Here is a 57364-nt window from a genome sequence, read left to right on the forward strand (position 1 = left end):
CCGAGCCGGTCGCCGAGCGAGCCGCTGAGCAGGACCAGCGAGGCGAGCATCAACATGTAGCCGTTGACGATCCACTGCAGACCGGCCATACCGGCGTTCAGGTCCTCGCCCATCGCCGGCAGTGCGACATTGACGACCGTCCCGTCCAGGAAGGCCATCCCCGAGCCCAGCGCCGTCGCGGCCAGCACCCACCGGCCCCGCGCGGTACCCAGGGCGATCCGCTCTTCAGTCATACGGTCAGCGTGGCAGATCCAGCTGCAGTACGACGAGCGCCTTGTCCGCCGGGATCCCGGACCGGATCGCGAGGTGCGGCGGATCGCCGACCGCGCACCGGGTCTCGGTCAGCAGCGGGCAGACCGCGTTGAGCAGTCCGCTGGTGACGGTGAGGTCGGTCGGCAGCGTGTTCTCGACGCCGGCGGTCAGTGGCCGGATGGCCGCCCCGGCCCGGGTCGACTCCGACGGGCTGGCGAGCACCGTCGAGCCGGACAGCCGGTACGTCAATTGGATCCGGGTCGCCGCGACCGTCAACGGAATGTAGTCGGACGCGGTCAGCGTGGTGTTCCCGAGCGGCACCGATTGGTTGTCGGCGAGCACTTTCAGATTTGTCACCCGCGGCGTCGTCCGGGCCATCATTCCGGGCAGGTGCTCACCGGTCGCCGGCACCTGCAGCGGCAGAATGTCGGTGGCCTCGGGCAACATCAGGTTCTCGGTGACGTCGAACGATCCGTCCGGGCGCGGCACGGCGGTCAGCTTGATCCCCGCGGTCTGTTGTCCGGTGCCCGGTGTCCGCGTCGTGTTCGGGGCGGCCGGGGCGGACGGCGGCAAGGTGCCGAGGCCCGGGCTCGGCGCCGCCGGCTCGACGGACCCGCCCGAACACGCTGCGGTCGCGCCGTACCCCAGCAGCAGCGCGACCACCGCCAGGTATCTGGCGCCGGTGCGCCGGGGTTCCTCCGCCCCCGATGTGCCGGCCGGGAGGAACCCGGGACGCCCCTGTCCTGCCACGCGGCCACCGCCCCCCAAAACGGACCTGACCGTTTCCCCTGGCGATCGGGTCGGACTTCCGCATACGATACGCCCCAATTCTCGGGGGCGGGCAATTCTTGACGCTATTTTCCGATGAACTTCGGAGGGGGAGAAGAATGCGGGGACGGAGTGTGCCCGGGCAATCCCGGGCGGTAAACAGTGACGTATCGAGAATTCACGGTCCGGTAATTCGGCGGATGCTTCCGCTGCTGCTGGCAGTCCTGGTCGCGGCGGCCCCGGCGCTGCTCACCGCGCCGGCCGAGGCGGCCGCGGGCGCGAACCTGTACTTCGTCCAGGGCCTGCCGGGGCGCACCCTGGACATCAGCGTCGACGGCCGTCAGGTCGCGACCGGGGTGGCCGGCGGGAAGCTCGTCGGGCCGTTCGGGGTGGCCGCCGGGAACCGGATGGTGACCGTCCGGCAGAACGGGAAGCTGGTGATCCAGCGCGAGGTGTCCGCCGGGTCCGGGGCGAGCCTGGACGTCGTCATCCATCAGCCGGTGTCGCCGACGGGCGCGCCGCTGATCACGACGTACGTGAACCAGTTGACCGCGGTGCCGAAGGACAAGGGCGGTCTGCGGGTCGCGCACGACGCGGCCGTCGGTCCGGCCGACATCAGGGTGAACGGGAAGGTGCTGTTCCAGAACGTCGCGAACGGGGAATCCCTGGACGTGGTCGTTCCGGCCGCCACCTACAAGGTCGACATCGTGCCGACCGGCGCGACGTCGCCGGTCGTTCTGGGTCCGCTCGACCTGCCCGTTCAGGCCGGGTACCTGACCCGGGTGTTCGCGATCGGCGCCCCGGCGCAGAAGACGATGACCGTCGCGCTCGGCACGATCAAGGTTCCGGCCACCGGGTCGGACAAACCTGGTGTGGTGAACACCGGAACCGGCGGGCAGGCGGCAGGGCTCAACCAGGTGCAGAGCTCTGCCGGCCAGTCCGGTCTGTGGGTCGTGGTGTTCCTCGCCGCTCTCGGCGTGGCGGTCGTCACCGGCCGGAAGGTGGTTCGTCGCTGAAGCGGCAGTTGGTCGGTACGACGTTGTGCTGTCTCGCCCTGGCCGGCTGTGCGGCCGGGGCGGGCAGCGCGACGCCTTCGCCGAAGGCCACGTTCAGCTTCACGGTCGGCCGTCCGCCGCCGGTCGCCGAGCCGACCACGCCGCTGTCGACCACGCCGCTGTCGACCACACCGCCGGCGGCGCCACCAGGGCGGATCGGCACGCCGGCGCCGAGTCAGCGGATCCGCTTCGTGCCGCAACGGATCGTGTTGCCGGGCGGCGCGAACGCGTCCGTTCTCCCGGCGACGACGGTCGCCGGCCAACTCCAGGTGCCGACGGCACAGCACGTCGGGTGGTGGGACGGCGGCGCCGAGGCGGGTGATCCGTTCGGCTCGGTGGTGCTGGCGGGGCATGTCGACAGCAAGACCGAGGGGCTCGGGTTCTTCGCCCGGTTGCCCGAGGTGCGGCGCGGTGAGGTCGTCGCACTGCAGGGCTCCGGCCACACGGCGTCGTACCGGGTCGTCTCGGTCGTGTCCGTCCGGAAGGATGCGCTCGCGACGAAGAGCGGCGCCTTCGACCAGACCGTCGACCACCGGCTGGTACTGATCACCTGCACGGGCGCGTACGACGCATCACGCGGCGGGTACGAGGACAACCTGGTGGTGACCGCCGAGCCGATCGGCCTCGCCCAGTGAGCACCTGCTCGCGACGGCGTGGGGTCGGGAGACATGCCCTAAGCTCGGCCGTCATGGCCAGGTATTTCGACATCCACCCGGAGAACCCTCAGCGGCGGTCGATCGGGCAGGTGGTGGATCTGCTGCGTGGGGACGGGCTGATCGCGTACCCGACCGACTCCTGCTACGCGCTCGGCTGTCAGCTGGGCAACCGGGACGGGATCGACCGGATCCGCACGATCCGGCACCTGGACGACCGGCACCACTTCACCCTGGTGTGCGAGAACTTCGCGCAGCTCGGTCAGTTCGTGCACATCAGCAACGCGGTGTTCCGCTCGATCAAGGCGGCCACGCCGGGCAGCTACACGTTCATCCTGCCGGCCACCAAGGAGGTGCCGCGCCGGCTGCTGCACCCGAAGAAGAAGACCGTCGGCGTGCGGATCCCGGACCACGTGGTCACCCAGGCGCTGGTCGCCGAGCTGGGCGAACCGCTGGTCTCCAGCACCCTGCTGCTCCCGGGCCACGAGGAGCCGATGACGCAGGGGTGGGAGATCAAGGAAGAGCTCGACAACCAGATCGACGCGGTCATCGAGGGTGAGGCCGGCACCGAGCCGACCACGGTCGTGGACTTCTCCGAGGACGGCCCCGAGGTGGTCCGGGTGGGCGCGGGAGACCCGGCTCCGTTCGAGTGACCCCTTGCGATTCGCAAGAAACTGCCTGATGGTGGCGGGTGAGCGTTAGTCAGTTACCTCACCCGCCCCGGAGGGACTCATGCGACGTGCTCTGCTCGCCCTGACCGTTCTGCTCCTCACCGCGCTGATGCCGGCCTCCGCGCAGGCCTACGCCAACGCCTTCTTCCCGACCCAGAGCAGCGGCAACCGCGGCGCCGACGTCCAGGCGATCCAGTTCCTGCTGCAGTACGCTGGGCAGTCGGTCGACGCCGACGGTGTCTTCGGCGCGACCACGGTCACGGCCGCGAAGGCGTTCCAGACCGCCAAGGGCCTGGGCGTCGACGGGGTCGTCGGACCGCAGACATGGGGAGCGCTGACGCCGACGCTCCGTTCCGGTGACAGCAACGCGGCGGTGAAGGCGTTGCAGGTCGAGCTGAACGCGAAGCGCCGCCTCAGCCTCCCGGTCGACGGCGTCTTCGGTACGGCGGTCCGCGACGCGGTCGTGTCGTTCCAGTCGCATGCGGGCATCGGCGCGGACGGCATCGTCGGTCCGATCACCTGGCGCAATCTTGCCTGGCACTACGACTACCCCGACTTCAGCGCGAACCTGTGCGACCAGGACCCGGACGGAAACGGTACGGCGGCCAACTGGGCAGCCGCCGCGCCGGTAGCGCAGATGGAAGCCGCGGCCCGCTCGTTCGCGTCGACCGGCCAGGGCAAGGTCCCGTACGGCGACGCGGGCTTCGAACACGGCGGTGACATCCCCGGCCACGCCAGCCACGACAACGGGATGGACATCGACATCTGGCCGATCCGTACCGACAACGGCCAGTGCACCGCGGGCCGGATCACCTGGGAGTCCACGACGTACGACCGGGCCGCTACCCGCCAGCTGATCCAGGCCGTCCGCGCCGCGGCGCCGGGCCATGTGAAGTACATCTGGTTCAACGACCCGACGCTGATCAGCGAAGGCCTGACGCAGCAGTGGCCGGCCCACGACAACCACCTGCACGTCCGCTACTGCGAGAAGGTCCACCCGAACAGCACCTACGTCTGCTGACACACTGTCCGGCGTGACCTACACACTCGATCTGAACCCCGACGAGCTGCTCACCACGACCCGCACCGTCCGCAAGCGGCTCGACCTCGAGCGGCCGGTGCCGATGGAGCTGATCCGGGAGTGCCTCGAGATCGCGTTGCAGGCTCCGTCGGGCAGCAATCGGCAGACGTGGCACTGGCTGGTGATCACGGACGCCGAGAAACGCGCCGCGGTCGGCGAGTACTACCGGCGGGCCGTCGAGCAGTACCTGGCCGGACCGGGCGCGGCGGGCAGGCTGCACGCCGACGATCCCGAGCGCGGGCCGGTCCAGCGCCGGGTCGGTGACAGCGTGGCCTACCTGGGCGAGCGGATGGGGCAGGTGCCGGTGCTGGTCATTCCCTGCCTGGAGGTGCGGAAGTTGCCGGCCGGGAACCAGGCCGGGCTGTGGGGCTCGATCCTGCCGTCGGCGTGGAGCTACATGCTCGCCGCACGGGCCCGCGGCCTCGGTACGGCGTGGACCACGCTGCACCTGACCTACGAGCAGGAGGTGTCCGAGCTGCTCGGGCTGCCCGAGGAGATCCGGCAGACGGTGCTGATCCCGACGGCGTACACGATCGGGACCGACTTCAAGCCCGCGGCCCGGCAGCCGCTCGACGACGTCCTGCACATCGACGGCTGGTGATCAGGACGCCGCCATCTCCTCGATGGTCAGGCCGCTGAGGACCGACCGGGGTTCCGTGACGGTCAGGTCGAGGTCCGGGTCGGCGTCGGCGTCCTTCACCTTCACCAGGAGCCAGTCACCGCCGGTGCGGGTGAAGGCCCAGGCGCCGTTGAGCTTGACGCCGTGCAGTTGCACTTTCAAGTGTCCGCGCTCGATCGCCTCGGCCGGGTCGACCAGTTGCTGCCGGTCGTCGCGGGTCAGGTTCGTGTAGACGCCGGCGTCCCAGACGATCACCGCACCGCTGCCGTACTGCGCGTCGCGATGCACGCCCTCGTACGACGCGTACTCCAGGTCGTGATCGCTCGTGAACACCGCGAGCCGCTTCACGATCGGGTCCAGCGACGGTCCGCGCGGCACCGCCCACGACTTGAGCACCCCGTCCACTTCCAGCCGTACGTCGTAGTGCAGGCGCCGGGCATCATGCAGCTGCACGACGAAGATCGGCCTGGTCATGGGTCACAGCCCCATGACCCAGCGCGCCGGAGGCGCGCAGTCAGTTGAGTCAACGGGGCTCCTTGATGAATTCGAGTTACCGCTAACGGTCTGTCATCTGGCGGTTGTAGGCTGGCCTCTGGCTGAGCAACCAGCCCTCCACACTCTCCTCCATCATCCGCCCCTGTCACGAAGCAGGTGCCATGCCCGTAGCCCCCTCACCGGCGCGGCCGATCGCCGTACAGATCCGCATCGGCGGACGCTGGATCGCGGGTCAGGAGCTGGGCCGCCGGACCGGAGCGGCCGGGACCGACGAGGTTCTCGTCAGTCACCACGGCCATCTCGTCTGGATCGACCAGCACCAGGTCCGCGAGTCCTGAAAGCTGAAAACCCTTACAGGTAAGGGGTTTCAGCAAAGAGCTTTCGCAACCAGGTTACCGATCTCGATCGCGGACGCCGACCCACTCGGGTCGAACAGCGTCCGGGTCAACGCGAACGTGACGCCTGAGCGGGTGTCCGCCCAGGCGGCGCTGCCACCCATGCCCGGCCAGCCGATGGTCGCCGGGCTCTCGTCGGCGCTCGACCCCAACCGCCCGATCGAATAGCCGAGCGCCAGCGTCGCCGGATTGCCGAGCAACTCGTCCTGCGCGACCAGGGCCGGTCCGGTGATCACCGGCACCGCCTCCGGCCGGACCAGCCGCACTCCGTCGACCTCGCCGATCAGGGCGGCGTACAGCTTGGCGATCCCGCGGGCGGTCAGGATCGCGCTCGACGCGTCCTCGATCGCGAGCAGCTCGGGCCGGTTCAGGTCGGCGGCCCGCGGCTGCAGCGCGCGCGGGACGACCTGCTCGAACATCCCGGCCAGCATCGCGAACGTCTCCTCCGCGCCCTCGGGCTCCACCAGCCGCGCGAGCCGGTGCCGCTGGCCTCCGGGCAGCGCGAAGAACACGTTTTCCTCCATGCCGAGCGGGGTCAGGATCTCCCGCAGTACGTCGGAGATCGTCCGGCCGGTCGCGCGCCGGACGATCTCGCCGACCAGGACCCCGAACGTCTCGGCGTGGTACGTCATCTTCGTGCCCGGCTCCCACCACGGCTCTGTGGCGGCGAGGCGGTCCGCCTGTTCGGGGAGCCCTGTCCGGGTCGTTCCGGGCGGCAGCGCGGGGAGGCCGACCGAATGGGTCAGCACGTGCCGCAATGTCGCCCTCTCCTTGCCGTGCGCACCGAATTCGGGCCAGATGTCGACGATCGGCCGGTCGTAGTCGAGGATTCCGCGATCCACCAGTACGTTGGCGACCGTCGCGGAAGCGCCCTTTCCGGTGGACGCGGCGAAGTACAACGTCTCGGGCGTGACTCCGTCGCCGGCGACCGCGTCCACGACCAGCTCGCCCTGCCGGTACACCGCGACCTGCAGACCGAGCTCGGTCCCGGCCAGCTCGTCGATCCGCCGTTGTACCTGGTCCTGAAGATCCATCCGTCCATCCTCTCTCTCGCGGGTACGTCGGAGACCGGGTGGATCTTTTGACACACTGCGCTGGTGGAACTGCGGCAGCTGGAGTACTTCGTGGCGGTGGCGCACGAGCGGAGCTTCACGCTGGCCGCCCGCCGGTTGCATGTGGTGCAGAGCGCGGTCAGTGCGGCGATTTCCGCGCTGGAGAAGGATCTGAAGGTGACGTTGTTCGAGCGCAACGCCCAGCGGGTGGTGCTGACCGAGGCCGGTACGGCGCTGCTCCCGGAGGCGCTCGCCGTGCTCGACGCGGTCCAGGGCGCCCGGGACGTCGTCGACGAGCTGGGCGCCGGGATGCGCGGGCGCGTGCGCGTCGGACTGCTGCCGGGGCTCGGGCTGATCGACCTGCCGGCAGCCGCGGGCGAGTTCCGCCGGCGGCATCCGAACGTCGAGCTGCAGCTGCGGGTCGAGCCGGAAGGGTCCGCCGGCGTCGTCGTCGGGCTCCGGAACGGCGATATCGACGTCGGTTTCCTCGGCGTCGCGCAGGGCAGCGTGCCGCGCGAGCTGACCGCCTGGGAGCTGCTGCGGGTTCCGCAGGTGCTGGCGGTACCGGTCGGGCATCGGCTGGCCCGCCGGCGGTCGGTGCGGGTGGCCGACCTGGCCGACGAGGCGTTCGTGGACTTCCCGCCGGGCTTCGGGACGCGGACGCTGATCGACCAGAAGTTCGAGGCCGCCGGGATCGAGCGGCATGTGGTCGTCGAGGCGATCGGCATCGAGAACGGCGTGCAGTTCCTGTCCCACGGGGTCGGCCTCGGCATCCTTCCGGCGTACGCCGTCGCGGACGTCGACGCGCTCCGGGCGGTGCCGATCGCGGACGAGACCTTCCAGTGGTCGCTGTACATGGCGACGTTGAAGCGGCGGAAGCCGACGGCCGCCCTGCGCGCCCTGCTCGGCCTGGTGGGCAGTCACCTGAACCAGCCGCCCGGCACCGAACTCGGCCGGGACTTGGATCAACAGAATTGATCTTCACATCGTTTTGATTCGTTGGATTTGATCCATCGGACGGCGCACGATCGAGATGTCAGCAGCCAACGACATCGAGATCAGGAGCAGGAACGATGACTGAACGAGTGGCGATCGTGACCGGCGCGTCGAGCGGGATCGGCCGCGAGGCCGCGGTCCGGCTCGGCCGCGACGGCTTCGCCGTGGTGATCGGGTACGGCGGCAGCCGGGCCGGCGCCGAGCAGACCGTCAAGGAGGTCGAGCAGGCCGGCGGACGCGCGATCGCGGTGCAGGCCGACGTGGCCGACGCGACCGCGGTGAGCGCGCTGTTCGACCGGGCCGAGGCCGAGTTCGGCGGTGTCGACGTGGTCGTCAACGCGGCCGGGATCATGCCGCTGGCGCCGCTGGCCGAGCTCGACCTGGACGTGTTCGACCAGGTCGTCCGGACCAACCTGCGCGGCACGTTCGTGGTCGACCAGCAGGCTGCCCGGCGGCTCCGCGACGGCGGCGCGATCGTCAACATCTCCAGCTCGCTGACGCTGCTCGCGCGCCCGGGGTACTCGGCGTACGCCGCGAGCAAGGGCGGCGTGGAGGCGATCACGCTGATCCTGGCCCGCGAGCTGCGCGGCCGGAACATCACCGTCAACGCGGTCGCCCCCGGCCCGACCGCGACGCCGCTGTTCCTGAACGGCAAGCCGCAGGAGCTGATCGACCGGATCACCGCCGAGCCGCCGCTCGAGCGGCTCGGGCAGCCCGAGGACATCGCTGAGATCATCGCGTTCCTGGCCGGCCCGGCGCGCTGGATCAACGGCCAGGTCATCTACGCCAACGGAGGTTCGGCAGCATGAGCAAGGTCGTTCTGATCAGCGGCGCGTCCAGTGGTTTCGGGGCCCTGACCGCCCGGGCCCTGGCCGACGCCGGACACACCGTGTACGCCGGGATGCGCGACATCGCCGGCCGGAACGCGGCGGCCGCCGCCGACGCCAAGCAGTACAGCGCCGGCCTCCGGCCGATCGGGCTCGACGTGAGCTCGGACGACGAGTCCACCCAGCAGGCGGTGCGCACCGTCGTCGGCGAGCAGGGGCGGCTCGACGTACTGATCCACAACGCCGGTCACATGGTCACCGGTCCGGCTGAGGCCTTCACGCCGGAGCAGTTGCTCGACCTCTACGACACCAATGTCGTCGGCACCCAGCGGCTGAACCGTGCCGCGTTGCCGGTGCTGCGCGAGCAGCGCGACGGCCTGGTGGTGTGGGTCGGCAGTTCGAGCACCCGTGGCGGCACCCCGCCGTACCTCGCGCCCTACTTCGCCGCGAAGGCCGGGATGGACGCCATGGCGCAGAGCTATGCGCTGGAGCTGGCCCGGTTCGGGATCGAGACGACGATCGTCGTTCCGGGCGCGTTCACCCACGGAACCAACCACTTCCTGCACAGCGGGACGCCGGCCGACGCCGACGTGGTCGCGGCCTACGAGACGAAGTACGCCGGACTGATGGACCAGGTGGGTCAGCGGCTGGCCGAGCTCGAGCCGGAGTGGTCGGACGTCGCGGAGGTCGCGACGCTGATCGCCGAGGTGGTCGGCACCGAGAAGGGCAAGCGGCCGTTCCGGGTCAGCTACGACCCGTCCGACGACGGAGCGATCGTGGTGAACGCGGTGGCCGACCGGATCCGCGCGGAGTTCCTGCGCCGGGTCGGCCTCGACGACCTGCTGCATCCGGCCGCGTGATCGACCGGCACGCCCACTTCCTGCTGCCCGAGTACGTCGCGGCGGCGGAGCGGGCGGGCCACCTCCGGCCGGACGGGATGTCCCGCTGGCCGGAGTGGTCGGTCCGGCGGCACCTGGCGGCGATGGACGCGGCGGGGACCGAGAAGGCGGTCCTGTCGGTCCCGTCGCCCGGCGTCCACTTCGGCGACGACTTCCGCGCCCAGGTCCTGTCCCGCAGGATGAACGAGGCCGCGGCCGAGCTGGCGCGCGCCCATCCTGGACGGTTCGGCTTCTACGCCAGTCTGCCGCTGCCGGACGTCGAAGGCGCGGTGGCCGAGACCGGCTACGCGTACGACGTGCTGCACGCCGACGGTGTCGTCCTGCTCAGCAACGCGGGCGGTCAGTACCCGGGCGATCCGTCCTGGGAACCCTTGTGGCGAACGCTGAACGACAGGTCCGCGACGGTGCTGCTGCACCCGACCTCGCCCCCGCAGTGGCGCCAGGTCGCCCTCGACCGGCCCCGCGCGATGATCGAGTTTCCCTTCGACATCGCGCGGGCACTCGCCGACCTGGCACTCACCGGAGTCCTCACACGCCACCCGGACGTCCAGGTCAACGTAGTCGACGGCGAACTGCTGGCCCCGCTGGCTCGACGCATCGAGCGGCTCTCCGGAATGACGATGCCGCCAGTGTGCCCAGCGGGCGGCAGCGGCTACTGCTGCGCCGTCGCCTAGGCGAGAGCGAACCGGGTGAGGACCTCCGGCGGGCCCTGACAGCTCCGCCGGAGGCCGGGTGTTGATTACTCAACAAGCACCGGATCGTACGTCGGAAATCGCGTTCCGAGGAGGTTCCGTCTCATAATTGATCGGAGAACTTTTGGTGGCTCCCGGTGCGCGGTCGCTGACGGTGCGGGATTAAAGTTGGTAGTCGCAACCAAATACCGGGCTGGGTGAGGACCCCAAGTCAGCCGTTTCCGCCTCGAGGACAGCGCACGTCGCCGTCCCCGGTCGTAGCGTTCCCGCCGTACGAAACGGAAACCGATGTCTGCCACCCAGACCCCGCCGGCCCCCGGCGCCACTCCGACCCGGTACCGCTCGCGGTACGCCGACGACGCGCCGGCCGCACCACCGCCGGCCGCGTCCGGTGACCCCGAGCTCTCGCACCGCGAGATCCTGGAGATCCTCGCCGGACTGCTCGCCGCGCTGTTCACGGCGGTGCTCAGCTCGACCATCGTCAGCAACGCGCTGCCGACGATCATCGCGGACCTCGAAGGCACCCAGACGCAGTACACGTGGGTGGTCACCGCCAGCCTGCTCGCGATGACCGTCTCGACACCGGTGTGGGGCAAGCTCTCCGACCTGATCAGCAAGAAGCTGCTCGTGCAGCTCGCGATCATCCTGTTCGTGATCGGCTCGATGCTGGCCGGCGCCGCGCACAACGTGCCGTTCCTGATCGGGGCGCGGGTGCTGCAGGGGCTCGCGATGGGCGGGTTGATGGCGCTCGCGCAGGCGATCGTCGGGGCGGCGATCCCGCCGCGCAGCCGCGGCCGGTACTCGGGATACATGGGCGCGGTGATGGCGCTCGCCACCGTCAGCGGCCCGCTGGTCGGCGGGGTGATCGTCGACACCTCGTGGCTCGGCTGGCGGTGGTGCTTCTACGTCTGCGTGCCGCTCGCCGTCGTGTCGCTGATCGTCCTGCAACGGTTCCTGAAGCTGCCGGTGGTGAAGCGTCGTGTCCGGATGGACTACCTCGGCGCGGTGCTGATCGCGGGCGCGGCCAGCCTGCCGCTGATCTGGGTGTCGTTCGCGGGTGAGCACTTCCCGTGGTGGTCGTGGCAGACCGGCGCGTACCTGGGCGGTACGGCGGTGCTCGCGATCCTGGCCGTGGTGGTCGAGACCCGGGCCGCCGAGCCGCTGGTGCCGATGCGGGTGGTCCGGGAGCGGACCACGGCGCTGGCGATCGTCGCGAGCGTGGCGGTCGGGATGGGGATGTTCGGCAGCGCGGTGTTCCTCGGGCAGTACTTCCAGGTGGCCCGCGGGTACAGCGCGACCGAGGCCGGGTTGCTGACGATCCCGATGATGTTCGGCTCGTTCCTCGGGTCGGTCGGGTCGGGGCAGCTGATCACCCGGTTCGGCAAGTGGAAGCGGTACCTGGTGATCGGCGCGCTGTTCCTGACCGCGGGTCTCGGGCTGCTCGGGACGATCGACCACACCTCGCCGTACTGGTACGTCGGGCTCGGGATGCTTGCCATGGGCATCGGGATGGGCATGACGATGCAGAACCTGGTGCTCGCGGTGCAGAACACGGTGGACGTCAGCGAGGTCGGGGCGGCGAGCGCGTCGGTGACGTTCTTCCGCAGCCTCGGCGGCGCGGTCGGGGTGTCCGTGCTCGGCGCGATCCTCGCCACTCGGGTGACGGATCTGATCACCGCGCACCTGCGCGACCTCGGCCCGGCCGCGGCCTCCGGCGGCTCGGGCAGTCTGCTGGACGTGAACTCGTTGCCGGCCCCGGTCCAGGAGATCGTCCGGCACGCGTACGGCGACGCCACCGGGCGGATCTTCGTGATCGCCGCCGGGGCCGCCGTGGTGAGTCTGCTCGCGGTGCTGTTCATCCGCGAGGTCCCGCTCCGGCAGACGGTGGCGATGCGGAACGACGACCAGGGCGAGGCCGGCGCCCCGTCGTACCAGGAGATCTCCGACGATCCGGCCGAGCGGGCTGCCGTCGTCGCGCTGGACGTGATCACCTCGGCGGAGCGTACGGCGCGGGAACGCGAGCGGGAGGCCAGTGAACGGGTGCAGGCGGCCGCGCACACGATCCGGCAGATGCGGACCGACGTCGCGGACCTGTTCACCCGGGTGGACCAGCAGATCGCCGCGCTCGAGAACACGCTCCCCGCTGCGGATCTCCCGCAACCCGCCGCCGCGATCCTCGACGCGCAGCGCCCGGCCGGCGAGCTCGTCGACGAGCTCCGCCGGTACGAGCTGAGTGTCCTCAGCGCCAGCCAGCGCACCGCCGACCACCTCCGCGAAACCGCGCGTACGGAGGCCGACCAGCTGCGGACGACCGCGCAGGCCGAGGCGGATCAGGTGCTGGCCGAGGCCCGCTCGGAGGAAGCGGAGATCCGCGCCCGGATCGCCGAGCTCGAAGCCGTCGAGCAGCGGCTGCTCGGCACGATCCGCGACAACCTCTCCAGCACCCCGCACCCGCCGGCCGCGCCAGCCGGGCGCGAGGCCGCGCACCAGACCTTCCCGCCCACGCACGCGCCCGCCGCGGGCAACGGCTACCCCGAGGAGACCCACCACCGCCAACCCTTCGGCTGACCAGCCAATTTGCCTGGCTGACCAGCCAAATGCGGGGTCCTGCACCCGTACTCCGGGTACGGAACCCCCAACTTCGCTGGTGGGCCAGGCAAATTCCGCGGAGGACCGGTCGTGTGGCCGGGCGGGAGGGATGTCGGAGCGGGGTGGCATGCTTCGGGGTACGGCATCGGGTGAGGAGCGGGTGTGGGGTTGTGGGACGTGGAGCAGGTGGTGGGGCTCGCGCCTGATGCCGCGTCGGTGAAGGCCGGGCAAGGGTTGGCTCGGGGGGAGAAGTGGTCGGGCGCGGGGGCTACGGATCGTGCGGTCTGGGGTCTGTGCCAGGGGAGTGGGAAGCAGCCCTACCAGACGGGCGTGGACCTGAGCGGCCCGGCGTACAAGTGTTCCTGCCCGTCGCGGAAGTTTCCGTGCAAGCACGCGCTCGGGCTGCTGTTGCTGTGGGCGAAAGGCGAGGTGCCACCGGCGGACGAGCCGGACTGGGTGCAGACCTGGGTCAGCCAGCGTGCCGAGCGGCCGGAGCGGAAGCCGGGCGAGGTCGCCGACCCCGTCGCGGCACAGGAGCGGGCCGCCCGGCGGGCGGACCGGGTGTCGGCGGGCCTGGCGGAGTTGGCCGGCTGGCTGGACGACCAGGTCCGGCAGGGCCTCGGCGGATTCGACCAGCGGGCGTACGCCGAGCTGAGCCGGCTCGCGGCCCGCATGGTCGACGCGCAGGCGCCGGGGGTGGCGGGAGCGGTACGCCGGGCCGCGGCTGCCGTCGGCCGCGGCCACGGCTGGCCGGGTGAACTGCTCGAGGAGCTGTCCCTGATCCACCTGGTCGTGGCCGCGCACGGTCGCCTCGCGGATCTTCCGCCGTCGCTGGCCGACACTGTGCAGAGCCGCATCGGCTGGACGACCGAGACCGCGCGCGTGGTCGCGGACGGTGAGAAGGTCGAGGACGACTGGCTGATGCTCGGGCGGGTGGTCGAGCCGGACGAGCGGCTCACGGTCCGCCGGGTGTGGTTGCGCGGGGCAACGACCGGGCGGATCGGGCTGATTCTGACGTTCGCCGCCGCCGGGCGTCCGCTGGACCCGCTGCCCGCGCGCCCCGGCGAGTATGTCCCGGGCGCGCTCTCGTTCTACCCGGGAGCGCTGCCGATGCGCGCCCTCCTGACCCAGACCGATCCGCGCCGGCCGGCGTCGCGTCCAGCTGGTCACACGGTCCGCCAGGCCTTGGCGTCGTACGTCGAATCCCTCGCCGCCGACCCGTGGAACGAGCGCTGGCCGCTGGTGCTGCGGGACGTCCGCCCGGCACCGTACGGCGAAGGCTGGGCGCTGGTCGACAGCGACGGCGACGGATTGGAACTGCTGCCGGGGTGGGATCCGCTGAAGCTGCTGGCCGTGTCGGCGGGCGACCCGGTCACCGTGGCCGGCGAATGGAACCGCGCCGGCCTCCGCCCGATGACCTGCTGGCGTGACGACCGGCCGGTGATCTTGTGACCGACGACGATCGGATGGTGGCAGCGTGAAGGGCTGGGACGGCCTGGTCAGTTCGGCGTTGCTCGGCACCGACCGACGGCCGGTGCACTTCGAGGAGCTGCCGGAGCACATCCAGGCGCGCCTCGGGGAAGGCAACCTGCTCGACGCCGCCGCGCTCGCGACCGTGTACAAGCGGGCCGGTCGCAAACCCCTGCGCGGTCTCGAACCGCTTCCGGCCGCGCCCGGCGAGGACCGGCCCTTGCCGCGACCCGGGGCGGTGCGACGACTGGCCGCGATGCTGGGCGGATTCCAGACGTCCGCTCTCGGTGAGTGGCTGCGGACGGCGGACGCCAACGGCTGGGGTGTGCCGCCCGAGCACCTGCCCGCGCTGGCCGACTACGCACGCAACCGTGCCGAGTATCGTCCGCTCGTCATCGCCGCGGCCGGGCGGCGTGCGCGCTGGCTCGCGGACCTCAATCCCGAGTGGCGGTTCCTGCACGCGGCGGTTGCCGAGAGCAATGACCTGGAGTTGTGGACGCACGGGAACGCGATCCAGCGGCGGACCTGGCTGCGCGCCACCCGCGATCAGGATCCGGACGCTGCCCGCGCGGCCCTGGTGGAGGTCTGGCCGACCGAGTCCGCCGCAACCCGCGCGGACTTCCTCGGACTGTTCGCCGACAATCTCGCGCTGCCGGACGAGGAGTTCCTCGAGTCCGCGCTCGACGACCGGTCCCGTGAGGTACGCCGGGTGGCCGCGCGGCTGCTCGCCCGTCTGCCGGGATCGCAGTACGGCGGACGCATGACCGAGCGGCTGCTCGCGCACCTGACCCCGGCCCAAGGCGTCCTCGCGGTCGACCTGCCCCGCAGGCTGACGCAGTCGATGGAACGCGACGGCGTCGACTCGCAGAACCCTGAAGGCGTCGGCAAACGCGCCTGGTGGTTCCAGCAGATCGTGGCCAACACGCCCTTGCAGGCGATGGATGTCGCCTGGCTGCACACCCCGGTCGAGGGCTGCGCCCCGGAGGTTCTCCAGGCAGGCTGGGCCGAGGCCGCGGTCCGTGAGGGTTCGGGGCAGTGGGCGCGCGAGTTGCTGCTGTCGAACGCCGACACCGGCAGCCGTGGTTCGGCTGAGTTGCTACGGCTGTTACCGCCTGAGGAGTGGGCGGGTGCCGTCGACGTCCTCCGGCGGACCGTCGATGTCGCCGAGCTGGTCGGCGGCCTGCCGGTACCGTGGCCGGCGCCGCTGGGCCGGATGATCCTCGACCAGCTCGCCAAGGTCGGCACCAACCGCGCCTGGGCCCGACTCGCCAGTATCACGGCCCGCGCGGTGCCGCCCGACGTACTCGACCATCCGATCACCCGCGAACCGACCGGCGACGAAGACACCTGGCTTCGTCGCCTCGTCGAAACCCTGACCTTCCGCCGCGAGATGTACGAGGAGCTCACATGAACGAAGTACTGCGCCCGCACGCGGAGGTCGAGTACGCCGACGAGCTGCAAGCGCTCCGCACCACGGACGACCGGCCGCGACCGCCGGCGTGGCAGCTTTCACCGGCTGCCGTCGTCACGTACCTGCTCGGCGGGAAGGCCGGCGACACCGAGATCTCACCGAAGTACGTCGGCCCGCGCCGGCTGATCGAGGTCGCGGTCGCCACGCTCGCGACGGATCGCGCGCTGCTGCTGCTCGGCGTACCAGGAACGGCGAAAACGTGGGTCAGCGAGCATCTGGCGGCCGCGATCAGTGGCGACTCGACCCTGCTCGTGCAGGGCACCGCGGGCACCGCCGAGGAGGCGATCCGGTACGGCTGGAACTACGCGCAGCTGATTGCCCAGGGCCCCAGTGAGGCGGCGCTCGTGCCGAGTCCGGTGCAGCGCGCGATGGCCGAGGCGAAGATCGCCCGGATCGAGGAGCTGACCCGGATGCCGTCCGACGTCCAGGACGCGCTGATCACGATCCTGTCCGAGAAGGCGCTGCCGATCGCCGAGCTGGCCACGGAGGTCCAGGCCCGCAAGGGATTCAACGTCATTGCCACCGCCAACGATCGTGACAAGGGCGTCAACGAACTGTCCAGCGCGCTCCGCCGGCGGTTCAACACCGTCGTCCTCCCGCTGCCCGATTCCGCCGAGGACGAGGTGGAGATCGTCTCCCGCCGGGTCGCGCAGCTCGGCTCGGCGCTCGAGCTGCCGCAGCCGGACGACGCGCTGGAGGAGATCCGCCGGGTGGTGACGATCTTCCGCGAGCTGCGCTCGGGCCGCACCGAGGACGGCCGGACCGCGGTGAAGTCGCCGTCCGGCACGCTGTCCACCGCGGAGGCGATCAGCGTCGTCACCGGCGGCCTCGCCCTCGCGGCGCACTTCGGCGACGGCGTGCTGCGGCCGACGGACGTCGCCGGCGGCATCCTCGGCGCGGTGGTCAAGGACCCGTCCGCGGACCGCGTCGTGTGGTCGGAGTACCTCGAGACCGTCGTCCGGGAACGCGACGACTGGGCTCCGTTCTACCGCGCCTGCCGAGAGATCTCCGGATGAGCGTTCACCTGTTCGGGATCCGGCATCACGGACCGGGGTCGGCGCGGGCGGTGGCGGCCGCGCTCGCCGAGCTGCGGCCCGACGTCGTCCTGATCGAAGGACCGCCGGAGGCCGACCGCATCGTCGGGCTGGCGGCGTCCGGCGAGATGGAGCCGCCGGTCGCGCTGCTGGCCTACGCGGTGGACGATTCGACCCGGGCGGCGTTCTGGCCGTTCGCGGTGTTCAGCCCGGAGTGGCAGGCGATCAGGTACGGGCTGGCGGCCGAGGTGCCGGTGCGGTTCTGCGACCTGCCCGCGGCGCAGCAGTTCGGCTCCTCGGGTGGCCGGTCGGTGTCGATGGACCCGCTGGCGACCCTGGCCGAGGCGGGCGGGTACGACGACCCGGAGCGCTGGTGGGACGACGTGATCGAGTCGCGGCGCGGCGGCGCCGAACCGTTCACGGTGATCGCGGACGCGATGCGGGAGCTGCGGCACGGCGAGGAAGCGGTAGGCCGGGAAGCGCAGCGCGAGGCGTACATGCGAACCGTACTGCGCAAGGCGATCCGGGAAGGATTCGAGCGGATCGCGGTGGTCTGCGGTGCCTGGCATGTTCCGGCGCTCGAGCTACCGTTGCCTCCGGCAACACATGATGCACGGATCCTGAAAGGCCTGCCGAAGCGCAAGGTCGCCTGCACCTGGGTCCCGTGGACGCACGGCCGGCTGGCGGCGGCGAGCGGGTACGGCGCCGGCATCACCTCACCCGGCTGGTATCACCACCTGTTCACGGCACCGGACCAGATCACGACCCGCTGGCTGGCGAAGGTGGCCGAGGTACTGCGCAACGAGGACCAGCCCGTGTCCAGCGCGCATGTGATCGAGGCGGTCCGGCTCGCCGACACGCTGGCGGCGCTACGGGAACGTCCACTCGCCGGGCTCAGCGAGGTGACCGAAGCGACGCGGGCGGTGCTCTGCGGCGGGAACGACGTACTGCTGGATCTGGTGACCCGTGAAGCTGTCGTCGGGGAGCTGCTCGGATCGGTGCCAGGGGAGACGCCGCAGGCGCCGGTGGCGGCGGACCTGGCGGCGCAGGCACGGCGGCTGCGGATGAAGCGGGATCCGACCGAGCGTGTGATCGAGCTCGACCTGCGCAAGCCCAACGACCTGGACAAGTCCAGGCTCCTGCACCGGTTGCGGATCCTGGGCGTGCAGTGGGGCGTGCCGGCCACCGACGAGCGGCGGGCACAGGGCACGTTCCGGGAGATGTGGCGACTGGCCTGGGACCCGGGTCTGGAGGTCGAGCTGGTCGCGGCCGGCGCCCACGGCACGACGGTGCTCGGCGCCGCGACCTCGGTGATGCTGAAGGACGCCGACTCGCCGACGCTGGCCGACGTCACGGCCGCCCTGGAGAAGTCGCTGCTCGCCGACCTCGCCGAGGCGCTGCCGCCGCTGCTGCGCGGCGTCGACACCAGGGCGGCGGCCGATGCCGATGTCGGGCATCTGATGGCGGCGCTGCCCGCGCTCGCCCGGGCCTCGCGGTACGGCGACGTCCGCGGGACCGACACGGCCGGGCTGGCCTCGGTCGCGGGCCGGATGGTGTCGCGGGTGTGCGCCGGTCTCGCCCGGACCGTGCACGGGCTGGACCCGGACGCGGCGGCCGCCGTCCAGGAGCTGATCGACGGCGTGCAGGACGCGACGATGCTGCTGGCCGACGACGTGCGTTCGGAGTGGCTCAACACGTTGCAGGGCTTGAGCGATCGCGCCTCGGTGCCGCCGCTGATCCGGGGCCGGCTGACGCGATTGATGCTGGACACGTCGAGATTGCCGGACCACGAGGTCGCGCTCCGGCTGGGACGTTCGCTGTCGTCCGGTACGCCGACGGCGGACGCGGCCGGATACGTCGAAGGCTTCCTGGCCGGCGGCGGGTTGCTGCTGGTCCACGACGAGCGGCTGCTCGCGATGGTGGACGGGTGGCTGGCGGCGATCCCCGACGACGCGTTCGTGGAGGTCCTGCCGCTGCTTCGGCGGACGTTCGGCACGTTCGCGGCACCGGAGCGGCGGTCGATCGGCGCCCGGGCCCGTGTCCTGAGCGACCCGGCGGCTGCGGTCGTCGCCGATGACGACGACCTCGACGCCGAGCTGGCCGCGACCGCGCTGCCCGTGGTCGCCCGACTCCTGGGGGTCTCATGAGTGACGAGCGGCTTCGCCGGTGGCGCCTCGTGCTCGGCGGTGAAGCGGAGGAGGAGACCGGTACGACGCTGGCCGGCGCGGACCGGTCCGTCGATGCGGCGCTCGCCGCGCTGTACGACGCCGCGGAGGGCGAGTCGGGGACGCAACGGTCGGCCGGGCTGGGGTCGTCGGCGCCCCGGGTGGCGCGCTGGCTGGGCGACATCCGGCAGTACTTCCCGAGCACCGTCGTCCAGGTGATGCAGCGGGACGCGGTCGAGCGGCTCGGGATCACGCGGATGCTGATGGAGCCGGAGCTGCTGGGCGCGGTCGAGCCCGACGTCCATCTGGTGTCCACGTTGCTCGCGCTCAACGAGGTGATGCCGGAGGAGACCAAGCAGACCGCGCGGGACGTGGTCGGGCGGGTCGTGGCCGAGCTCGAGGCGCGGCTCGCGGAGCGGACGCGGGCCGCGGTGTCCGGCGCCCTGGACCGGGCCGGCCGGACGGCGCGGCCGCGGCATTCCGACATCGACTGGGACCGGACGATCCGGGCGAACCTCAAGCACTTCTCGCCGGCGCTCGGCACGATCGTGCCGGACCGCCTGGTCGGGTATGCGCGCCGCAACCACAGCGTGCAGCGGGACGTCGTGCTGGCGATCGACCAGTCGGGGTCGATGGCGGAGTCCGTCGTCTACGCGGCGCTGTTCGGTGCGGTGCTGGGGTCGATCCGGACGTTGCGCACGTCGCTGGTCGTGTTCGACACCGCGGTGGTGGACCTGACCGACCAGCTGGACGATCCGGTCGACGTCCTGTTCGGGACCCAGCTCGGCGGCGGGACGGACATCAACCGCGCGCTCGCGTACTGCGAGGAGCTGGTCACGAAGCCGGCCGAGACCGTGCTCGTGCTGATCTCGGACCTCTACGAGGGCGGCATCCGGGAAGAGATGCTGCGGCGGGTGCGTTCCTTGGTGGAGTCCGGCGTACAGGTGGTTGCCCTGCTCGCGCTCGCGGACTCGGGCTCGCCGTCGTACGACGCCGAGAACGCGGCCGCCCTCGCGGAGCTCGGCGTACCGGCCTTCGCCTGCACCCCGGACAAGTTTCCCGACCTGATGGCCGCAGCCATCCGCCACGACGACATCGCCGGCTGGGCGGCGACCAACATCACCTGAGAGGACCTTTGATGTCGACTGTCGAACTGACCCGGTTCCGTGTCCTGCCGGAGCGCACGGACGAGCTGCTGGCCGCGCGGGCCGACATGCTGAAAGACTTCGAGGCCGACCGTTCCGGGTTCCTGGGCGCGCGCCTCGTGCAGCTCCCGGACAACCAGTGGCTGGACATCGTCGACTGGGCGACGCCCGCGGACTTCGCCGCGTCCCGCGAGAAGGGCGCGAACCTGCCGGGTATCGCGCGGTTCTTCGCGGCGATCGACTCGCTCGTCGTCGCCGAAGAGGGCGTCAGCGCCCCGTCATTCGCCTGACACCCACAGCCCGACTCGACCGGCATGGCGTACCCGATCCTGCGGCTCTAGGCCCTAGTCGGCGATCTCCAGGATGTCGATCGGGGTGTACGGATCGGCCTCGGCGAAGCGGAGGGCCCACTGGACGGCTTCCTCCAAGCTGTCGACGCGGATGATCGACACGCCCGCGACGAGCTCCTTGGTCTCCGCGAACGGGCCGTCGATCACCCGCGGCTGACCCGGCGTCGGGAAGGTGACCCGGGCGCCGCGCGAGCTCGGCATCAGGCCCTCGCCGAGCACCAGCACCCCGGCCTGACGCATCTCCTCGAGAACGGCGTCCGCCCGCTCGAGGATCTCCGGATCCGGCGGATTGCCGGCCTCCAAGCTGTCGTTGGTCTTGTGCAGCAGCATGTACCTCATAGCGCCGACCTTAGTGCGCCCCAGAACGCCTCAGGCACTTCGTGATCGAGCCACGCCGCCACCTCCGCGATCTCCCGCGGGCTGCGCGCGCCCACCACCACGGCCGGTACGGCGGGATGCTTCAGCGGGAACTGCGCCGCAGCAGCCAGCAGCGGTACATCGTACGCAGCGCAGAGCTCACGCAGTACGTCGATACGCCGCAGCACGTCCCGCGGGGCGCGCTCGTACCCATGGGGGACGCCGTTCACGGTGTCGGCGAGCAGACCGCCGTGGAACACGCCCGCGGCGAGCACGGCGACGCCGAGCTTCTCGCACAGCGGGAGCAGTTCGTCGGCGCCGGACTGGTCGAGCAGCGTGTACCGCCCGGCGAGCAGGACGATGTCCGGGCCGCCCTCGGTCTCGCGGACGAAGCGGGCCGCGACGTCGGCGTGGTTGACGCCGAGCGAGATCGCCCGGATCGTGCCGCGCCCGCGCAGCTCGGTGAGCGCCCGGAGGGCTTCGGTCGACGCCGTCGGGAAGTCCAGCTCCGGGTCGTGGATGTGCAGGACGTCGATCCGGTCGATCCCCATCCGCTCCAGACTCGCCTCGAACGACCGGATCGTCGCGCCGTACGAGTAGTCCAGCCGCGGACCCATCCCCGCCGGCGGCTCCGCCCAAATCGGTTGCAGGTCCGGGCCGCCCGGCTCGATCAGCCGCCCCACCTTGCTGCACAGTACGAACTCGCCCCGCGGCCGCCCGCGCAACGCCAGCCCGGCGCGCTGCTCGGACAGCCCGTACCCGTACACCGGGGCGGTGTCGAACAGCCGCACGCCCAGCTCCCAGGCCCGATCGATCGTCGCCACTGCTTGCGCCTGCGGCACCGCGGCGAACATTCCCCCGATCGAGGCCAGTCCCAACCCCAGCTCGCTGACCCGCAACCCCGTCCGCCCCAACTCCACCGTCCGCATGCCTCAGACCGTAGAAGGCCCCACCGACATCCAGCCCGGGGAGATTCGGCAAGCTCGACAGGAGGTGTCCGCCGACCCGCCCGTCTGCCAGGCGTGCGCGGGTCGGCGCTCGTCGGTAGTGGGCGGATACGTCCTGTCGAGCTGGCGCGCGACGGCTGGGGCTTCCCCTCGTGTGTGCGGCGCGGCACCATCTGGAGATGGGTGAGATCGCGGAGCGGTACCGGCGGCGGGCCGAGGCCTTCGAGCGGAAGGTCGCGGCGGTGCAGCCGGATCAGTGGGGGAACCAGTCACCGTGCGCGAAGTGGACCGCGCGGGACGTGGTGGAGCATGTCGTCACGATGCACGGGGCGATGCTGACGCCGGTCGCGCGGAAGCTGGAGCCGGCCGACGACCCGCTGACCGCGTTCCAGGAGGCCCGGGCCGCGATCGAGGACGTCCTGGACGATCCGGTGGCTGCGCTGACCGAGACCGACACACCGGGCGGGCGGCTGACGACCGAGCAGCACATCGACCAGGTGGTGTCCGACGACCTCGTCCTGCACGGCTGGGACCTGGCGCGCGCCACCGAGCAGGACGAGACGATCGACCCGGTCGACCTCGAGCGGCTCTGGGCGACCGCGGTCGCGATCCCGCCCGAGCTGATGGCGAAGTACCGGACTCCGGGCGCGTTCGGCGAGGGCATCGAGGTGTACGGCGCCGAAGTACCTGTGCCGCCGGACGCTCCGCTGCAGGACCGCCTGCTCGGACTCCTCGGCCGCGAGCCCTGACCGATCAGCCGGTCAGGAGCCGCGCGAGGTTGCTCGGGGCGTAGTACGCCGCGGGGTCGGGGCAGATCGGGGCCGCGGCGAGCTGCGCCGGGTCCTGCATCAGGATGGCGTGACCCTTCGCGATCGCCGGGTCAAGGTACTCGTGTCCCGGGAGGTCCGCGACCGCCGTCCGGCAGCCGAGCGCCATCCCCTCGAACAGCGCAGTGGTGGACACCCCGACCTGGTACGTCGCGGTCGCCAGCAGGTCCAGCGTGCTGCCACCGGTGGAGAGGTCCACGCCGGACGGAATCGTGTAGTCCGCGGGGCGCTCGCTCGGGTGCAGCCGGTACAGGATGTCCAGGTCCGGGCGTTCCTCGGCGACCGCGTCCGCGACCTTCACCAGTTCGGCGCCGATCGTTCCCTGCGACAGGAACACCACGCGCCGCGGGTCCTTCGGGCCGGGCTTCGGCAGGAACGGCGCACCCATCACCTCGGTCCGCATCCCGGCCGGCAGGTCCGCGACGTCGGTCCAGTACGACCCGAAGCACCACAGCTCGTCCGGCTGGTCGGCGACCACCGGCCGGCCCGGGTAGCTGTACCCGAGGTGGAACGGGCTGATCGCGCCGTGCTGCAGCTCGACGACGCGGATCCCGAGATCGCGGGCGGCGCCAACGATGTGCTGGTGGAAGTACGCGACGACCAGGTACACGGTCGTGATCCGGTGCTTGCTGAGCAGCGCGCGGTAGAGCGCGCGCAGCCGGAGGTGCTTCGGGACCTCGCGGGCCAGTAGCGCGCCGACCGGGATCCGGACACCGGTGAGGTTCTCGAGCGCCTGCTGGATTCCGCGGTCGTCGGCGGCCCGGCGGTGGACCGCGCCGGCGGCGGAGGTGAAGAAGTCCAGGTTCTTGCTGCCCGGCAGCGGGGTGCCGTTGATCCCGGAGTCCAGGATCAGTGCGCGGTCGCCGAGCGCGGTCCGGAGTTCATCGGTGTAGATCTCGACACCGTTCGGTTTCCGGGGGTGCGGTACGACGAGCGCGTCGTACCGGCCGGGGAACGGCGTGCGCGTGACGATGCCGGCGAGGTGCTTCCCGACCAGCGCGGCCTTGTCGTACGGCGTCCGCCGGACCGGATGGGACGCGCCGTGGATTCCGGTGCGGCGGGTCAGCTCATGGAAGACGCGCATCCGGATGATCGGCCAGGGATGCGTCCCCTTGACCTGCCACCCGAGCAGATCCAGGTCGTTCTCCACCGTCCAGATCGCCGCGCACAGCTCCGCCACCGTCGGCCGAACCGTGCCGTTCCCGGTACTCGTCATGGTTGATCCCTACTATCCCGGCGAGACTACCGACGCCCGAGAAGAACCGGCGGACTGCCTTCAGCAGGTGCGTCTTCCGGCCGAGCAGCAGCCCGGCGAGGGCGAACCCGATCGCCGAGATCACCCGGGCGGAAGCATAGGCCAGCACCAGGACGTAGCTGATCGCGCCCGGGCGGATCAGCAGCCGGCTGATCGTGTCCCCGCTGCCGGAGCGGAAGGCGCGCCGGACCAGCCAGCGCAGGGTGGTGCGGCCGGCCGGGACCTCCTCGCCGATGCAGGCCTCCTCGCACCAGACGATCCGGAAGCCGGCGCGGTGCACGCGGAGGAAGAAGTGCAGGTCGCTGGAGCCGGTGTAGCGGAACGCGGGGTGGAAGCCCGGGGTGACCGCGTGGTAGACGCGGCGGCTGACCAGCGTGTTGTTCGTGTACGCCTTGCGGAGCTCCTCGCCGGTGGTGTGCCGGCCGGTGGAGTCGTGGACGTCGCTGTAGTGGTTCCAGGGCGGGGCGCCGGGCGGGAGGTTGCCCTTCACCGGCCCGGTGACGACGTCGGCGCCGGTCGACTCCCAAGCCTCCAGCAGCGTCCGCAGCCAGCCGGGCGGGGCGACCTCGTCGTCGTCGACGAAGATCAGCGCGTCGTCGTTCCAGCACAGCTCGACGGAGCGCTCGCGGGCGAAGGGGATCCCCGGCTCCGGTTCCACCACCGACTCGACCGGGTACGGCGAACCGTCCGCGAACTCCGCCAGCACCTGCGCGGCCGACCCCTCGGCGTCGTTGTCCACCACGACGATCCGGATCGCGTAATCCCCGTCCGCAGGCAGCTCCTGCGCCTGCAAACTCGTCAACAACCCCCGCAACAGAGCAGGTCGCCTGAAGGTAATCACCGCAATGGCGACACTCATGCTCATGGCGCCCGAGACTATCGGTCCCACCCAACAACCGCTCGTCCAACTCGTGTGAGATCTGGCCCCGATCGCGAAAGACGCCGTCCCGGAGTTAGTCGACAGGTACGACGGAGATGAGGGTGAGGCCGAGGTCGCGGATTCGGGCGAGGAGGCCGTACAGCTCGGACTGGTCGGCGATCGTGCCGCGGAGGACGGTGGTGCTGCCGGGGCCGGGGGCGAGGGTGAGGTCGGCGAACCAGCCGGACCAGCGCGGGTCGAGCCGGCCGGCGACCTTCAGTTCGTACACGGTCAACGCCGCCTCCGGATGAGCCATTCGGCGATCGCGGCGTTGACCGCCCACCCGGCGCTGACCGAGACCGCGGTGCTCAGCTCGCCGGTCCCGAACACGGCCTGCCCGACGCCTTGTGTGACCACCTGCGTGCCGGCGCCCAACCCGAGTGCGTACGCCCGCATCATCCAGGCGCGGTGTACGGCGATGTCGCGCCGGCGGATCGCGGCGAAGCCGAGAACGATGCTTGCCCCCATCGCGCTCGCCACGACCAGCCGCACGCTCCACAGCAGGGCACCGCCCGGTGCGCCGGAGTAGAACAGCGTCATCCACAGCCCCGAGCCCGCCACGAGCAGCCCGGCCGCGACGAGGACCCGTCCGGCGCGCCGGTGCCAGCCGATCTGCGTACGGCGTATCCGGCGCGAGAACTGGAAGGCGCCGACCACCGCGTACACCGCCGCGCCGGCGACGTGTACGACGACGGGCGCCGGCGAGGCGTCCACGCGCGGGTTGTCCGGCATCACGACCGGCCCGCCGGCGATCTCCACCAGGCGGAGCGTCCCGGAGACCAGCGGCACGATCGTGAGCAGCACCAGCGCGAACGGGATCCAGGCGCCCGATCGCGCCCGCGTCGCGGCGTACTCGCTCATCGCGGCACCGCGACCGGCTGCGGCGCCGACGTCGTCGTGGTGCGCCAGAGCGAGACGCCGAGCGCGATCATCGCGATCCCGTTCGGGTAGGCGAGCAGGCGGTAGAAGGCGTCCGGCATCACGGTGAGCGCGGCCGACACGAGTCCGCCGACGGCCAGCAGCACAGTTGCCCAGCGAGCGAGCACCCGCGCGCGGAACAGCGCGATCCCGAGCAGCAGCCCACCGGCCAGGTACGCGAATCCCTGCACGCGCAGCACCGTCGCCAGCGCGCCGATGTCGCCGGCCGGGTGACCGCCGGACGCCGCCTCGAGGACGTCACGCACGTAGCCGGGGCTCGTGTCCGCGATCGACGGCAGGACGTACGCCGACACGAAGGTCGTGCAGAGGATCGACAGGTAGCCGACGGCGAGGACGACGTACCCGATCAGCCCGAGGAGACCGTTGCGGCGGATCTGGCTCAGGTACAACCCGGTGATCCCGGCCAGCGCCAGCGACGCCATGACGAGCTTCAGCGTGTTCCGGACGGCGAGCTCGGTCGTGACGATCGAGGTGAGGTCCAGGTGAGGGTGCCCGATCTGGACGCCGATGAAGGTCAGCCCGGCGGCGGCCGCGGCGGCCGCGGAGGCCTTGGTCAGTGTGGTGGCGGTGATGGTCATGTCCGAACTCCCCCTGCTCGCGCTTGTTCTTGCGGATGTTCGGAACGTAGGTCGCGAGGTGGTGAGCCGGCGTCACAACATGTGGTGATTCTCGTGGTGACGGCTAGAGCAGGCCGCGTTCGCGGGCCCGGCGTACGGCGCCCGAGCGGTTGGTCGCGCCGAGCTTGGTGAAGATGCGTTTCGTGTGCGTACGCAGCGTGTTCAGCGACACGTACAGCCGGCGCGCGATCTCCGGACCGGTGAGCTCGGTGTCGAGCAGACGCAGGACGTCCAGCTCCCGCTCGGTCAGCGGTTCGGCCACAGTGGTCCGGGCAGTCGCCAGCCCTTCGTCGAGAAGCAGACGACGGTACTGCTCGGGCTCCGGCGCCGCGTCCAACGTCGCGCGCAGGACGGCCTGAGCCGTCGCGTGATCGCCGCGCGTCCGGTGGGCGAGGGCCCGCAGTACGCCGATCTCGAGCAGACTGCCCGCGCGCCGGCCGTCGGCATCCGCCTGCAGCCGATCGAGCAGCCCTTGTGCGTTCTCACCGCGGCGGATCATGAGCCGCGCGCGGGTGAGTTGGCCGTACTCGTTCAGGTACGACACCGCGTCGGGGACGTCGCGGAGCCACGCCTCGGCCGCGACCAGGTCGCCCGCCGCGAGGTGTACCCGGGCGCGCATCGCCGTGATCGGCCGCACCTCGGGATACGACCCGCGCCGGTACAGCTTCTCGGCCTCGTCGAGCAACTGCAGAGCGGCCGTGAAGTCGCCACGCGCGACCTTGACCTGCGCCATCGCGACGTACCAGCGGTGCCGGTTCTCGGTGATCGAGCCCTGCGCTGCGAGGACCCGCGCGGTCTCGAGATGGGCCTCCGCGCTGTCGAGATCGTCCAGCTCCCGGTCGAGCTCGGCCAGGCCGACGTGCAGGTCCGCCGTGACCCGCGGATACGGCTCGCCGTTGCGGGTCGCCGCCGCCAGCGTCTGCTCGAAACCTTGCCTGGCGCGCGACGGTCGTCCGGCCGCGAGCCACAGATCGCCCATCACCACCGCGCTGTCCTGCTCGTCGACCAGGTTGCCCGCCGTGTGCAGCTCGCGAACCGCGGTCGAGAACGTCGCCAGCGCCTCCTGCACGTCGCCCGCCGCCCACGCCGCGAGCGCCAGGAATCCGCCGGCAGCCCCGCGGACGAAGTGGTCCTCGGCCGCGGCCAGATCCAGCGCGCCCCGCGCAGACTCCACCGTGGCCTGCACCTCGCCCCGTGCCTGCGCCAGCGCGGCCCGGTAGATCAGGAGCATCGCCGGAGCGGTCCGCAGATCTTCGGTGTCCGCCCAGGTCGCGGCCAGCTCCGGATCCCGCGCTCCGGCCTGCAGCACGGCCTCCGCGGCGTCGAGCCAACGCGCCATCCGATCCAGCTCGCCGGCCATCATCGACGACCAGGCGGCCGCGATGCACAGCACCGGATTCCGTTGGACGACGGACTCCGGCAGCGACCTGATCCACGCGAGGAGCACGGCGTCCTGCCGGGCCCGCCGTACCTCGGGCAGGGCTTCCTCGATCAGCCGTCCGGCCCGCTCGTGGTCGTCAGCCGCCAGCGCGTGCCGTACCGCCTCCGGGGCCAGGTGCTGCGCGGCGTACCAGTCGCTCGCGGCACGATGCAGGCGCGGCAGATCCTCCGGGTGTTCGGCGAGCAGGCGGGCTCGCAGGACGTCCCGGAAGAGGTGGTGGTAGCGGTACCAGACCCGGTCCGGATCCAGCGCGACCACGAAGACGTTGCCGCGATCCAGCTCGTCCAGCACCTGACTGCTCCCGGCGCGGCCGGTGACTGCGTCGCACAGCGGGCCGGTGAGGCGGTCGAGAACCGCCGTACGCAGCAGGAAGTCGCGGGTGGCAGCAGACTGCCGCGCCAGCACCTCGTCGGCCAAGTAGTCGACGACGAACCGGTGGCTGCCGGTGAAAGCGGCGATGAATCCTGCGACATCGGGCACGCCACGCAGCGAGAGGGCCGCCATCTGAAGCCCTGCGACCCAGCCCTCCGTCCGCCCTTCCAGGGCCCGTACGTCGTCCTCGGCCAGCCGCAACCCCATGACGTCGTTGAGGAAGGCGCCTGCCTCCGGCTCGGCGAAGCGCAGGTCGTCGACCCGGATCTCCGTCAACTGCCCGCGAGCACGCAGCCGGGCCACCGGGAACGGCGGGTCCGCGCGCGTCGACAGGACCAGATGCAGCTGATCCGGAAGGTGGTCGAGCAGGAACGCCACCGCCTCGTGCACGTCAAGCGCTTCGATGGCGTGATAGTCGTCCAGCACGAGCACAGTCGGCCCGTCGGCCCGGTCCGCATAGTCGTTGACGACCGCGGTCAGCGCGGCCACCGTCGGTACGTCGGCCGCGGGCGGTGCGACCCGGAGACCGGGCAGGGCCGCCCAGAGGTGCGCCAGGAACCGCGGCAGGGCGTTGTCCCCGTCGTCGAGCGACAACCAGCCGACCCGCTCGTGCCGCGCGGCCCACTCACCGACGAGGGTCGTCTTGCCGAACCCGGCCGGTGCGGAGACCAGGGCGAGCCGATGACCGGGTGTCAGGACGCCGTCCAGACGCTCCAGCAGCCACGGTCGTGCCACCATTCCGGACCGCCGAGCGGGCGGGAACAGCTTCGTGGCGAGCACCGTCGTCGACACCTCTGGATGATAGATCCGGCGGTCTGTAACGCCGAGGGGCACTCCAACGATTTAGGGCAAGGACCGAAAGTGGTCGGTCCCCACATGCTCCCCTGGGGGTCCCCGTTGTCCCGTCGTACTCGTTTGCTGCGCCTGGCCGTGCCCGCGGCCGTCGTGGCCAGTGGTTTGGTGGCACTGACCGGTTCGTCCGGCTCCGCCGCCGAGCCACGCCATCCGTACCGCCCGCCCTTCGCCGCGAAGCACGCCGCCGCGAAGGCGGAGTTCGAGCCGAACGCCGTGCTGGTGAAGTTCAAGCCCAAGGCCACGGCGGCGGCGCGTAAGGCCGCAGTCGCGCGGGCCGGCGCGACGGCCGAGGACTCGGTGTCCTCGAAGGTCGTGAAGATCAAGGGCGAAGCGTCGGCGCCCGAGCTGCTGAAGAAGCTGAAGGCCGACCCGAACGTCGAGCTGGCCTCGCTGAACTACAAGCGCCGCGCGACCGCCGTACCGAACGACGAGTTCTACGGCACCGACCAGGCCGCCTACCTGAACACGATCCGGATGCCGCAGGCCTGGGACCTGTCCAAGTCGACCGGCAGCCAGGTCGTTGCCGTCCTCGACACCGGCGTCGACGCCGGCCACCCGGATCTCGTGGGGCACCTGGTGCCCGGCTACAACGCGGTGTCCAGCACCCGTCCGAACCCCGTCGACGACAACGGGCACGGGACGATGACGCTGGGCATCATCGCCGCCGCGGCCAACAACGTCGAGGGTGTCGCGGGCGTGGGCTGGAACGTGAAGGCGATGCCGGTCAAGGTGCTCGACGCCAACGGCGAGGGGTACGACGCGGACGTCGCGGAGGGCATCTACTGGGCGGTCGACAACGGTGCCGATGTGATCAACATGTCGCTCGGCGGGGCGGGCGACGACCCGATCCTGCACGACGCGGTCTCCTACGCGGTCAGCGAGGGCGTCACCGTCGTGGCGGCCGCGGGCAACGACGGCAGTGCCGACTTCCAGTACCCGGCGGCCTACCCGGAGGTCGTCGCGGTCGCGGCGACCGACGCGAGCGGCGGGCTGACGGACTTCAGCTCCTACGGCGCCTGGGTCGACATGGCGGCACCGGGCTGGGACATCCTGACGACCGGTTCGCGAGCGTTGACCGATCCGGACTACCTGCCGTACTGGTATTGCACCGGTACGTCCTGTTCCGCGCCGATCGTCGCGGGTGTCGCGGCCCTGGTGAAGAACAAGTGGCCGGCGCTCACCCCGGATCAGGTCGCCCAGCGCCTCGAAGGTTCCGCCCGTGATGCCGGTCCGCGCGGCACCGACTCGTACTACGGACACGGCATCCTGGACGCGTACGCGGCCCTGGGCGGCCGCTTCGCCGCCGACTTCCCGCCGGCAGTTGCGGACGGCAACGACCAGCCGATCCGCGCCAAGAAGCTGGCCGGGTTCGGCTCGGCCACGGGTGCGATCGACTTCGAGGGTGACGTCGACTGGTACTCGGTCGACATCGGCTCGGACCAGGACGTCCGGGCCGTGGTCGCGGGCCCGTCCTTCGACGAGCGGCTCTATTCCGCGAACCTGGGCCCGGTCGTCGACGTCTACGACTCGAACCTGAAGTTCCTCGGTCACGGTGAGAACGAGTTCCCGGTCGTCGACCCGAACACCGGCCCGAAGTGGGGCCCGCTGACCGCGCTGACAGACGTCAAGGCGCCTGCCGGGACGATTTACGTGGCCGTGCGCAACTACAACGGGTCCAAGGTCAACCGGCCGTACACGGTGAGCGTTGGGAGCAGCGGTGTCGGTGCGGTGGCGACCGGTACGGCGTACCCGCTGCGGGACGTATTCCCCGCCGACGTGTCGGCCGGCGCGCCGGCGTCCGTGAAGCCGACGGTGACCTTCGCGCGGGACATGGACCCGGCGTCCGTGACCACAGGTACCGTGATGCTGCGTGACGGTACGACCGATCAGCAGGTGAACGCGATCACGACGTACGACGCCGCGACGCGGACCGCGACCATCACCCCGCAGCAGCCGCTGCTCGACAACCGGCCGTACAAGATCGAGGGCAACTACTACCTGCGCGACGCCGACCACGAGCCGGCCTCGTTCGGAACGGTCTTCAGCACGGCCGACCTGGCGCCGCAGGCGCTGACCTCCTTCACCGGCAGCGGGGCGTACCTGGCCGCGAACCTGGCCTGGAAGATCCCGCCGACCAACGATCTCGACCAGGTGATCGTCCGGCGGAACGTCGGGAGCAAGGCGCCGACGCCGACGACCGGGACGCTCGTGTACGCGGGTACCGGGACCTCGGTGAAGAACACTGGGCTGGCGCAGGGCACGACGTACACGTACGCGGGCTGGGTCGTCGACCGCACCGGTCACTACAGCCCGATCGCGGTCAAGCAGCTGCTCGGGATGAAGTCGGGCATCAGCGTGACGTCGACGCTGATCAACTACGGCGGGTCGATCACGATCAAGGGCAGCACGTTGCGGATCGACAATCTGGCGTACGCCGGGTTGCCGGTGAACGTCTACGTGCGGCCGAAGAACTCGTCGAAGTTCACGCTGCTGGCGGCGTTGAAGACGTCGTCGACCGGGACGTTGTCGGTGGTGCACAAGCCGCTCGTGTCGTCGGTGTACATGCTGACGTTCCCGGGGAACGCGAGCCTGATGGGGACTCGTACCGCGGATGTCACGGTGCAGGTCCGGCCGACGATCTCGGCGACGCTGTCGCCGTCGTCGATCCGGCTGGGTGGGACGACCGCGTTCAGCGGGTACGTGGCGCCGGCGCACTACGGGCAGACCGTCTACCTGCAGCAGTACGGCAGCAAGGTGTGGAAGTCGATCGCGTCGGTGAAGCTCAGCTCGTCGGGCAAGTACGCCTTCGGCATCAAGCCGGCGATCCGCGGCCAGATCGCCTACCGCGTCTTCTTCCCCGGTGACGCCGACCACGCCCCGGCGTACACCGTCAACAAGATCCTCACCGTCAGCTGAACCGGACCGCCCACCTGACTGTACCTCTGGGTACAGTTAGGTGGGTGGAGACGGTGGAGCGGTTGATTCGCAGTACGCAGGAGTTGTTGTGGGAGCGGGGGTACGTCGGGACCTCGCCCAAGGCGATCCAGCGGGCCGCCGACGCCGGACAGGGGAGTATGTACCACCACTTCACCGGCAAGGCGGAGCTGGCGAAGGTGGCGATCGAGCGGTCGGGAGCGGAGCTGCGGGCGGCGGCCGAGGAGCAACTCGGGGCCGACGGGACCGCGACCGAGCGGATCGGCGGGTATCTCGGGCGGGAGCGGGATGTGCTGCGCGGCTGCCGGATCGGGCGGCTGGCAGCGGATCCCGACGTGGTGGCGGATCCGGAGCTGCGGGCGCCGGTCGCGCAGACGTTCGGGTGGTTGCGCGACCGGCTCGCCGAGGTGGTTGCTGATGGCAAGCGTACGGGCGAGTTCCCGGAGTCGCTCGACCCGCAGCGGACCGCCGCGACGATCGCCGCCGTACTGCAGGGCGGGTACGTGCTCGCCCGCGCCGCGGACTCGACCGAACCGTTCGAGCTCGCCGTCCAGGGCCTGATCGACCTGCTGGGAGCGAAATGAAGATCGGTGCGGTGTTTCCGCAGCTCGAGATCGGCGCGGATCCGAAGGTCGTGCGCGACTGGGCGACGACCGTGGAGGATGCGGGCTACAACCACGTCCTCGCCTACGACCACGTGCTCGGCGCCGACCCGGCGAACCGCCCCGGATGGACCGGCTACACCGACAAGTCCTTGTTCCACGAGGTTTTCGTGCTGTTCGGCTTCCTGGCCGGCATCACCACCGAGCTCGAACTCGTGACCGGCGTGCTCGTGCTGCCGCAGCGCCAGACCGCGTTGGTGGCGAAGCAGGCGGCCGAGGTCGACGTACTGAGCGGCGGGCGCCTTCGCCTCGGTGTCGGCATCGGCTGGAACCACGTCGAGTACCAGGCCCTGGGCGTGCCGTTCCGGCAGCGCGGCGCCCTGCTGGAGGAGCAGGTCGACGTACTGCGCAGGCTCTGGGCGGATCCGGTGATCTCGTACGACGGTAAGTACCACGAGATCGAGGAGGCCGGCCTGAACCCGCTGCCCGGCCGGAAGATCCCGATCTGGTTCGGCGGCAGCGCGGATGCCGTACTGCGCCGGACCGGGCGGATCGGCGACGGCTGGATGCCGCAGTCGGCGCCGGACGAGACGGCCCGGGAGCAGCTCGCCCAGATCCGCCGGGCGGCCGAAGAGTCCGGCCGCGACCCCGCCGCGATCGGCATCGAGGCACGCCTCACCCTGGGCGCCGTACCCGAACAGGACTGGCGCGCGTTCGCCGACGGCTGGCGCGAGCTCGGCGCGACCCACCTCGGCGTCAACACGATGAAGCTGGGCCTGTCCCGACCGGAGGAGCACGCCCAGGTCCTCCGCGACGTACTACCGCGCCTCCGCGACTGACGGCACGTACGCGGCGAACGGGCTGCTGCGGAACCAGCCCGGGAACTGCCTGCACAGCCGCGGCGCCCCGATGAGCTCGACGCGGCCGGTGCGGATCGCGCGCTGGTACGCGAGTTGCTTCAGGTGCAGGTCGACGAGTGTGCGCGCGTCCGTGCGGCAGACGAGGTCCTCGGCGTGCCCGCTCGACCTGCTGCACAGCTCGGGCTGCGGTCGGCGGAGCAGCATCCAGTGCTGTTCCGCCGGGCGATCACGCAGCTCGAACCGGATCACCGTCGTACCGTCGGGGATCTTGTCGACGTCCACCAGCTTCATCGTTGCCCAGAGCACGTACGCCGGCTCCAGGTGTCCGGGCTCGATCTCCAGCCAGCGCGCGCCCCACTGCCCCATGGCATCCAGGACCGGCCGCAGCGCCTGACCCATCTCGGTCAGGCCGTACCGCACGGATCGGCCGTCGACGGTACGACGCAGTACGCCGTGGCGCTCGAGTGTGTCGAGGCGCTGGGTGAGCAGCGCGGTGGAGATGCCGGGCGCACCCTGGCGGATCTCGTTGAACGTGCGGCAACCGTTCAGCAGGTTACGGACGATGATCGGCGTCCAGCGCTCGGCCAGCAGCTCGGAGCTCCTGGCGATCGGGCAGAACTGGCCGTACTCGCGCACGACATCAGCGTCGCCCCGGCCGCGGGGGAAGGCAACTTCAGAATCTGATGTTGCCGCACACCGGCCGCCGGACGACTGTGGACTCAGACAACCAAGAGGTGGTGGGGACGATGACAGATCGGGCACATGTGGTGACATCGGGCGAGGGACGGATCGTCGACCTCGGGGTCGCGCGGATGCGGGTGCTCGCCGACGACGCCGTTACCGGCGCCTTCTCCTTGACGGAGTTCGCCGGCGAGACCGGCGGACCGTGGACCGTCCCACACCTGCACCACGGCTTCGAGGAGTCGTTCTTCGTACTGGACGGCTCCTTCACCTTCACCGTCGACGGCGAGCCGATCACGGCCGCGGCAGGCACGTACGTCCTGGTCCCGAAGGACACCGCCCACACGATCACCGCCGCCCCCGGCGGCGGCCGCTTCCTGACCCTGATGGTGCCCGGCGGCCTGGAGAAGATGTTCGTCGAACTCGGCGAACTCCCACCCAACGCCATCACTGACCCCGCAATCCGCCGCCAGGTCTCGTCTCGCTACGACTCCGTCCCTCTCTAGACGCGCCGGTTGGCCGTCTCGGGGGCGAGGTGGAGGTGAAGGAACAGGGTGGCTGGATTACGGTCGGGGTAGACCGGATCATCGATCATGAAGTCGAAGGAGTCCCCCGTGGCAGTCGAGGTCACCGGCCCGATGGGCGAGCGGTACGACGAGATCCTCACCGAGCGCGCGCTCGGCCTGATCGAGACGCTGCACCGTGCGTACGACGGGCGGCGGCGCGAGCTGCTGGAGCGCCGTCAGCAGCGGGTGGCGGAGATCGCGGCCGGGGCCTCGCTGGGATTCCTGGCGGACACGAAGGACGTCCGCGACGACCCGGACTGGCGGGTCGCGCCCGCCGCGCCGGGGCTGGTCGACCGCCGGGTGGAGATCACCGGGCCGACCGACCGGAAGATGACGATCAACGCGCTGAACTCGGGCGCCAAGGTGTGGCTGGCCGACCAGGAGGACGCCAACACGCCGACCTGGGAGAACGTTGTCGGCGGCCAGCTGAACCTGCTGGACGCGATCACCCGGCGGATCGACTTCAGCACGGACGCCAAGAGCTACGCGCTGAGGCCGGACGCGGAGCTGGCCACGATCGTCGTCCGGCCGCGCGGCTGGCACCTGCCGGAGAAGCACATCCTCGTCGACGGGGAGCGGACGTCCGGCTCGCTGGTCGACTTCGCGCTCTACCTGAGCGCCTGCGCGCAGCTGCAGCTCGACCGCGGCCAGGGGCCGTACTTCTACCTGCCGAAGATGGAGTCGCACCTCGAGGCGCGGCTGTGGAACGACGTGTTCGTGACGGCGCAGGAGGTGCTCGGTATCCCGCGCGGGACGATCCGCGCGACCGTGCTGATCGAGACGTACCCGGCCGCGTTCGAGATGGAGGAGATCCTGTACGAGCTGCGCGAGCACTCGGCGGGGCTGAACGCGGGCCGCTGGGACTACATGTTCAGCGTGATCAAGACGCACCGGACGCGCGGCACGGACTTCCAACTGCCGGACCGCAACAGCGTGACGATGACGGTGCCGTTCATGCGGGCCTACACCGAGCTGCTGGTGCGGACCTGCCACAAGCGGGGCGCGCACGCGATCGGCGGTATGGCGGCGTTCATCCCGAGCAAGGACCCGGCGGTGAACGAGCAGGCGTTCGCGAAGGTCGAGGCCGACAAGACCCGCGAGGCCGGCGACGGCTTCGACGGCTCGTGGGTGGCGCACCCCGGGATGGTCGAGACCTGCCGGAAGGTCTTCGACGCGGTTCTGGGCGACCAGCCGAACCAGGTCGGCAAGCTCCGCGAGGACGTCGCGGTCACGGCGGACCAGCTGCTCGACGTCGCGGCCACACCAGGTGACATCACCGAGGCCGGTCTGCGCAGCAACGTCAGCGTCGCCGTCCAGTACCTGGCCGCCTGGCTCGAGGGCACCGGTGCGGTCGGCATCTTCAACCTGATGGAGGACGCGGCCACCGCCGAGATCTCGCGCTCGCAGATCTGGCAGTGGCGCCGCAACCAGGTCAGGCTCGACACCGGGGAAACGGTCAGCACCGAATTGGTCGAGCGGATCGCCGACGAGGAGATCGGCAAACTCGACACCCCGGAACGGTACGACGCGGCGCGTGCGCTGTTCCTGGAGGTGGCGCTCGCCGACGAGTACGTCGACTTCCTGACGCTGCCGGCGTACGAACGCTTCAGCTGACCAGGAGGCCGCGCGCAGGCAGGACCGGTCCGGATCAATTACGGTAATGGCCGTAAAGCGTTGACATCGACGCTCCGACGGCCCTACGGTCGCGCCATAAGTCGAGTTGAGGACGCCAGAAAGGCGGCACTCCATTGCGCGCGAGCTCGGTTCCCCTGGCCGGTCAGACCCGGCGTGACTTCCTGCGACTGTCCGGACTGACCCTGGCCGCGATCGGCGGCAGCTGGTCACTCACTGGATGCGGCCTGTTCGGTGATGACAGCAAAGCGGCCGACGGCCAGTCCACCTTGAAGATCGACTACGTACCCGTCGAAGTGCTCGACCCGCAGGTGATCACCAACGGCATGTGGATCCTGAGCCGGGGGATCTCCGAGGGTCTGGTCGCCCAGAACGAGAAGGGCGACGGCGTCGTACCGGCCGTCGCGTCCGAGTGGAAGGTCTCCGACGACCATCTGACCTACACGTTCACGTTGCGCGACAACGCGCAGTGGTCGGACGGCAAGCCGGTCGTCGCGCAGGACTTCGAGCGGACGTACAAGCGGCTGTTCACTCCGGCCGGCGGTTCCGCGGGCGGTACGACGCTGGGCGCCAACAGCTATCAGACCGCCACCGGCATCAAGGGCGCCCAGGACTTCCTGGCCGGTGTGCTGACCGACTGGGCGCAGGTGGGCGTGAAGGCGACCGGGGAGCACGAACTCGTGCTGACCCTCGCGAATCCGAACCCGGACTTCCTGCTCGCGCTGACCCACCCGGCGATGCTGCCGCTGCCGATGGACCTGGTCGAGAGCAAGCCGAAGGACTGGCAGAACCCGCCGAACTACGTGTCCAACGGGCCCTACACCGTGACCGAGTGGGTGGCGAACTCGCGGCTGATCCTGACGCCGAACGCGAAGTACTGGGACCGCGACAACGTCAAGCTGGGCCGGATCCAGGTCAACCTGGTCGAGCCGAGCGCCGCCGCGACCGCCACCGTGCCGTACGAGAACGGCGAGACCGACCTGGTCCAGCTCGCCGGACCGGACGTGCTGCGGTTCCAGAAGAGCGAGGCGTTGGCGAAGGAGCTCAAGCAGACCGAGAACTACAGCATCCTCTACCTGGCGAAGCTCCGCAGCCAGCACAAGGCGATGGAGGACGTCCGGGTCCGCAAGGCACTCTCGCTGGCGCTCGACCGCAAGACGCTGGCCGGTGTGCAGCCGGGCCAGCAGCCGGGCGTCTCGCTGGTCACCAGCCGGACCGCCGGCTGGGACGACAGCATCGCGATCAAGGAAGACGTCGCCGAGGCGAAGCGGCTGCTCGCCGAGGCCGGCTACCCGAACGGCCAGGGCCTGCCGCCGGTGCGGATCCTCGTCGGCGTACCGGACACCACGCTGGCCGACGCGATGGTGGACAGCTGGACCAAGCAGCTCGGCATCAAGGCGAGCGTCGACCACGTCGAGGCCGGCGTGTACACCGAGCGTCGCTGGCAGGTGCAGAAGGGCAACTACATCGGCTTCTACTACGGCACCTTCGCCGGCCTGCCGACCTGGGCGACGATGGTCGGCTCGCTCTGGTCGCCGAAGAACGTGCAGGAGATCAGCCTGCCGAGCGACCAGTGGCAGGCGTACCAGGCCGTGCAGGACAACAAGAATCTGAAGCCGGCCGAGAAGACCCAGCAGCTCAACGCGATCCTCGCCGCGCACGCCTCGACGCCCGCGCAGGACATCGCCGCACTGGTCGACCAGGCCGCCAAGGAGCCGGACGACGCGAAGCGACTCGGGCTGTACAAGCAGGCCGCGAAGCTGCGCGAAGAGCAGTACCTGTACCTGCCGGTGCTCTGGCTGAGCCTGTTCCATGCCGTCAAGCCGAAGGTCCAGGGCCTGCAGCTGCGGGCCTATCCGGACTACTTCTACCTCAAGCCGCTGAGCGTGGAGAGCTGACGTGGGGCTCGCCGTCTACATCGGCAAGCGGGCGGTCCGGCTGGTCCTGTCCATGGTCGCGGTCTCGATCCTGACGTTCACCCTGCTGCAGTTGGCGCCCGGCAACTTCGCCGACCTGCAGCGGGTGAACAGCGGGGCCACCAACTTCGGCGGTGTCGGCACCGAGTCGATGGTCGGCGAGCTCGAGTCCCGGTACGGCGCCGACGTACCGGTCTGGAAGCAGTACCTGATCTTCATGAAGGGCGCCGTCGTCTGGGACTTCGGGCCGTCGTACAAGTACGCCAGCCGGAACGTGCAGGACATCATCGCGGAGGCGTTCCCGGTGTCGGCCACGCTGGCGGTGCTGGCGGTGCTGCTCGCGTTGCTGATCGCCGTACCGGTCGGGGTGTTCGCGGCGTTGCGGCAGAACAGCAAGAGCGACCACGCGACGATGTTCGCGGTCACACTCGGGCACGCGTTGCCCAGCTATCTGACCGCGGCGTTCATGATCCTGCTGTTCTCCGCGACGCTGAAGCTGTTGCCGTCGGGTGGGTGGAACGGCCCGGAGGACCTGATCCTTCCGGTGCTCGCCCTGAGCCTGGGGCCGGCCGCCGTGCTGGCGCGCTACGTGCGGTCGAGCATGCTGGAGACACTGCGCGAGGAGTACGTCACCGCCGCGCTCGCCAAAGGCGGTCCTCGGCGTACGGTCATCGTCCGGCACGCGCTGCGCAACTCGCTGATCCCGCTGGTCACCGTCGCCGGGCCGCTGCTGGCGGCGCTGATGACCGGCACCGTGTTCGTCGAGGCGCTGCTCCGGATCCCTGGCCTCGGGTTGTACTTCGCCAACGCCGCCGCCAGCCGGGACATGCCGCTGCTGATGGGTACGGCGTTGTTCTTCGCGCTGATCCTGATGCTGACCAACCTGGTCGTGGACCTGATCTACGGACTCCTCGATCCCCGAATCCGCACCGTGGGAGGTGGGGCCGATGACGGCCACTGAGGGCGTCGAGGCCGCCGGCGAAGCGGCCGTCGTCGGTACCGTCGGCGAGCCGGAGCCGATCGAGCGCGGTACGACGGCGCGCGGACCCTGGGCGCGGGCATGGTCCCGGTTCCGCAAGCACCGGCTGGCGTTCGGGAGCCTGGTCTTCTGTGCGTTGCTGATCGTCATCGCCCTCGCCGCGCCGCTGATCGCGCCGTACGGCTATGAGGAGACCGACATCCAGCACAAGCTGGCCGGTCCCGGCTCCGCAGGGCACCTGCTCGGCACGGACCTGCTCGGGCGGGACATTCTCAGCCGGCTGATCTACGGTCTGCAGACCGCGCTCACCGTGGCGTTCGGCGCCGAGCTGACGGCGCTCGCGCTGGCGCTGGCGATCGGACTGCTCGCGGGCTACCTCGGCGGGCGGGTCGAACAGTTGCTGATGGCCTTCACCGACGTGATGTACGCGTTTCCGAGCTACCTGTTCGCGGTCGTGATGGTGACGGTCCTCGGCCGCAGCATCTTCGCGCTGGTGGTCGCGATCGGGATCGCGTCCTGGGTCACGCAGGCGCGGCTGGTCCGCGCGCAGGTGATGACGCTGAAGGAACGCGAGTACGTCGAGGCGGCCCGGTCGATGGGCGCGAAGGGCACCACGATCGCGATCCGGTACATCCTGCCGAACGCGATCGGGCCGATCCTGGTCACCACGAGCTTCGCGATCCCGGCCGCGATCGCCGCCGAGGCAGGGCTGGCACTGCTGGGACTCGGCGTCCAGCCGCCGACGCCGTCGTGGGGCGCGATGATCAGCGAGGGCAGCCGGTACCTGCTGGCCGCGCCGCACATGCTGGTCGCCCCGGCGGTGCTGTTCGCGCTGACGCTGCTGGCGTTCACCTGGATCGGCGACGGCCTGCGGGACGCCTTCGACCCGAGTGGAGAACAGCGATGAGCGACGAGGCGTTGCTGTCCGTCCGCGGGTTGCGGACCACGTTCCGGCGCGACGGCGCCGAGCCGCTGACCGCGGTCGACGGGGTGTCGTTCGACGTACGCCGCGGGCAGGCGCTGGCGATCGTCGGCGAGAGCGGAAGCGGCAAGAGCGTCACCATGCGCAGCGTCATGGGCATCCTGCCGCGGACCGCGCGGATCACCGGCGGCCAGGCGCTGTTCGGCGGGCGGGACCTGCTGGCGATCGGCGACAAGGAACTGCGCAAGGTCCGCGGGCGGGACATCGCGATGGTGTTCCAGAGCGCGATGGAGGCGATGAACCCGACGCTCACGCTGGAGCGGCAACTGACCGAGCACCTGCTGTGGCACGGCCTGTGCACAAAGGCCGAGGCCCGCAAGCGCGCCGTCCGGGCGCTCGGCGACGTCGGTATCCCGGACCCGGAGAAGCGGATCCGCACGTACCCGTTCCAGTTGTCCGGCGGGATGCGCCAGCGGGCGATGATCGCGATGGCGATGGTGACCGAGCCGGCGCTGCTGATCGCCGACGAGCCGACCACCGCGGTCGACGTCACCGTCCAGCGGCAGATCCTCGACCTGCTCGCCGAGCTGAAGAACCGCGGCACCGGCGTCATCATGATCACCCACGACCTCGGCGTCGCGCGCTACTTCTGCGACGACGCGGTGGTGATGTACGCCGGGCGCGTGGTCGAGCGGGCGCCGATGGGGCGGCTGCTCGACGATCCACGGCATCCGTACAGCGTCGGGCTGCTCGGATCCGGCGTCGAGGTCGGCGGCCGCGACCTGCCGCTGCGGCCGATCCCGGGAAGTCCGCCCGACCTGTCCCGGCGTCCTCTCGGTTGCCCCTTTCATCCGCGGTGTGCACAGGCCGAGCTGCCGCGTTGCACCACCGAGCAAGAGATCCTGACCATCGGTCCCGGCCGGGACGCCGCGTGCTGGAAGGTGGCCGTCGATGCCTGACGAACTGGTCCGCGCCGCATCGGTGACGAAGATCTTCCGGACGCGTGCCGGCGAGGTCCGCGCCGTCGACGACGTCTCGCTGACCGTGCATCGCGGCGAGACGCTGGGACTGGTCGGCGAGAGCGGCAGCGGCAAGTCCACGATGGCGCGGCTGATGATGGGACTGCAGACGCCGACGTCCGGGCAGGTGACGTTCGACGGCCGTGACCTCGCCACCCTGCCGTCGCGCGAACTGCGGTTGCTGCGGCCGCGGATGCAGATGGTCTTCCAGAACCCGTACGGCTCGCTGCTGCCGCATTTCAGTGCCATCGGCAACGTGATGGAGCCGCTGCGCCTGCACGACCGGGGTTCCAAGGAGTCCCGCCGTGCCAAAGCGCTCGAGTTGCTGGACCTGGTCGGTATCAACACCGGTCATGCCGAGCTGTACCCACGCCAGTTCTCCGGCGGCCAGCAACAACGCATCGCGATCGCGCGGGCGCTGGCCCTGGAACCAGACCTGCTGGTGTGCGACGAGCCGACCTCGTCCCTGGACGTCTCCATCCAGGCGCAGATCCTCGAACTCTTCACCGACCTGCGCGACCGCCTGGGATTGTCCTTCCTCTTCATCTCCCACAACCTCGCGGTCGTAGAACGGCTGGCCGACCGAGTAGCCGTCATGAACAAAGGCCGACTGGTCGAGGAAAGCACCACGGACTCCTTGTTCCGTGCGCCCCAGGACCCGTACACGCGACAACTCCTCTCCGCAGTCCTGCCCATCCGTCAGGACCACGCGGGTTAGAAGCGGAGGTCGGGGATCGTGGTCAGGTCGATGCCGTAGCGGGCGTACACCTTGATGGTGTTCTCCCCCGTGAGCTTCTCCTCGGGGAGGCCCAGCGCGTCGGCGACCTCGACGACGTGTTCGCGCGAGCGTCCTTCGATCTCGAGGTACGGCGGGATCAGCGGCCAGGCGTCGATCTCCAGCTCCGCGCCCTGCAGTTCGAAGCTGGTGCGGTGGTTCTCCTGGTACGACTTCGGGTGGAAGCCGAGCTGTTGCAGCAGCTCGTCGGTGGTCTCGAAATCGCCGACCGTCACCTCGGTCTCGGTGGTGCCGTCGATGCCGTCGTGGGCGATCTGCTTGACGGTCAACGTCACCTCGGCGCCCGTGTCCCGCAGCCGGATCCAGCGCGCCTCGTCACCCGGCACGACGTCGTACACATAGCGCTTCATCAGCCGGTCAGCCACGTGACGCCCGCCGAGGGCAAGGATTCTGCCGGCGATCTCGTGCGGGTCGACGTCCAGGACTTTGGCTTCGAACTCGATGACCATCGGCTCCCTCGGGACGAGAAGGATCAACTCACAGCGTCGGCGATGGTATCCGCGATGGCCCGGGTTTCGTCTTCGGTGCCCAGGAGGTAGGGCTGGGGGAGCCAGATGGTGTCGGTGGAGAGCAGGTCGGCGTTCGGGCAGGCGTGTTCTGGGTACGGCTGGCCGAGGCGGGTGGTGATGGCCCGGGACTCGCGGAGCACGGCGGCGTTGCGGTGCAGCGGGACGTACCCGGAGGAGGCCCGGTCGAAGCCTGCGGCGCTGAGGGCATCGAGTACGGCGTCGCGCCGGCCGGGGACCCGGAGCATGAAGAGGTGCCGGCCGTGGGCGGTGATCGCCGGATCGTCGGGGGCGAGCTGGATACCGGGAGCCTTCTCCAGCAGGTCCGTGAGCAGACGTGCGTTGCGTTCGCGGACCTCCTGCAGTTGCGGATGGCGACGGAGCTGGACCCGAAGGATCGCCGCCTGGAACTCGGTCAGTCGCAGGTTGTAGCCGACGGTCTCGTGCTGGTACCACCCGCCGCCCGGAACCCGCCCGACGTTCACCAGCGAATACACCGCACCGGCCAGCTCCGCAGAGTCCGTGACGACTACGCCGCCCTCGCCGGCCGTGATGTTCTTGCTGCTCTGGAAGCTGAACGTGCCGAGGTCGCCGATCGCGCCGACCGGACGCCCCTTGTACGCCGCGCCGTGCGCCTGTGCGGCGTCCTCGACGATGGTCAGCCCGTGCTTCGCGCCGAGCGCGGTGAAGGCGTCCATGTCCGCGGGACGGCCGGCGAGATGGACGACGACGACCGCCTTGGTCCGCTCGGTGATCGCCGTCTCGGCGGCGACCGGGTCGAGCAGATGGGTGTCCGGGTCGACGTCGGCGAAGACCGGCACCGCACCGACGAACAGCGCCGCCGAGGCGGTCGCGATGAACGTGTACGGCGGCACGATCACCTCGTCGCCGATGCCGACGCCGGCGGCCTTCAGCGCGACCGCGATCGCGAGCGTCCCGTTCGCCAGACACACCGCGTGCCCGGCCTGCTGGTACGCGGCGAACTCCCGCTCGAACGTCGCGACGACGTCGCCGCTCGTGCTGCCCCACTTCCCCGAGTTCAGCACCTCGAGCAGGGCGTCGGCCTCGTCCGTGCCGTACTGCGGCCACGACGTCATGGTGTGATCACCCATCTGTTGTCTCCGGCAACGATATCGGCGGTCAGCTCGACGAACGGCCGCCCGAACCGGATCACCGTCCGCGCGGTTCCGCTGCCCTCCTTGACGACCGGCCCGGTCCCGGGATTCGGTACGGCGAGGAGCACCGCGGCGCCCGGCACCGCTTCCCAGGACTGCGCTTGCACTGCCAGGCCGTCCGGGTGCGGCGAGACCGACAGCTCGACGCCGCGCCGGCTCCGCTCCCAGCTGTTGATCCGGGTCGCCGTCCACCACGGCATCCCGCGCCGCCGCGCCTCCGCTGCGAGCTCGATACACGCGGCCCGGGTCGGCGGACGCAAATGCAGGTGCGGCCCGTGGAACAGGAAGTGCGCGACACCGTGGACCGCCTGGGCGCCGTCCAGGATCACGTCCCGGACGGCGACATGCCCGGCCCAGGCGAGATCCTGCGTGTGCAGCGGCAGGTTGAGGACGTCGTACAGTCGATTGCCCTCGGCGACCGGCGCGAGCGGGAACGAGACATGGGACGCGCCGAACGTGAACCCGACATCGCCCTGCTTGCTCGGCCCGCGCGACTCGTCGATCTGAATGCCGAGCCGCTCGCACCACGTGTAGAAGTCCGTCCACCCTTCCCAACGGGTGTAGTGGTTCTTGTTCGAGACGATCTGCTCCGAGCCCGTGACGGCCTGCGCCCAGGCGTACTGCGCCCGCGCGAACGGCCAGCCCCACACCGCGAGGTCAGCGTCGCCCATCGCGTTGTAGTGCAGGGCGTTCTCGTGCCCGGCTGCGGTGATCGCGGCGTACAGCTCTGGTGAGTACCCGCCCGGAAAGACATGGCACCAGGTGACCTCGACACCGGCCTCGGCGAACGTGTCGAGCGCCGCCTGGCCGTGCTCCTCGACGTTCTGGTCGGAGTCGTGCGACATGTGCGCGACCGCGTCGACACCCGACGGCCAGTACCAGAGCCAGGGCACCGCGGCGCCGGTCTGCGACGCGCTCCACCACAGGCTCTGCGCGAACAGGGAGCACCACCAGTCGGCCTGCGGCTGGTCGAACATCGGTACGGCGCTCGGTGGCGGATAGACGTGCTGGTACGCCGGATCCAGCGGCGGCTGACCCGGCGGCATCGCCCGATCCGCGGCGAAGCTGAGCACCATCCCGTCCTCGCACTTGAGGATGCCGTCGTCGATCGGCGCCGTACCGTCCGCGGCCGGCTGACCGTCGGCGGTGACGGCGTACCCCTGCTGGATGCGGACGATCGTCTGCCACAGATCGACGCCGTACGTCAGGACGAAGCCCGCGCCGAGCCGACGGAGTGCGATCGCCGCCGCGTCGTCGGACTGCCAGCGGGCGAGCACCTCGACGCCGTCGCCGCGGAGCCGACTTCCGCCGACAGCATGCAGTGCGACCGGCGGCCGGGAGGACCAGACGGGGTGGTCCGTGAGTACGACGTGATCCTCCGGCACCGACCCGTCGGCCGAGACACCCGCGAGCACTGCGAGCGGTCCGGGGTCGCCGACGAGGATCAGCGCGCCGCCGTCGTGCACCCACCGCTCGAGCTCGTCGGTCGGACCGGCATCAGGCGTGGTCGCGTGGATCAGCACGGAGAGGTCGCCGGGCGGCGCGGCACCTGCTGCCAGACAGCTGTAAGGCACCCGAAGATGCCCGAGGACCTCGGCCAGGTAGACCCACCAGGCGTCCTGACCCGCCTGGTGGGCCTGCTCGGTCGCCGCCTGGTCGTCCACCACCGCGACTGCATGAAAAGGCACGCGAACCACCCTGCCGCAGCCGGATAGCTTCGGCAAGGCCTGAATATCTCTTATGGACGTCCGTAATAACTAGCGGGGGATCTTCTCGACCAGCAGCTGGTACGGGCGCGGCGGCCGGCCGAGCTTGCTCGAGCGGGGCGGCGGCATCGGCCAGGCCAGTCCTTCGTCGACCAGCGTGCTCAAGGTCCGGCGCGCGGTCCGCAGCGTCACACCGAGCAGCTCCGCGACCTTCTCGGCGTCGACCACCCGCTCGGTGTCGTTCGCGTTCTCCAGCTGCTCGGCGAGCGTGGCCAGGATCTGCAGCGCCCGGGAGTCCGCGGGGACGGAGCGTTCGGCGGTCCGGGTCCGCTCGCCGGGGATCTGGAGCACGAAGCCGTGCGGTCCGACCACGAACGCGGTGTCGCCGCCGGCCGCCTTGTCGACGGCGGACTGCGCGTTCACCTCCGCCTCGCGGGTCGACGTACCGAGCCCGATGCCGACCTCGAGCCGGATCCCGAGCTCCTCGGAGATCCGGTCCAGGAACGGGGCCATCGACAGGTTGTCCGTGGCCAGCCGCAGCGAACCCATCGTCGTGACGATGAGGAAACTGTGCTCGTCGCGCGGCACCACGGCCGCGTCCATCGGGCGGGCGTCGCGCAGCAGCTCGCGATGCAGCGACAGGCGAAGCTCCTGGTACCAGTACGCGCTGGCACTGGCGTGCGCCGGCAGCGACGCGGCGGGCACCCGGACGATCATCGTGACGATCCGGGACTCCTCGAGCTTCGCGCCGCCGCCCATCAGGACGGCCGTGGTGAGCGCCTGCCGGATCGTCATCGACGACGGCGTCATCCGCAGCACCGGGACTCCGGCCTTCTGCAAGGCGACGTCGACGGTCGGCACCGTGGTGACCGCCCCGGTGGTCCGGCCGCGCTCGTACAGCGAGCGGTGGAAGTCGAGGAACGTCCCGGCCGACTCCGGCCCGGTGTACTCCTTCAGCCGTACGCCGGACGCGCTCAGGCCGATCTCCTCGTACACGTGCGAGAGGTCCCGGCGGGACATGGTGTCGACGCTGATCCGGGCCGGGTCGAAGACCTTCTCGAGGACGCCGCGGAGCAGGGTCGAAAAGAGCGCCGGCCCGCCGCTCGGCACGTACGTCGCCGGGACCGGCAGGCCGCCCGCGACCGCCACGTCGTACGGCAGCGGTCCGGCGAACAGGAACGCGTCGACCCGCGAGGCGATCCGCGCCGCCTGCTCGTGCGCGTCGTGCTCGTCGGAGTAGACGGCGGTCTCGAGCCGCAGCGCGGGGTTGTCCAGCTCGCGGGCCAGATTCATGATCCGGTGCACGATCTGCTCGGCCCCCACAACGCCGACCGTCACCTGCTCATGCGTCGCCACCTCGTCAGATTAACGGTCGACGTTGACCGTCGGGATCCCGCCGCCGGCCCGCGCGATGATCGCCAGCGACGGCTCGCCGGTGGGGTTGCTCTCCCGGTGGATCGTGAACGCGGGCACGTGGACGAAGTCGCCGGCGACCGCGTCGAGGTACTCCTCGGAGCCCTCGAACTCGAGCCGCAGCACGCCGGAGACGATGTAGAGACTGCTCTCGTTCTTGTCGTGGTGGTGCCATCCGGAGATCGCACCGGGCTGGGTGATGACCTGGCCGGCCCACAGGATCGGGAGCTCGAAGGCTCGCATCCGGAGCATGCCGGACGTCGGGTCGGCGGCGACCAGGTCACCAGCCTTGATCACACGAACTGGCTCGCTCATACCTCCAGTGTCAGCGCTGGGGGTACGCGGCGTCGACCTCCACCTCGACGAGCCAGCCGGACACCGGGAGGTTCTCGATCTCCAGTGCGAAGCGGGACGGACGCGCCTTGTTCACCACGAACGGCTTCGCCGGCGGCGCCGTACCGAGCGGGACCGGGACGTAGGCGCCGGTGGTGAGGTCGGTGTTGGCGAAGTACTGGCGGTACGCGCGGTTCCACCCGGCGAAGTCGGCGACCGTGGCGCCGGCCGGGTTCTGCAGGAAGACCCGCATCGTGTAGACGTCGGCGTACGACAGCCCGGCCGCGGCGAGGTTCTCGCCGATCCGCCGGAGTGCGTTGATTCCTTGGGCCTCGGTGATGGTGACGCCCGCGGGCAGCGTCCCGCCGGGGAAGATCGCGGTGTCGACGTACGCCGCCTCGGACCCGGACGGAGCGCCGGTGTTCAGCGCCGACGGGCCGATGCCGCTGGTCTTGTAGACCGGGGTGTTCGCGCCGATGCCGACACCGCTCGCGATCATCGGGTTGGCCTGACCCGCGGGCAGGGCCGGTACGACGGTGCCGGGCTTCGGCGGCTTCGGCTTGTCCCACCAGCCGGCCGCGGTCCCGGCGCCGGCGCTGAACGAGACGACCAGGGCGACGGCCCCGGCGATCAGGCGAGTCTTCATCGGCTCGCCACCCGGCTGTGCAGGGCGGTCACGGCCGCGCGGGCGGACACCATCGCGCCGTGCTGCCAGGCGATGGCGTGCGACAGGTGGTCGCCGGCGAAGTAGATGTTGCCGGTGGCCTCGAGCAGCCGGGCGTAGATCCCGTCGGTCTGCGACGGCCAGCTGACCCAGGACGCCTCGGAGTACCTGGTGCCCATCCAGTTGACCGAGAACGACGCCTTGACGTCCTTCGCGTACACGTCGCCGTGCATCTTGGCGCCTTGCATCAGCGCGCGCTCCAGCCGGCCGGCCGGCGTCATCGCGCCGTACAGGTTGGCGTTGGCGCCGGTGTTGTAGTAGCCGATCACGGTGCCGCGCTCGCCGTGGAAGCCGTACGACGGGTACCAGGTGTTCACGGTGTCGAGGCTGCTGTTCGTGATGCCGCCGTAGATCCGGTGGTCCTCCTCCCACCAGCGCCGGCCGTACTCGATGCCGATCTTGCCCGCGTTCGTCGGCCTGGCGTACTTGAGCGCCTCGACGATCGGCGCCGGCAGGTTGGACGGCACCTTCGCGGCCAGGTGCGGCGGCAACGTGCAGATCGCGTAGTCGGCGGTCAGCATCCGGGTCCGCGTGCCGCTCTTGTAGGTGACCTGGACGCCGGAGCCGGTGTTGGTCAGTCCGGTCACCTCGGCGCCGTACCGGATCTTGTCCTTGCCGATGGCGCGCTCGAACGCGTACGGGATCCGGTCCATCCCGCCGACCGGCTGGAACATCATCATCGCCTGGTCCCAGCCGAACTCGAACGAGAAGTAGTTCCCGACGCCGCTGGCGAAGACGTCGCTCAGCGCGTACGGCGCGGCCGTCGTGCCGCCCTCCATTCCGGCGCCCGGCTCGACCGTGTATCCGCGCCGCCCGTCGGCACCGGTGTAGGCGAAGCCGGACGCCTTGTTGCCGATCGAGCCGAAGCTGCTGAGGAAACCGATCAGCGCTTGCTTGTCGGCCGCCGTCAGCTTGGCGTCGAGCGCTCCCTGGTCGGCGGCGGTGGCGAGCAGTTCGGCGACGTAGCCGTACACGTCCGCCTTGGCGGTCCGGTGCCGGATCGCTTTGTTGGACAGGGCGCTGGTGCCTTCGCGGTAGAGGTACGCGTCGGCGTTCTGGTTGACGAACGGCTCGATCGCGACGCCGAGCTCGCGGCAGTAGTCGAGCGTCACGTGGTGCTGCGGCAGCCGCGCCGGCCCGGCGTTCATGTACTGGCCGGGAGAGAACGTCGCGCGCTGGGTGTTCCCGGCGAGATCGGTCTCGACGGTGCCGCCGCGAACGGTCCAGTTCCGGCCGCCCGGGCGGGTGCGTGCCTCCAGCAGGGTGACTTCGTAGCCGGCCTTCAGCAGCTCGTACGCCGACGTCAGCCCGGCGATCCCGGCGCCGAGGATGACGACGTGCTTGGCGGTGCGGCCGTTCAGATCGGCCCGCGACGGGGCGGCGTACGCGGGTGTCTCGGCGACGCCCGTGAGGCCGAGCGCCGACATGGTGGAGTACAGCACCCCCGCTCCACCGGTGATACCGACCTGCTGCAGGAACTGACGTCTGGTCTGCGCCATGCCTTCTCCTCACTGGGCAACGGGGTAGCTGACCAGAAACGTAAGGACATGGTGTTTTCGGAGCGTGTCAGGATCGTGACAGATCGACGCTCGTACCGACAGGTATGTTTCTGATTAACGAACCTGTTGGAGCAGCGCCCGCGCTACCCCGGCGACCTCGGCGTAAACACCGGGCTTGCCAGGCTGGGCGCAGCCCTGACCCCAGGAGACGAGTCCGAGCAGGCGGCCGTTGAGGACGAGGGGTCCGCCGGAGTCGCCCTGGCAGGCGTCGATGCCGCCGGCGAGGTAGCCCGCGCAGACGTTGGTCGCGGCGGCGTACCCGTTGGACACGTAGCTCTTGTTCGCGAGGCAGGTCTTGTCGCCGAGGTCCGGCACGGCGGCCTTCTGCAGCGTCTCGTCCGGCCCGGTCTCCTGGGTGTCGCCCCATCCGTAGACGGTCGGTACGGCGCCCGCGCGATCCGCCCGAGCGCGGGTCTCGAGCGGCAGCACCGGTACGCCGGTGAACGGCCGCGCCAGCGTCAGCACCGCCACGTCGTACCGGTTGTCCTTCGTGTTGTAGCCCGGGTGGATCCACACCTTGCTGATCCCCGACACCCGCCCGACCGAGTCGTCGGCGAGATCCGCCCGGCCCTGGACCGCGTAGTAGGTCGACACCGCCTCGTCCATGCAGTGGGCCGCGGTCACGATCTTGTTCGGCGCCACCAGCGCGGCTCCGCAGTACCGGCCGCCCGACGCCGCGGACTGCGTGTTGTTCAAGGCGATCGCCCACGGCGCCTCGGCAGTGCTCGCCACCGTCCCGCCGACGATCACCGGCTTCGCTCCGGCGGTGGCGACCAGCAGGACAGCGGCCAGCAGCACGGCCTGCACTCTCCGTGAAACGATCATCGCTGTAGGTTAGCGGATGACTGGAGCCTGCAGACTGCCGTAGCGCTCCATGCGCTGCCACCGGAGTCTGGTGCCGGCCAGGGCGGTGAAGACCGACTGGATGACGACCAGGTACATCAGCTGCCGGTAGACGAACTGCTGCAATGGCAGCGTCCACAGTGGCCCAGCTCGCTCTCCGTCCAGGCGGAACGCGTAGAAGCCCATCGCCAGCTGCAGCAGCACGAATCCGGCCCAGACCGCCAGGACGCGAACCGGGTCGAGGAAGATCAGGCCGTAGATCGCGAACACGTCCACAACCGGTGCCAGCAGCGGCAGCAGGACCTGGAAGAGCATCAGGTACGTCAGCCCGCGGCGGCCGAACTTACCGGCCCGGCCGCGCTGCACCATCGCCCCGCGGTGCTTCCACATCGCCTGGAGCGTGCCGTAGCACCAGCGGTACCGCTGCCGCCACAGTGCGCCCAGTGACGCCGGCGCCTCGGTCCACGCCACCGCACTCTCCTCGAAGACGACCCGCCACCCGTCCCGGCACAGCGCCATCGTCAGGTCGGTGTCCTCCGCCAGCGTGACGTCGCTCAGTCCGCCGATCCGCTCCAGCGCCGTACGGCGGAACGCGCCGACGGCACCCGGCACGGTCGGCATGCACTCGGCCAGGTCGAACAGCCGCCGGTCCAGGTTGAAGCCGATCACGTACTCGATGTGCTGCCAGCGGCCGAGCAGCCCGCGGCGGTTGCCCACCTTGGCGTTGCCGGACACCGCGCCGACGGCAGGGTGCCCGAAGGGCTGGATCAGCTTGCGCACGGCGTCCGGCTCGAACACGGTGTCGCCGTCGACCATCACGATCAGCTCGAACCGTGCCGCGCGCAGTCCGGTGTTGAGTGCGACCGGCTTACCGGCGTTCGCCTGCCGGATCACGCGGACCCCGGGGATCCCCAGCCGCTCGACGAGATCCGCCGTACCGTCGGTCGAACCGTCGTCGACGACGATCACCTCGAGCGGATGGTCCGACGCCACCAGCGAGCGGATCGCGGCCTCGATGCCGGCGCTCTCGTTGTACGCCGGGACGATGACGCTGACCGGCTCCGTTACCGGCGGGCCGTAGGTCCAGTTCCGCATCCGCGCGTGCCGCCGGGCGGCCACCACGGTGGTGATGGCGCGCAGCACGCTCAGCGCGCCGGCGGCGTACAACAGCCAGCCGATCACGGCCAGCACGCCGTCGCTGATCCGCATCGCCCCGATCACCGCGAGACCCCGTCCGCGATCCAGCAGACTCGCCTTGCGCGTAGGGTCCGGCAGGCCGACCGAGTCGCTGACGGTGGCGAACCGGAAGCCACGCGCCTTCAGGCGCGGCAACAGCTTGTCCAGGGCCTCGACGGTCTGCGTACGGTCGCCGCCGGCGTCGTGCATCAGCAGCACCTGTCCGGCCGTGCTCCGCGGCATCGAGTTCGCGATGACCTGCTGCGTGCCGGGCTTCCGCCAGTCCTCACTGTCCTGGCTGGTCAGCACGGCCAGGTATCCGGCCTGGCGGGCCTGCTGGAGCGCCTCCCAGTCGCGATTGCTCAGCGCGTCCGGCTCGGAGGAGTACGGCGGTCTGAGCAGCGTCGTACTGACACCGGTGGCGCCGGCGAGGATGAGCTGGCTCTGCCGGAGTTCGAGGGAACGCCGCCACCCGGACGCGGTCGACAGGTTGGCGTGGGTGAAGGTGTGCACCGCGATCTGGTGACCTTCGGCGACGATCCGGCGGGCCAGGTCCGGGTGGGCGGCGACCTCGGTACCGACCACGAAGAAGGTGGCGTGGACCTGCTGCTTGCGGAGCACGTCGAGGATCTTCGGAGTCCAGACCGGGTCCGGCCCGTCGTCGAAGGTGAGCGCGATCGTGCGTGCTTTCGGTGCGACCGAGCGGGGCGTGCCGTCGCCCGCGTCGATGACCGGTCCGCCGTTGACGATCTGTTTCGGCACCGCTCCGGAGGGACCGCCCGGCCGGACCGCGCCGTCGGCCTCCGTTCCGTACATGTGGTGCGTGTAGCCGTTGAGCAGCAGCATGCCGGCCAGGCAGACCAGCAACATCGTCAGGACGATCCAGTGCGTCCGGAGCGGCACCTGCTTGGCCCGCCGCGCGGCCGATCGGCTCACGGGGCGGCCGGCGCCCTCGTCTTACCGGGCGGTGCGGTCGGCTTGTTGCCGTGCGTCGTCGTCGACGCCGTCGGCGCCGCGGTCGGTGAGTTGGTCCGGCCCGGCTGGGTGGTCGTCACCGTCGTCGGTACGGCGGTCGCAGGCGGCGAGGTCACCGACGGAACGCTGGTCGGGGCGGTGGGGCCTGCGGTGGGCGTGCTGGTCGGAGCCGCAGGGGTCGTCGTGGCCCCTGGAGTGCGGCTGTCCCCGCCCGTCGGCCGCGGCGTCTCGAGCGCGATCTCGGCCGGCGGCGCGCTCGGCCGGTGCTGAGGCTTCGCGGCTTCGGGGAGGGGGATCAGCGGCGTATCCATCCGCGGTCCGCCCAGCAGACTACTGACCATGAGCAGGAGGTAACCGACGGTAGGTATGGCGAGGAACAAGCCTGCTCTGCGGATACTGCGACGGCGACGCCCGGTCGAGTCCAGAAAGACTGGCCGCCGAGGGGAAGGCGGTCTCACAAGCGCGAGAGCTTAGCCGAATCGAGCGGAATTTGGGATATTGCGTGTCTTGCCGCGGAGTGCAAGCCCTTGCCGGGTGAATTCTCGACACCGAAACACCCCGCCGTGCGGTGACCGGGGGCCGGGGTGGCTACTGTCGTCAGGTGCAGAAATGGCCTGGTCGTCCTTACCCTCTCGGCGCCACCTACGACGGTGCCGGGACGAACTTCGCGGTGTTCTCGGAGGTCGCCGATCGCGTCGACCTCTCGCTGGTCGGTGACGACGGAGCCGAGCAACTGGTGCAGCTGACCGAGGTGGACGGATTCGTCTGGCACGCCTACCTGCCGGGAGTGCAGCCGGGGCAGCGGTACGGCTTCCGGGTGCACGGGCCGTACAACCCCGCCGAGGGGCACCGGTGCAACCCGTCGAAGCTGCTGCTCGACCCGTACGCGAAGGCGATCGACGGGCAGATCGACGGCGACGAGTCGCTGTTCAGCTACCGGTTCGCCGAGCCCGACGAGCTGAACACGATGGACAACCGCGAGCACACGATGCTGTCGGTGGTGACCAACCCGTTCTTCGACTGGGGCAACGACCGCCCGCCCGGCCACGCCTACCACGAGACCGTGATCTACGAGGCGCACGTCAAGGGCCTGTCCAAGACCCATCCGGGCCTGCCGGACGACATCCGCGGCACGTACGCCGGTCTCGGCCACCCGGCGATCATCGAGCACCTCAAGGAGCTCGGGGTCTCGGCGATCGAGCTGATGCCGGTGCATCAATTCGCGCAGGACGGGCACCTGCAGGAACTCGGCCTGTCCAACTACTGGGGGTACAACACGATCGGCTTCTTCGCGCCGCACAACGCCTACTCGTCGACCGGCACCCGCGGCCAGCAGGTGACCGAGTTCAAGGCGATGGTGAAGGCGCTGCACGAGGCCGACATCGAGGTGATCCTCGACGTCGTCTACAACCACACCGCCGAGGGGAACGAGTTCGGCCCGACGCTGTCGTTCAAGGGCATCGACAACGCGGCGTACTACCGGCTGGTGGACGCGGACAAGCGGCACTACTACGACACCACCGGCACCGGCAACAGTCTGCTGATGCGGCACCCGCACGTGCTGCAGCTGATCATGGACTCGCTGCGTTACTGGGTCACCGAGATGCACGTCGACGGCTTCCGGTTCGACCTGGCGGCCACCCTGGCTCGGCAGTTCCACGAGGTCGACCGGCTGTCGGCGTTCTTCGACCTGGTCCAGCAGGACCCGGTGGTGAGCCAGGTGAAGCTGATCGCCGAGCCGTGGGACGTCGGCGACGGCGGCTACCAGGTCGGCAACTTCCCGCCGCTGTGGACGGAGTGGAACGGCAAGTACCGCGACACCGTCCGGGACTTCTGGCGAGGCGAGAAGTACACCCTGGCCGAGTTCGCCTCCCGGCTGACCGGGTCCTCCGACCTGTACCAGGACGACAGCCGCCGGCCGCTGGCGAGCATCAACTTCATCACCGCCCACGACGGCTTCACGCTGCGCGACCTGGTCTCGTACAACGAGAAGCACAACGAGGCGAACGGCGAGGGCGGCAACGACGGCGAGAGCCACAACCGCTCCTGGAACTGCGGCGCCGAGGGCCCCACCGACGACCCCGAGGTGCTGCGGCTGCGGGCCAAGCAGGAGCGCAACTTCCTGACCACGCTGCTGATCTCGCAGGGCGTGCCGATGATCGCCCACGGCGATGAGCTCGGCCGGACCCAGCGCGGCAACAACAACGTCTACTGCCAGGACAACGAGATCGCCTGGATCGACTGGGAGCTGGACGAGCCGCAGAAGCACCTGCTCGAGTTCACCCGGGCGCTGCTCACGCTGCGCAACAACCACCCGGTGCTGCGCCGGCGCCGGTTCTTCCACGGCGACACCGGCATCGACGGCCTCGGTGACCTGGTGTGGTTCACGCCGAACGGCACCGAGATGCAGAACGGCGACTGGCAGCGCGACGACGCCCGGGCGATCGCCGTGTTCCTGAACGGCGACGCGATCTCCGAGCCGGACCCGCGCGGCGAGCCGGTGGTCGACGACTCGTTCCTGGTGCTGCTGAACAGCAACTTCGAGCCGGTCGACTTCCTCCTGCCACCCGAGGAGTACGGCGAGAACTGGACGGTCGTCGTCGACACGACGCATCCGACCGGCGCCGGCAGCGAGGAACCGCACGCCGCCGGGAGCACGATCCAGCTGGAGTCCCGCAGCACCTTGATCCTGACCCGCCCGAGGCAGGCGGCCGGATGAGTGGAGTCCCGCAGGCCACGTACAGGTTCCAGCTCCGCGCCGAGTTCGGCTTCGACGACGCCGCCGCGGTGGTGCCGTACCTGGCGGGTCTCGGGATCTCCCACGCGTATCTGTCCCCGATCCTGCAGGCCGCGCCCGGTTCCACCCACGGGTACGACGTGGTGGACCACAGCCGGCTGTCCGAGCCGATGGGCGGCCGGCCCGCGTTCGACCGGTTGTCGGCGCGGCTGGCCGAGCACCGCATGGGCGCCGTCGCGGACGTCGTACCGAACCACGTCGCCGTACCGACGCCGGAGAGCCTCAACGCGGCGCTCTGGTCGGTGCTGCGACTGGGGCCCGGCTCGCCGTACGCGGACTGGTTCGACGTGGACTGGGGCGCCGGCAACCAGCCGCTGCTGATGGCGGTGCTGGGTCAGCGGATCGGCAAGGTGCTCGCGGACGGCGAGCTGTCCGTCGAGGGCGACGTACTGCGGTACTACGAGCACGAGTACCCGCTGCGGCCCGGGACCGAAGAGCTGCCGCTGGCGGAGCTTGTCACCGAGCAGTGGTATCGCCTCGCGCACTGGCGGGTCGCCGACGAGGAGCTGAACTACCGGCGGTTCTTCGACGTCGACACGCTCGCTGCTGTCCGGCAGGAGACCAAGGAGGTCTTCGACGCGACCCACGAGCTCCTGCTCGCGCTCCTGCACGAAGGAAAGCTCAACGGCTTCCGGATCGACCACCCTGACGGTCTGGCTGACCCGCGCGGCTACCTGCGTCGACTGGCCGAGCGCACCGGCGGCGCCTGGGTCGTGGTGGAGAAGATCCTGGAAGGCGACGAGCAGCTGCCCCGCGACTGGCCGTGCGCCGGCACGACCGGGTACGACGCTCTGCTGCGCGTCGGCGGCCTGTTCGTCGACCCCGCTGGTGCCGCACCGCTCGCAGCTCTGCACTCCGAGCTCACCGGTGCACCGGCCGACTTCGGGCCCGTGGTCGAGGAGGCGAAGCGCGAGATCGTCCAGCACGGTCAGTACGCCGAAGTGCACCGCCTGGTCGAGCTGCTCGCGCGGATCTGCCAGGACGACGTGCGGCTGCGTGACCACACCAGGCGGGCGTTCCACGAGGTCGTCGTGGAGTTGCTGGTCCAGTTCGACGTCTACCGCGCGTACGTCGTACCGGGAGAGGAGCCGGAGCCCGAGGCCGTAGCTGCGGTCGAGCGGGCGGCGGAGAGAGCGCGGGCCAACCTGGACGAGGACCGCCAGGCCACCCTGGACGTCGTACTGCACCTCTTGCTGGGACGAGAGACGAGCACCGTCGACGAGCAGACGCGGGCCGAGCTGATCGTGCGCTTCCAGCAGACGTGCGGGCCGGTGATGGCCAAGGGAGTCGAGGACACCGCGTTCTACCGGTGGCTGCGGCTCACGTCGCTCAACGAGGTCGGTGGCGACCCGGGGCACTTCGGTGTGACGCCGGAGGAGTTCCACGCGTACGCGTCCCAGGTGAACCGGGACTGGCCGAAGACGATGACCACGCTGTCCACCCACGACACCAAGCGGTCCGAGGACGTCCGCGCGCGCCTCGGCGTATTGTCCGAGCAGCCCGCCGTCTGGTCGGAGGCGGTCCGCGAGTGGCGCAGGCTCTCGGAAGAGCACCGCAGTCCACTGCTGGACGGCAGCACGGAGTACCTGTTCTGGCAGACGCTGTTCGGCACCTGGGCCGACGGTCCGCTCGCTGAGGACCGCATGCAGGGGTATCTGCTGAAGGCGATCCGTGAAGCCAAGCGGCACACTTCGTGGACCTCGCCGGACGACGAGTACGAACAGGCCGTCGCTGCCTTCGCGACGGCGGTCCTGGACGACGAGACCGTGCTCGACGCGGTGCGCCGCTTCGCCGACGAGCAGACCGGCTACGTACGAGCTGCCACGCTCGGCCAGAAGCTGGTGCAGCTGACGATGCCCGGCGTACCCGACGTGTATCAGGGCACCGAGCTGGTCGATCTGTCCCTTGTGGACCCCGACAACCGGCGCCCGGTGGACTACACGGAGCGCATCGAGCGGCTGCAGCGGCTGGACGACGGCGGCAAGCCGGAAGACCTGTCCGACGAGAAGCTGCTTGTCACGTCGCGAGCGCTCCGCCTCCGC

53 protein-coding genes (2 of these 53 cut by a window edge) are annotated in these 57364 nt (G+C 70.4%); 31 read left to right on the forward strand and 22 right to left on the reverse strand.

Annotation, left to right across the window (positions count from 1 at the left end):
* Positions 1-233, reverse strand: the 5' end (the start) of a protein-coding gene (locus tag ABZX12_RS35350) for an MFS transporter (protein ID WP_355699792.1). Its footprint begins 1246 nt before the window's first position; only the first 233 of its 1479 coding nucleotides appear in the window; its start codon is at positions 231-233; the stop codon falls past the left edge of the window.
* A gap of 4 nt (positions 234-237) precedes the next feature.
* On the reverse strand, positions 238-1002 hold the full coding sequence (locus tag ABZX12_RS35355; RefSeq protein ID WP_355699793.1) for a hypothetical protein: 765 nt from the start codon (positions 1000-1002) through the stop codon (positions 238-240).
* 218 nt (positions 1003-1220) lie between these two features.
* Here ABZX12_RS35355 and ABZX12_RS35360 point away from each other — a divergent pair, with 218 nt between their 5' ends.
* The 5 genes from ABZX12_RS35360 (at position 1221) to ABZX12_RS35380 (ending at position 5081) form a co-directional block, all read left to right on the forward strand.
* On the forward strand, positions 1221-2036 hold the full coding sequence (locus tag ABZX12_RS35360; protein ID WP_355699794.1) for a DUF4397 domain-containing protein: 816 nt from the start codon (positions 1221-1223) through the stop codon (positions 2034-2036).
* 8 nt (positions 2037-2044) lie between these two features.
* Positions 2045-2710 carry a class F sortase gene (locus tag ABZX12_RS35365; protein ID WP_355699795.1) on the forward strand — a complete coding sequence of 222 codons (666 nt, stop codon included), beginning with the start codon at positions 2045-2047 and terminating at the stop codon, positions 2708-2710.
* Positions 2711-2763: 53 nt separating this feature from the next.
* Positions 2764-3381, forward strand: a complete 618-nt coding sequence (locus ABZX12_RS35370; RefSeq protein ID WP_355699796.1) for an L-threonylcarbamoyladenylate synthase — start codon at positions 2764-2766, stop codon at positions 3379-3381.
* Positions 3382-3460: 79 nt separating this feature from the next.
* Positions 3461-4420 (forward strand): penicillin-insensitive murein endopeptidase, encoded by a 960-nt coding sequence (locus tag ABZX12_RS35375; RefSeq protein WP_355699797.1) that lies wholly within the window; start codon positions 3461-3463, stop codon positions 4418-4420.
* Positions 4421-4433: 13 nt separating this feature from the next.
* Positions 4434-5081 carry a nitroreductase family protein gene (locus ABZX12_RS35380; protein ID WP_355699798.1) on the forward strand — a complete coding sequence of 216 codons (648 nt, stop codon included), beginning with the start codon at positions 4434-4436 and terminating at the stop codon, positions 5079-5081.
* On the opposite strand, the gene ABZX12_RS35385 is transcribed toward ABZX12_RS35380, so the two are convergent.
* Positions 5082-5573 (reverse strand): DNA polymerase ligase N-terminal domain-containing protein, encoded by a 492-nt coding sequence (locus ABZX12_RS35385; RefSeq protein WP_355699799.1) that lies wholly within the window; start codon positions 5571-5573, stop codon positions 5082-5084. It lies immediately after the preceding gene.
* A 182-nt stretch (positions 5574-5755) separates the two neighbouring features.
* On the opposite strand from ABZX12_RS35385, the gene ABZX12_RS35390 reads away from it, so the two are divergent.
* A complete protein-coding gene (locus ABZX12_RS35390; RefSeq protein WP_355699800.1) occupies positions 5756-5932 on the forward strand; it encodes a hypothetical protein in 177 nt (58 codons plus the stop codon).
* 29 nt (positions 5933-5961) lie between these two features.
* On the opposite strand, the gene ABZX12_RS35395 is transcribed toward ABZX12_RS35390, so the two are convergent.
* Positions 5962-7023 carry a serine hydrolase domain-containing protein gene (locus ABZX12_RS35395; RefSeq protein ID WP_355699801.1) on the reverse strand — a complete coding sequence of 354 codons (1062 nt, stop codon included), beginning with the start codon at positions 7021-7023 and terminating at the stop codon, positions 5962-5964.
* A 63-nt stretch (positions 7024-7086) separates the two neighbouring features.
* Between ABZX12_RS35395 and ABZX12_RS35400 the strand changes: the two genes are divergently transcribed.
* The 11 genes from ABZX12_RS35400 (at position 7087) to ABZX12_RS35450 (ending at position 20619) form a co-directional block, all read left to right on the forward strand.
* Positions 7087-8019: a LysR family transcriptional regulator gene (locus tag ABZX12_RS35400; protein WP_355699802.1), complete on the forward strand. Its 933-nt coding sequence runs from the start codon at positions 7087-7089 to the stop codon at positions 8017-8019.
* Between the two features lie 95 nt (positions 8020-8114).
* Positions 8115-8846 carry an SDR family oxidoreductase gene (locus tag ABZX12_RS35405; RefSeq protein WP_355699803.1) on the forward strand — a complete coding sequence of 244 codons (732 nt, stop codon included), beginning with the start codon at positions 8115-8117 and terminating at the stop codon, positions 8844-8846.
* Entirely contained in the window at positions 8843-9724 is an 882-nt protein-coding gene (locus ABZX12_RS35410) for an SDR family oxidoreductase (RefSeq protein ID WP_355699804.1), read from the forward strand. Before ABZX12_RS35405 ends, ABZX12_RS35410 begins: the two co-directional genes overlap by 4 nt.
* Positions 9721-10437 carry an amidohydrolase family protein gene (locus tag ABZX12_RS35415; protein ID WP_355699805.1) on the forward strand — a complete coding sequence of 239 codons (717 nt, stop codon included), beginning with the start codon at positions 9721-9723 and terminating at the stop codon, positions 10435-10437. The genes ABZX12_RS35410 and ABZX12_RS35415 overlap by 4 nt, the downstream gene beginning before the upstream one ends.
* A gap of 306 nt (positions 10438-10743) precedes the next feature.
* Positions 10744-13023, forward strand: a complete 2280-nt coding sequence (locus ABZX12_RS35420; RefSeq protein ID WP_355699806.1) for an MFS transporter — start codon at positions 10744-10746, stop codon at positions 13021-13023.
* Positions 13024-13206: 183 nt separating this feature from the next.
* Entirely contained in the window at positions 13207-14496 is a 1290-nt protein-coding gene (locus ABZX12_RS35425) for an SWIM zinc finger family protein (protein ID WP_355699807.1), read from the forward strand.
* A gap of 25 nt (positions 14497-14521) precedes the next feature.
* Entirely contained in the window at positions 14522-15925 is a 1404-nt protein-coding gene (locus ABZX12_RS35430; RefSeq protein ID WP_355699808.1) for a DUF5691 domain-containing protein, read from the forward strand.
* Positions 15922-17001, forward strand: coding sequence for an AAA family ATPase (locus ABZX12_RS35435; protein ID WP_355699809.1), 1080 nt, complete (start codon positions 15922-15924; stop codon positions 16999-17001). Before ABZX12_RS35430 ends, ABZX12_RS35435 begins: the two co-directional genes overlap by 4 nt.
* Positions 16998-19166, forward strand: a complete 2169-nt coding sequence (locus ABZX12_RS35440; RefSeq protein ID WP_355699810.1) for a DUF5682 family protein — start codon at positions 16998-17000, stop codon at positions 19164-19166. Before ABZX12_RS35435 ends, ABZX12_RS35440 begins: the two co-directional genes overlap by 4 nt.
* Entirely contained in the window at positions 19163-20311 is a 1149-nt protein-coding gene (locus ABZX12_RS35445) for a VWA domain-containing protein (protein WP_355699811.1), read from the forward strand. The genes ABZX12_RS35440 and ABZX12_RS35445 overlap by 4 nt, the downstream gene beginning before the upstream one ends.
* An 11-nt stretch (positions 20312-20322) precedes the next feature.
* Complete coding sequence (locus ABZX12_RS35450; protein ID WP_355699812.1) at positions 20323-20619, forward strand: hypothetical protein; 297 nt, start codon at positions 20323-20325, stop codon at positions 20617-20619.
* Between the two features lie 54 nt (positions 20620-20673).
* Here the strand turns inward: ABZX12_RS35450 and ABZX12_RS35455 are convergent, their stop codons facing one another.
* Entirely contained in the window at positions 20674-21018 is a 345-nt protein-coding gene (locus ABZX12_RS35455) for a YciI family protein (protein WP_355699813.1), read from the reverse strand.
* Positions 21015-21965: an aldo/keto reductase gene (locus ABZX12_RS35460; RefSeq protein WP_355699814.1), complete on the reverse strand. Its 951-nt coding sequence runs from the start codon at positions 21963-21965 to the stop codon at positions 21015-21017. The genes ABZX12_RS35455 and ABZX12_RS35460 overlap by 4 nt, the downstream gene beginning before the upstream one ends.
* Positions 21966-22162: 197 nt before the next feature.
* Between ABZX12_RS35460 and ABZX12_RS35465 the strand changes: the two genes are divergently transcribed.
* Positions 22163-22732, forward strand: coding sequence for a TIGR03086 family metal-binding protein (locus ABZX12_RS35465; RefSeq protein WP_355699815.1), 570 nt, complete (start codon positions 22163-22165; stop codon positions 22730-22732).
* 4 nt (positions 22733-22736) lie between these two features.
* Here ABZX12_RS35465 and ABZX12_RS35470 read toward each other — a convergent pair whose 3' ends face one another.
* The 6 genes from ABZX12_RS35470 to ABZX12_RS35495 all read right to left on the reverse strand — a co-directional run bounded on the left by ABZX12_RS35470 (position 22737) and on the right by ABZX12_RS35495 (position 29145).
* Positions 22737-23894, reverse strand: a complete 1158-nt coding sequence (locus ABZX12_RS35470) for a hypothetical protein (RefSeq protein ID WP_355699923.1) — start codon at positions 23892-23894, stop codon at positions 22737-22739.
* Positions 23878-24930, reverse strand: a complete 1053-nt coding sequence (locus tag ABZX12_RS35475; protein WP_355699816.1) for a glycosyltransferase — start codon at positions 24928-24930, stop codon at positions 23878-23880. Before ABZX12_RS35475 ends, ABZX12_RS35470 begins: the two co-directional genes overlap by 17 nt.
* Before the next feature lie 88 nt (positions 24931-25018).
* Positions 25019-25240: a hypothetical protein gene (locus tag ABZX12_RS35480; protein ID WP_355699817.1), complete on the reverse strand. Its 222-nt coding sequence runs from the start codon at positions 25238-25240 to the stop codon at positions 25019-25021.
* Positions 25216-25845 carry a DUF2306 domain-containing protein gene (locus ABZX12_RS35485; RefSeq protein ID WP_355699818.1) on the reverse strand — a complete coding sequence of 210 codons (630 nt, stop codon included), beginning with the start codon at positions 25843-25845 and terminating at the stop codon, positions 25216-25218. The genes ABZX12_RS35480 and ABZX12_RS35485 overlap by 25 nt, the downstream gene beginning before the upstream one ends.
* Entirely contained in the window at positions 25842-26501 is a 660-nt protein-coding gene (locus ABZX12_RS35490) for a hypothetical protein (RefSeq protein WP_355699819.1), read from the reverse strand. The genes ABZX12_RS35485 and ABZX12_RS35490 overlap by 4 nt, the downstream gene beginning before the upstream one ends.
* 103 nt (positions 26502-26604) lie before the next feature.
* Entirely contained in the window at positions 26605-29145 is a 2541-nt protein-coding gene (locus ABZX12_RS35495) for a LuxR C-terminal-related transcriptional regulator (protein ID WP_355699820.1), read from the reverse strand.
* A gap of 168 nt (positions 29146-29313) precedes the next feature.
* Here ABZX12_RS35495 and ABZX12_RS35500 point away from each other — a divergent pair, with 168 nt between their 5' ends.
* Genes ABZX12_RS35500 through ABZX12_RS35510 form a run of 3 tightly spaced genes read left to right on the forward strand, consistent with a single transcriptional unit; the run spans position 29314 to position 33583 of the window.
* On the forward strand, positions 29314-32124 hold the full coding sequence (locus ABZX12_RS35500) for a S8 family serine peptidase (protein WP_355699821.1): 2811 nt from the start codon (positions 29314-29316) through the stop codon (positions 32122-32124).
* A 44-nt stretch (positions 32125-32168) separates the two neighbouring features.
* Positions 32169-32726 carry a TetR/AcrR family transcriptional regulator gene (locus tag ABZX12_RS35505; RefSeq protein ID WP_355699822.1) on the forward strand — a complete coding sequence of 186 codons (558 nt, stop codon included), beginning with the start codon at positions 32169-32171 and terminating at the stop codon, positions 32724-32726.
* Positions 32723-33583: an LLM class F420-dependent oxidoreductase gene (locus tag ABZX12_RS35510; protein WP_355699823.1), complete on the forward strand. Its 861-nt coding sequence runs from the start codon at positions 32723-32725 to the stop codon at positions 33581-33583. The genes ABZX12_RS35505 and ABZX12_RS35510 overlap by 4 nt, the downstream gene beginning before the upstream one ends.
* On the opposite strand, the gene ABZX12_RS35515 is transcribed toward ABZX12_RS35510, so the two are convergent.
* Positions 33563-34240, reverse strand: coding sequence for a helix-turn-helix domain-containing protein (locus ABZX12_RS35515; RefSeq protein ID WP_355699824.1), 678 nt, complete (start codon positions 34238-34240; stop codon positions 33563-33565). The two genes, ABZX12_RS35510 and ABZX12_RS35515, sit on opposite strands and share 21 nt — an antisense overlap.
* 110 nt (positions 34241-34350) lie before the next feature.
* On the opposite strand from ABZX12_RS35515, the gene ABZX12_RS35520 reads away from it, so the two are divergent.
* The 7 genes from ABZX12_RS35520 to ABZX12_RS35550 all read left to right on the forward strand — a co-directional run bounded on the left by ABZX12_RS35520 (position 34351) and on the right by ABZX12_RS35550 (position 42037).
* Entirely contained in the window at positions 34351-34791 is a 441-nt protein-coding gene (locus ABZX12_RS35520) for a cupin domain-containing protein (RefSeq protein ID WP_355699825.1), read from the forward strand.
* Positions 34792-34899: 108 nt separating this feature from the next.
* The gene (aceB, locus tag ABZX12_RS35525) at positions 34900-36465 is read left to right on the forward strand and encodes a malate synthase A (RefSeq protein WP_355699826.1); all 1566 of its coding nucleotides are present in this window, start codon (positions 34900-34902) and stop codon (positions 36463-36465) included.
* A gap of 134 nt (positions 36466-36599) precedes the next feature.
* On the forward strand, positions 36600-38381 hold the full coding sequence (locus ABZX12_RS35530) for a peptide ABC transporter substrate-binding protein (RefSeq protein ID WP_355699827.1): 1782 nt from the start codon (positions 36600-36602) through the stop codon (positions 38379-38381).
* A gap of 1 nt (position 38382) precedes the next feature.
* On the forward strand, positions 38383-39360 hold the full coding sequence (locus tag ABZX12_RS35535) for an ABC transporter permease (RefSeq protein WP_355699828.1): 978 nt from the start codon (positions 38383-38385) through the stop codon (positions 39358-39360).
* On the forward strand, positions 39347-40285 hold the full coding sequence (locus ABZX12_RS35540; RefSeq protein WP_355699829.1) for an ABC transporter permease: 939 nt from the start codon (positions 39347-39349) through the stop codon (positions 40283-40285). Before ABZX12_RS35535 ends, ABZX12_RS35540 begins: the two co-directional genes overlap by 14 nt.
* Positions 40282-41259 (forward strand): ABC transporter ATP-binding protein, encoded by a 978-nt coding sequence (locus ABZX12_RS35545; protein WP_355699830.1) that lies wholly within the window; start codon positions 40282-40284, stop codon positions 41257-41259. The genes ABZX12_RS35540 and ABZX12_RS35545 overlap by 4 nt, the downstream gene beginning before the upstream one ends.
* Positions 41252-42037 (forward strand): ATP-binding cassette domain-containing protein, encoded by a 786-nt coding sequence (locus tag ABZX12_RS35550; protein WP_355699831.1) that lies wholly within the window; start codon positions 41252-41254, stop codon positions 42035-42037. Before ABZX12_RS35545 ends, ABZX12_RS35550 begins: the two co-directional genes overlap by 8 nt.
* On the opposite strand, the gene ABZX12_RS35555 is transcribed toward ABZX12_RS35550, so the two are convergent.
* The 9 genes from ABZX12_RS35555 to ABZX12_RS35595 all read right to left on the reverse strand — a co-directional run bounded on the left by ABZX12_RS35555 (position 42034) and on the right by ABZX12_RS35595 (position 52486).
* The gene (locus ABZX12_RS35555) at positions 42034-42564 is read right to left on the reverse strand and encodes a CYTH domain-containing protein (protein WP_355699832.1); all 531 of its coding nucleotides are present in this window, start codon (positions 42562-42564) and stop codon (positions 42034-42036) included. The genes ABZX12_RS35550 and ABZX12_RS35555 overlap by 4 nt on opposite strands.
* Positions 42565-42587: 23 nt before the next feature.
* Complete coding sequence (locus ABZX12_RS35560; RefSeq protein ID WP_355699833.1) at positions 42588-43733, reverse strand: DegT/DnrJ/EryC1/StrS family aminotransferase; 1146 nt, start codon at positions 43731-43733, stop codon at positions 42588-42590.
* Positions 43715-45484, reverse strand: a complete 1770-nt coding sequence (locus ABZX12_RS35565; RefSeq protein WP_355699834.1) for a hypothetical protein — start codon at positions 45482-45484, stop codon at positions 43715-43717. Before ABZX12_RS35565 ends, ABZX12_RS35560 begins: the two co-directional genes overlap by 19 nt.
* A 69-nt stretch (positions 45485-45553) precedes the next feature.
* Positions 45554-46858, reverse strand: a complete 1305-nt coding sequence (locus tag ABZX12_RS35570) for a hypothetical protein (RefSeq protein ID WP_355699835.1) — start codon at positions 46856-46858, stop codon at positions 45554-45556.
* Positions 46859-46867: 9 nt separating this feature from the next.
* Complete coding sequence (locus ABZX12_RS35575; protein ID WP_355699836.1) at positions 46868-47230, reverse strand: cupin domain-containing protein; 363 nt, start codon at positions 47228-47230, stop codon at positions 46868-46870.
* A gap of 10 nt (positions 47231-47240) precedes the next feature.
* Complete coding sequence (locus ABZX12_RS35580) at positions 47241-47894, reverse strand: Rid family hydrolase (RefSeq protein ID WP_355699837.1); 654 nt, start codon at positions 47892-47894, stop codon at positions 47241-47243.
* Entirely contained in the window at positions 47891-49471 is a 1581-nt protein-coding gene (locus ABZX12_RS35585) for an FAD-dependent oxidoreductase (RefSeq protein ID WP_355699838.1), read from the reverse strand. The genes ABZX12_RS35580 and ABZX12_RS35585 overlap by 4 nt, the downstream gene beginning before the upstream one ends.
* A gap of 114 nt (positions 49472-49585) precedes the next feature.
* A complete protein-coding gene (locus ABZX12_RS35590; protein WP_355699839.1) occupies positions 49586-50356 on the reverse strand; it encodes a serine protease in 771 nt (256 codons plus the stop codon).
* A gap of 9 nt (positions 50357-50365) precedes the next feature.
* Positions 50366-52486: a bifunctional polysaccharide deacetylase/glycosyltransferase family 2 protein gene (locus ABZX12_RS35595; RefSeq protein WP_355699840.1), complete on the reverse strand. Its 2121-nt coding sequence runs from the start codon at positions 52484-52486 to the stop codon at positions 50366-50368.
* A gap of 42 nt (positions 52487-52528) precedes the next feature.
* Here ABZX12_RS35595 and ABZX12_RS35600 point away from each other — a divergent pair, with 42 nt between their 5' ends.
* The 3 genes from ABZX12_RS35600 to treY all read left to right on the forward strand — a co-directional run.
* Positions 52529-52795: a hypothetical protein gene (locus ABZX12_RS35600; protein ID WP_355699841.1), complete on the forward strand. Its 267-nt coding sequence runs from the start codon at positions 52529-52531 to the stop codon at positions 52793-52795.
* Between the two features lie 331 nt (positions 52796-53126).
* Positions 53127-55244, forward strand: a complete 2118-nt coding sequence (gene glgX, locus ABZX12_RS35605) for a glycogen debranching protein GlgX (RefSeq protein WP_355699842.1) — start codon at positions 53127-53129, stop codon at positions 55242-55244.
* Positions 55241-57364, forward strand: the 5' portion of a protein-coding gene (gene treY, locus ABZX12_RS35610) for a malto-oligosyltrehalose synthase (RefSeq protein WP_355699843.1). Its footprint extends 273 nt past the window's final position; 2124 of the gene's 2397 nt are visible here — the first part of the coding sequence; the start codon lies at positions 55241-55243; its stop codon lies off the right edge, out of view. Before glgX ends, treY begins: the two co-directional genes overlap by 4 nt.

The sequence above is a fragment of the Kribbella sp. NPDC003505 genome (assembly GCF_040610875.1).
Lineage (GTDB): Bacteria > Actinomycetota > Actinomycetes > Propionibacteriales > Kribbellaceae > Kribbella.

Coding starts and splice junctions, on each gene's coding strand:
- ABZX12_RS35360 (WP_355699794.1), top strand. CDS start 1,221: ATGCTTCCGCTGCTGCTGGCAGTCCTGGTCGCGGCGGCCCCGGCGCTG.
- ABZX12_RS35370 (WP_355699796.1), top strand. CDS start 2,764: ATGGCCAGGTATTTCGACATCCACCCGGAGAACCCTCAGCGGCGGTCG.
- ABZX12_RS35375 (WP_355699797.1), top strand. CDS start 3,461: ATGCGACGTGCTCTGCTCGCCCTGACCGTTCTGCTCCTCACCGCGCTG.
- ABZX12_RS35385 (WP_355699799.1), bottom strand. CDS start 5,573: ATGACCAGGCCGATCTTCGTCGTGCAGCTGCATGATGCCCGGCGCCTG.
- ABZX12_RS35390 (WP_355699800.1), top strand. CDS start 5,756: ATGCCCGTAGCCCCCTCACCGGCGCGGCCGATCGCCGTACAGATCCGC.
- ABZX12_RS35395 (WP_355699801.1), bottom strand. CDS start 7,023: ATGGATCTTCAGGACCAGGTACAACGGCGGATCGACGAGCTGGCCGGG.
- ABZX12_RS35405 (WP_355699803.1), top strand. CDS start 8,115: ATGACTGAACGAGTGGCGATCGTGACCGGCGCGTCGAGCGGGATCGGC.
- ABZX12_RS35410 (WP_355699804.1), top strand. CDS start 8,843: ATGAGCAAGGTCGTTCTGATCAGCGGCGCGTCCAGTGGTTTCGGGGCC.
- ABZX12_RS35420 (WP_355699806.1), top strand. CDS start 10,744: ATGTCTGCCACCCAGACCCCGCCGGCCCCCGGCGCCACTCCGACCCGG.
- ABZX12_RS35435 (WP_355699809.1), top strand. CDS start 15,922: ATGAACGAAGTACTGCGCCCGCACGCGGAGGTCGAGTACGCCGACGAG.
- ABZX12_RS35440 (WP_355699810.1), top strand. CDS start 16,998: ATGAGCGTTCACCTGTTCGGGATCCGGCATCACGGACCGGGGTCGGCG.
- ABZX12_RS35445 (WP_355699811.1), top strand. CDS start 19,163: ATGAGTGACGAGCGGCTTCGCCGGTGGCGCCTCGTGCTCGGCGGTGAA.
- ABZX12_RS35450 (WP_355699812.1), top strand. CDS start 20,323: ATGTCGACTGTCGAACTGACCCGGTTCCGTGTCCTGCCGGAGCGCACG.
- ABZX12_RS35455 (WP_355699813.1), bottom strand. CDS start 21,018: ATGAGGTACATGCTGCTGCACAAGACCAACGACAGCTTGGAGGCCGGC.
- ABZX12_RS35460 (WP_355699814.1), bottom strand. CDS start 21,965: ATGCGGACGGTGGAGTTGGGGCGGACGGGGTTGCGGGTCAGCGAGCTG.
- ABZX12_RS35465 (WP_355699815.1), top strand. CDS start 22,163: ATGGGTGAGATCGCGGAGCGGTACCGGCGGCGGGCCGAGGCCTTCGAG.
- ABZX12_RS35470 (WP_355699923.1), bottom strand. CDS start 23,894: ATGCGCGTCTTCCATGAGCTGACCCGCCGCACCGGAATCCACGGCGCG.
- ABZX12_RS35475 (WP_355699816.1), bottom strand. CDS start 24,930: ATGAGCATGAGTGTCGCCATTGCGGTGATTACCTTCAGGCGACCTGCT.
- ABZX12_RS35480 (WP_355699817.1), bottom strand. CDS start 25,240: ATGGCTCATCCGGAGGCGGCGTTGACCGTGTACGAACTGAAGGTCGCC.
- ABZX12_RS35485 (WP_355699818.1), bottom strand. CDS start 25,845: ATGAGCGAGTACGCCGCGACGCGGGCGCGATCGGGCGCCTGGATCCCG.
- ABZX12_RS35490 (WP_355699819.1), bottom strand. CDS start 26,501: ATGACCATCACCGCCACCACACTGACCAAGGCCTCCGCGGCCGCCGCG.
- ABZX12_RS35510 (WP_355699823.1), top strand. CDS start 32,723: ATGAAGATCGGTGCGGTGTTTCCGCAGCTCGAGATCGGCGCGGATCCG.
- ABZX12_RS35520 (WP_355699825.1), top strand. CDS start 34,351: ATGACAGATCGGGCACATGTGGTGACATCGGGCGAGGGACGGATCGTC.
- ABZX12_RS35540 (WP_355699829.1), top strand. CDS start 39,347: ATGACGGCCACTGAGGGCGTCGAGGCCGCCGGCGAAGCGGCCGTCGTC.
- ABZX12_RS35545 (WP_355699830.1), top strand. CDS start 40,282: ATGAGCGACGAGGCGTTGCTGTCCGTCCGCGGGTTGCGGACCACGTTC.
- ABZX12_RS35550 (WP_355699831.1), top strand. CDS start 41,252: ATGCCTGACGAACTGGTCCGCGCCGCATCGGTGACGAAGATCTTCCGG.
- ABZX12_RS35555 (WP_355699832.1), bottom strand. CDS start 42,564: ATGGTCATCGAGTTCGAAGCCAAAGTCCTGGACGTCGACCCGCACGAG.
- ABZX12_RS35560 (WP_355699833.1), bottom strand. CDS start 43,733: ATGGGTGATCACACCATGACGTCGTGGCCGCAGTACGGCACGGACGAG.
- ABZX12_RS35575 (WP_355699836.1), bottom strand. CDS start 47,230: ATGAGCGAGCCAGTTCGTGTGATCAAGGCTGGTGACCTGGTCGCCGCC.
- ABZX12_RS35580 (WP_355699837.1), bottom strand. CDS start 47,894: ATGAAGACTCGCCTGATCGCCGGGGCCGTCGCCCTGGTCGTCTCGTTC.
- ABZX12_RS35585 (WP_355699838.1), bottom strand. CDS start 49,471: ATGGCGCAGACCAGACGTCAGTTCCTGCAGCAGGTCGGTATCACCGGT.
- ABZX12_RS35590 (WP_355699839.1), bottom strand. CDS start 50,356: ATGATCGTTTCACGGAGAGTGCAGGCCGTGCTGCTGGCCGCTGTCCTG.